The sequence below is a fragment of the Comamonas sp. A23 genome (assembly GCF_004522605.1).
Classification (GTDB): domain Bacteria; phylum Pseudomonadota; class Gammaproteobacteria; order Burkholderiales; family Burkholderiaceae_C; genus Comamonas; species Comamonas thiooxydans.
The window spans coordinates 224,956-280,878 of sequence record NZ_RSDT01000006.1 but is presented as its reverse complement, the minus strand read 5'-3'; the positions used below and the strand labels follow the sequence as shown (position 1 = coordinate 280,878).

At 61.2% G+C, this 55,923-nt stretch carries 54 protein-coding genes, 1 tRNA gene and 1 riboswitch (2 of these 56 cut by a window edge); of the genes, 30 read left to right on the top strand and 25 right to left on the bottom strand.

The window, feature by feature from the left end; translation table 11 throughout:
• The 6 genes from EIC84_RS15825 to EIC84_RS15790 form a co-directional block, all read left to right on the top strand.
• On the top strand, positions 1–253 hold the 3' portion of the coding sequence (locus tag EIC84_RS15825) for a sialate O-acetylesterase (RefSeq protein ID WP_003061217.1). The gene continues 2,072 nt to the left of window position 1, outside the view; only the last 253 of its 2,325 coding nucleotides appear in the window; its start codon lies beyond the left edge, outside the window; its stop codon occupies positions 251–253.
• Between the two features lie 45 nt (positions 254–298).
• Positions 299–514, top strand: coding sequence for a hypothetical protein (locus EIC84_RS15820; protein WP_003061220.1), 216 nt, complete (start codon positions 299–301; stop codon positions 512–514).
• Positions 511–1,134, top strand: coding sequence for a glycoside hydrolase family protein (locus EIC84_RS15815; protein WP_003061223.1), 624 nt, complete (start codon positions 511–513; stop codon positions 1,132–1,134). Before EIC84_RS15820 ends, EIC84_RS15815 begins: the two co-directional genes overlap by 4 nt.
• Positions 1,131–1,625, top strand: coding sequence for a hypothetical protein (locus tag EIC84_RS15810; protein ID WP_003061226.1), 495 nt, complete (start codon positions 1,131–1,133; stop codon positions 1,623–1,625). Before EIC84_RS15815 ends, EIC84_RS15810 begins: the two co-directional genes overlap by 4 nt.
• Positions 1,626–1,864: 239 nt before the next feature.
• On the top strand, positions 1,865–2,527 hold the full coding sequence (locus EIC84_RS15805) for a hypothetical protein (RefSeq protein WP_131361289.1): 663 nt from the start codon (positions 1,865–1,867) through the stop codon (positions 2,525–2,527).
• A 650-nt stretch (positions 2,528–3,177) separates the two neighbouring features.
• On the top strand, positions 3,178–3,843 hold the full coding sequence (locus EIC84_RS15790; RefSeq protein WP_003061236.1) for an SOS response-associated peptidase: 666 nt from the start codon (positions 3,178–3,180) through the stop codon (positions 3,841–3,843).
• Between the two features lie 10 nt (positions 3,844–3,853).
• On the opposite strand, the gene EIC84_RS15785 is transcribed toward EIC84_RS15790, so the two are convergent.
• The 8 genes from EIC84_RS15785 to prfB form a co-directional block, all read right to left on the bottom strand.
• A complete protein-coding gene (locus tag EIC84_RS15785) occupies positions 3,854–4,363 on the bottom strand; it encodes an RloB domain-containing protein (protein WP_034361152.1) in 510 nt (169 codons plus the stop codon).
• Positions 4,364–4,372: 9 nt separating this feature from the next.
• The gene (locus EIC84_RS15780; protein WP_003061238.1) at positions 4,373–5,566 is read right to left on the bottom strand and encodes an ATP/GTP-binding protein; all 1,194 of its coding nucleotides are present in this window, start codon (positions 5,564–5,566) and stop codon (positions 4,373–4,375) included.
• Between the two features lie 83 nt (positions 5,567–5,649).
• Positions 5,650–6,138: a thermonuclease family protein gene (locus EIC84_RS15775; RefSeq protein ID WP_003061241.1), complete on the bottom strand. Its 489-nt coding sequence runs from the start codon at positions 6,136–6,138 to the stop codon at positions 5,650–5,652.
• A 106-nt stretch (positions 6,139–6,244) separates the two neighbouring features.
• A tRNA-Thr gene (locus EIC84_RS15770) sits at positions 6,245–6,320 on the bottom strand.
• Positions 6,321–6,333: 13 nt separating this feature from the next.
• Positions 6,334–7,356, bottom strand: a complete 1,023-nt coding sequence (locus EIC84_RS15765; protein WP_003061245.1) for a class 1 fructose-bisphosphatase — start codon at positions 7,354–7,356, stop codon at positions 6,334–6,336.
• Positions 7,357–7,414: 58 nt separating this feature from the next.
• Positions 7,415–8,371 (bottom strand): hypothetical protein, encoded by a 957-nt coding sequence (locus EIC84_RS15760; protein WP_003061248.1) that lies wholly within the window; start codon positions 8,369–8,371, stop codon positions 7,415–7,417.
• Between the two features lie 38 nt (positions 8,372–8,409).
• Positions 8,410–11,112, bottom strand: coding sequence for an aminopeptidase N (gene pepN, locus EIC84_RS15755; RefSeq protein WP_003061249.1), 2,703 nt, complete (start codon positions 11,110–11,112; stop codon positions 8,410–8,412).
• A gap of 18 nt (positions 11,113–11,130) precedes the next feature.
• Positions 11,131–12,235, bottom strand: a protein-coding gene (gene prfB, locus EIC84_RS15750) for a peptide chain release factor 2 (RefSeq protein ID WP_100086375.1) whose coding sequence is annotated in 2 segments (ribosomal slippage) — positions 11,131–12,153 and positions 12,155–12,235 — 1,104 coding nt in all. Because the reading frame shifts where the segments join, the coding sequence is not laid out codon by codon here.
• Between the two features lie 295 nt (positions 12,236–12,530).
• Between prfB and EIC84_RS15745 the strand changes: the two genes are divergently transcribed.
• Positions 12,531–14,288, top strand: a complete 1,758-nt coding sequence (locus tag EIC84_RS15745; protein ID WP_003061251.1) for a methyl-accepting chemotaxis protein — start codon at positions 12,531–12,533, stop codon at positions 14,286–14,288.
• Positions 14,289–14,548: 260 nt separating this feature from the next.
• Here the strand turns inward: EIC84_RS15745 and EIC84_RS15740 are convergent, their stop codons facing one another.
• The 7 genes from EIC84_RS15740 to EIC84_RS15705 all read right to left on the bottom strand — a co-directional run bounded on the left by EIC84_RS15740 (position 14,549) and on the right by EIC84_RS15705 (position 21,596).
• Complete coding sequence (locus tag EIC84_RS15740; RefSeq protein ID WP_003061252.1) at positions 14,549–15,823, bottom strand: acyl-CoA dehydrogenase family protein; 1,275 nt, start codon at positions 15,821–15,823, stop codon at positions 14,549–14,551.
• A 52-nt stretch (positions 15,824–15,875) separates the two neighbouring features.
• Positions 15,876–16,961, bottom strand: a complete 1,086-nt coding sequence (locus EIC84_RS15735; RefSeq protein ID WP_003061253.1) for a phosphotransferase — start codon at positions 16,959–16,961, stop codon at positions 15,876–15,878.
• A 278-nt stretch (positions 16,962–17,239) separates the two neighbouring features.
• Positions 17,240–17,959 (bottom strand): Crp/Fnr family transcriptional regulator, encoded by a 720-nt coding sequence (locus EIC84_RS15725; RefSeq protein ID WP_034349335.1) that lies wholly within the window; start codon positions 17,957–17,959, stop codon positions 17,240–17,242.
• Positions 17,960–18,284: 325 nt separating this feature from the next.
• Complete coding sequence (gene thiE, locus EIC84_RS15720; protein WP_003061256.1) at positions 18,285–19,226, bottom strand: thiamine phosphate synthase; 942 nt, start codon at positions 19,224–19,226, stop codon at positions 18,285–18,287.
• A 10-nt stretch (positions 19,227–19,236) separates the two neighbouring features.
• Positions 19,237–20,040 (bottom strand): thiazole synthase, encoded by an 804-nt coding sequence (locus EIC84_RS15715; RefSeq protein WP_003061258.1) that lies wholly within the window; start codon positions 20,038–20,040, stop codon positions 19,237–19,239.
• 158 nt (positions 20,041–20,198) lie between these two features.
• Positions 20,199–20,396 (bottom strand): sulfur carrier protein ThiS, encoded by a 198-nt coding sequence (gene thiS / locus EIC84_RS15710; RefSeq protein WP_003061260.1) that lies wholly within the window; start codon positions 20,394–20,396, stop codon positions 20,199–20,201.
• Between the two features lie 105 nt (positions 20,397–20,501).
• A complete protein-coding gene (locus tag EIC84_RS15705) occupies positions 20,502–21,596 on the bottom strand; it encodes an FAD-dependent oxidoreductase (protein ID WP_080554069.1) in 1,095 nt (364 codons plus the stop codon).
• A 63-nt stretch (positions 21,597–21,659) separates the two neighbouring features.
• Positions 21,660–21,821, bottom strand: a riboswitch (TPP riboswitch).
• Positions 21,822–21,886: 65 nt separating this feature from the next.
• Between EIC84_RS15705 and thiD the strand changes: the two genes are divergently transcribed.
• On the top strand, positions 21,887–22,759 hold the full coding sequence (gene thiD, locus EIC84_RS15700; protein WP_003061263.1) for a bifunctional hydroxymethylpyrimidine kinase/phosphomethylpyrimidine kinase: 873 nt from the start codon (positions 21,887–21,889) through the stop codon (positions 22,757–22,759).
• 66 nt (positions 22,760–22,825) lie between these two features.
• On the opposite strand, the gene EIC84_RS15695 is transcribed toward thiD, so the two are convergent.
• Positions 22,826–23,299 carry an SH3 domain-containing protein gene (locus tag EIC84_RS15695; protein ID WP_003061264.1) on the bottom strand — a complete coding sequence of 158 codons (474 nt, stop codon included), beginning with the start codon at positions 23,297–23,299 and terminating at the stop codon, positions 22,826–22,828.
• 123 nt (positions 23,300–23,422) lie between these two features.
• On the opposite strand from EIC84_RS15695, the gene EIC84_RS15690 reads away from it, so the two are divergent.
• The gene (locus tag EIC84_RS15690) at positions 23,423–24,190 is read left to right on the top strand and encodes an ankyrin repeat domain-containing protein (RefSeq protein WP_034361163.1); all 768 of its coding nucleotides are present in this window, start codon (positions 23,423–23,425) and stop codon (positions 24,188–24,190) included.
• A 65-nt stretch (positions 24,191–24,255) separates the two neighbouring features.
• On the opposite strand, the gene EIC84_RS15685 is transcribed toward EIC84_RS15690, so the two are convergent.
• Positions 24,256–25,548, bottom strand: coding sequence for a cytosine permease (locus EIC84_RS15685; RefSeq protein ID WP_003061268.1), 1,293 nt, complete (start codon positions 25,546–25,548; stop codon positions 24,256–24,258).
• Between the two features lie 403 nt (positions 25,549–25,951).
• On the opposite strand from EIC84_RS15685, the gene EIC84_RS15680 reads away from it, so the two are divergent.
• The 3 genes from EIC84_RS15680 to EIC84_RS15670 are packed head-to-tail and all read left to right on the top strand — an operon-like array spanning position 25,952 to position 28,335.
• Positions 25,952–26,848, top strand: coding sequence for a hypothetical protein (locus EIC84_RS15680; RefSeq protein ID WP_003061272.1), 897 nt, complete (start codon positions 25,952–25,954; stop codon positions 26,846–26,848).
• A gap of 39 nt (positions 26,849–26,887) precedes the next feature.
• Positions 26,888–27,475 (top strand): sigma-70 family RNA polymerase sigma factor, encoded by a 588-nt coding sequence (locus tag EIC84_RS15675; protein WP_003061273.1) that lies wholly within the window; start codon positions 26,888–26,890, stop codon positions 27,473–27,475.
• The gene (locus EIC84_RS15670; protein ID WP_003061275.1) at positions 27,472–28,335 is read left to right on the top strand and encodes a hypothetical protein; all 864 of its coding nucleotides are present in this window, start codon (positions 27,472–27,474) and stop codon (positions 28,333–28,335) included. The genes EIC84_RS15675 and EIC84_RS15670 overlap by 4 nt, the downstream gene beginning before the upstream one ends.
• A 75-nt stretch (positions 28,336–28,410) precedes the next feature.
• Here EIC84_RS15670 and EIC84_RS15665 read toward each other — a convergent pair whose 3' ends face one another.
• From EIC84_RS15665 to EIC84_RS15645, 5 genes are all read right to left on the bottom strand, one after another.
• Positions 28,411–29,196: a peptidylprolyl isomerase gene (locus EIC84_RS15665; RefSeq protein WP_034358635.1), complete on the bottom strand. Its 786-nt coding sequence runs from the start codon at positions 29,194–29,196 to the stop codon at positions 28,411–28,413.
• Positions 29,197–29,289: 93 nt separating this feature from the next.
• Positions 29,290–29,556 carry a BolA family transcriptional regulator gene (locus EIC84_RS15660; protein WP_003061279.1) on the bottom strand — a complete coding sequence of 89 codons (267 nt, stop codon included), beginning with the start codon at positions 29,554–29,556 and terminating at the stop codon, positions 29,290–29,292.
• Positions 29,553–30,122, bottom strand: coding sequence for a septation protein A (locus EIC84_RS15655; RefSeq protein ID WP_003061281.1), 570 nt, complete (start codon positions 30,120–30,122; stop codon positions 29,553–29,555). The genes EIC84_RS15660 and EIC84_RS15655 overlap by 4 nt, the downstream gene beginning before the upstream one ends.
• Before the next feature lie 214 nt (positions 30,123–30,336).
• Complete coding sequence (msrB, locus tag EIC84_RS15650) at positions 30,337–30,753, bottom strand: peptide-methionine (R)-S-oxide reductase MsrB (RefSeq protein WP_003061283.1); 417 nt, start codon at positions 30,751–30,753, stop codon at positions 30,337–30,339.
• A complete protein-coding gene (locus tag EIC84_RS15645; protein ID WP_003061285.1) occupies positions 30,750–32,285 on the bottom strand; it encodes a YdiU family protein in 1,536 nt (511 codons plus the stop codon). Before EIC84_RS15645 ends, msrB begins: the two co-directional genes overlap by 4 nt.
• Before the next feature lie 204 nt (positions 32,286–32,489).
• Here EIC84_RS15645 and EIC84_RS15640 point away from each other — a divergent pair, with 204 nt between their 5' ends.
• The 12 genes from EIC84_RS15640 (at position 32,490) to EIC84_RS15585 (ending at position 47,858) form a co-directional block, all read left to right on the top strand.
• Positions 32,490–34,133, top strand: coding sequence for a 3-(methylthio)propionyl-CoA ligase (locus EIC84_RS15640; RefSeq protein ID WP_012838921.1), 1,644 nt, complete (start codon positions 32,490–32,492; stop codon positions 34,131–34,133).
• Between the two features lie 89 nt (positions 34,134–34,222).
• Complete coding sequence (locus EIC84_RS15635; protein WP_123975007.1) at positions 34,223–34,471, top strand: hypothetical protein; 249 nt, start codon at positions 34,223–34,225, stop codon at positions 34,469–34,471.
• On the top strand, positions 34,468–35,490 hold the full coding sequence (locus tag EIC84_RS15630; RefSeq protein WP_003069500.1) for a DUF4123 domain-containing protein: 1,023 nt from the start codon (positions 34,468–34,470) through the stop codon (positions 35,488–35,490). Before EIC84_RS15635 ends, EIC84_RS15630 begins: the two co-directional genes overlap by 4 nt.
• A gap of 186 nt (positions 35,491–35,676) precedes the next feature.
• Positions 35,677–36,912 (top strand): branched-chain amino acid ABC transporter substrate-binding protein, encoded by a 1,236-nt coding sequence (locus EIC84_RS15625; RefSeq protein ID WP_003053735.1) that lies wholly within the window; start codon positions 35,677–35,679, stop codon positions 36,910–36,912.
• Between the two features lie 230 nt (positions 36,913–37,142).
• Positions 37,143–38,378 (top strand): branched-chain amino acid ABC transporter substrate-binding protein, encoded by a 1,236-nt coding sequence (locus tag EIC84_RS15620; protein WP_034363102.1) that lies wholly within the window; start codon positions 37,143–37,145, stop codon positions 38,376–38,378.
• Positions 38,379–38,481: 103 nt separating this feature from the next.
• Positions 38,482–39,435 (top strand): branched-chain amino acid ABC transporter permease, encoded by a 954-nt coding sequence (locus EIC84_RS15615; RefSeq protein ID WP_003069495.1) that lies wholly within the window; start codon positions 38,482–38,484, stop codon positions 39,433–39,435.
• 3 nt (positions 39,436–39,438) lie between these two features.
• Positions 39,439–40,779 carry a branched-chain amino acid ABC transporter permease gene (locus EIC84_RS15610; RefSeq protein ID WP_034363099.1) on the top strand — a complete coding sequence of 447 codons (1,341 nt, stop codon included), beginning with the start codon at positions 39,439–39,441 and terminating at the stop codon, positions 40,777–40,779.
• Between the two features lie 3 nt (positions 40,780–40,782).
• Positions 40,783–41,601: an ABC transporter ATP-binding protein gene (locus EIC84_RS15605; RefSeq protein WP_003069491.1), complete on the top strand. Its 819-nt coding sequence runs from the start codon at positions 40,783–40,785 to the stop codon at positions 41,599–41,601.
• Position 41,602: 1 nt separating this feature from the next.
• Positions 41,603–42,298: an ABC transporter ATP-binding protein gene (locus EIC84_RS15600; RefSeq protein ID WP_003069489.1), complete on the top strand. Its 696-nt coding sequence runs from the start codon at positions 41,603–41,605 to the stop codon at positions 42,296–42,298.
• A gap of 241 nt (positions 42,299–42,539) precedes the next feature.
• Complete coding sequence (locus EIC84_RS15595; RefSeq protein WP_003069488.1) at positions 42,540–44,639, top strand: 3-hydroxyacyl-CoA dehydrogenase NAD-binding domain-containing protein; 2,100 nt, start codon at positions 42,540–42,542, stop codon at positions 44,637–44,639.
• A gap of 45 nt (positions 44,640–44,684) precedes the next feature.
• A complete protein-coding gene (locus EIC84_RS15590; protein ID WP_003069486.1) occupies positions 44,685–45,860 on the top strand; it encodes an acetyl-CoA C-acyltransferase in 1,176 nt (391 codons plus the stop codon).
• A gap of 138 nt (positions 45,861–45,998) precedes the next feature.
• Positions 45,999–47,858, top strand: coding sequence for an acyl-CoA dehydrogenase (locus tag EIC84_RS15585; RefSeq protein WP_003069484.1), 1,860 nt, complete (start codon positions 45,999–46,001; stop codon positions 47,856–47,858).
• A gap of 60 nt (positions 47,859–47,918) precedes the next feature.
• Here EIC84_RS15585 and EIC84_RS15580 read toward each other — a convergent pair whose 3' ends face one another.
• Entirely contained in the window at positions 47,919–48,950 is a 1,032-nt protein-coding gene (locus tag EIC84_RS15580; RefSeq protein WP_003069483.1) for a patatin-like phospholipase family protein, read from the bottom strand.
• A 275-nt stretch (positions 48,951–49,225) separates the two neighbouring features.
• On the opposite strand from EIC84_RS15580, the gene EIC84_RS15575 reads away from it, so the two are divergent.
• The 5 genes from EIC84_RS15575 (at position 49,226) to EIC84_RS15555 (ending at position 53,746) form a co-directional block, all read left to right on the top strand.
• On the top strand, positions 49,226–50,491 hold the full coding sequence (locus EIC84_RS15575; protein ID WP_003069480.1) for an MFS transporter: 1,266 nt from the start codon (positions 49,226–49,228) through the stop codon (positions 50,489–50,491).
• 176 nt (positions 50,492–50,667) lie between these two features.
• Complete coding sequence (locus EIC84_RS15570; RefSeq protein WP_003069479.1) at positions 50,668–51,177, top strand: BON domain-containing protein; 510 nt, start codon at positions 50,668–50,670, stop codon at positions 51,175–51,177.
• 84 nt (positions 51,178–51,261) lie between these two features.
• A complete protein-coding gene (locus tag EIC84_RS15565) occupies positions 51,262–52,485 on the top strand; it encodes a PLP-dependent transferase (protein WP_003069477.1) in 1,224 nt (407 codons plus the stop codon).
• Positions 52,486–52,708: 223 nt separating this feature from the next.
• Positions 52,709–53,506 carry a DUF2189 domain-containing protein gene (locus EIC84_RS15560; protein ID WP_003069476.1) on the top strand — a complete coding sequence of 266 codons (798 nt, stop codon included), beginning with the start codon at positions 52,709–52,711 and terminating at the stop codon, positions 53,504–53,506.
• A gap of 21 nt (positions 53,507–53,527) precedes the next feature.
• Positions 53,528–53,746: a hypothetical protein gene (locus EIC84_RS15555; RefSeq protein ID WP_034363096.1), complete on the top strand. Its 219-nt coding sequence runs from the start codon at positions 53,528–53,530 to the stop codon at positions 53,744–53,746.
• 17 nt (positions 53,747–53,763) lie between these two features.
• Here EIC84_RS15555 and EIC84_RS15550 read toward each other — a convergent pair whose 3' ends face one another.
• Entirely contained in the window at positions 53,764–54,495 is a 732-nt protein-coding gene (locus EIC84_RS15550) for an arylesterase (protein WP_003069472.1), read from the bottom strand.
• On the opposite strand from EIC84_RS15550, the gene EIC84_RS15545 reads away from it, so the two are divergent.
• A complete protein-coding gene (locus tag EIC84_RS15545; RefSeq protein ID WP_003069470.1) occupies positions 54,494–55,174 on the top strand; it encodes an ABC transporter ATP-binding protein in 681 nt (226 codons plus the stop codon). The two genes, EIC84_RS15550 and EIC84_RS15545, sit on opposite strands and share 2 nt — an antisense overlap.
• Positions 55,175–55,274: 100 nt before the next feature.
• Here the strand turns inward: EIC84_RS15545 and sstT are convergent, their stop codons facing one another.
• A protein-coding gene (gene sstT, locus EIC84_RS15540; protein ID WP_003069469.1) for a serine/threonine transporter SstT crosses the window boundary here: on the bottom strand, positions 55,275–55,923 show its 3' portion. 584 nt of this gene lie beyond the right edge of the window; only the last 649 of its 1,233 coding nucleotides appear in the window; its start codon lies beyond the right edge, outside the window; its stop codon occupies positions 55,275–55,277.

The window sequence follows — 55,923 nt, the reverse complement described above, 5'->3', positions numbered from 1 at the left end:
GCAAACGAACATGGGATTCGCTGTCTCAGGGACAACTGTAAGCAGCGTATCTGTGATCAATGGCCGCCAGGTGCGCTTGCAGTGTGCTGCAGCCCCTGCGGTTGGTGCAATGGTGTCTTACGGTAATGCAGCAGTTGGCAAGGGGCCGTACGTCGGCCGGGCCGGCAACTTGCGTGACAGCCGGGGCGAGACGCTGAAGTTTGATGACTTCCCTCTGCACAACTGGTGCCTGGAGTTCGACTGGACTGTGTAACACCAGCCCGCTCATGGCGGGCCTTTTATCGTGCCTGGGAGGGCTATGAGCAACGAAAGCAAGGTTCAAGCATTGATCGAAACAGCCAAGGCCGCGCCGGCCGTGGCGGGGGCTGCCGCGTCTACCATGACGCTAAATCATTGGGTCGCCATCGCAACTGGCGTCTATATCGTGATCCAGGCGCTCTATCTGCTGCGCAAGTGGTGGCGCGAGGAGCGCGGTAAGGGGGGCTGGCTCAATGAAGAAGGTGAGGCTACATGATGAGCAATAAAACAAGGGTCGCAGCAGCGGCCCTTTCTCTTTCTGCGGCCGCTGGGACAGCATGGATTGCATCTGAGGGGGATGGTCCCAAGAGCATCAGCCAGTCTGGCGAGGTCCTGCTGCACCCTTACGTTCCCACGCAAGGCGATGTGCCCACCATTGGCCACGGCTCCACGCGCTATGAAGATGGCCGGCGCGTCACGCTGGCAGATCCGCCAATCACGCGTCAGCGGGCGGTTGAGCTGGCCCTGGGTCAGCTGGATCGCACCTATGCGCAGTGTGTCCGTGACAGCCTCGGCCAGACGCTGGTGAATCAAACCGAGTTCGACAAGGCGGCGGACTTCGCAGGGCAGTACGGCTGCGGAGCTTGGCGCAGTTCCAGCATGCTGGCCAAGACCAAGGCGGGTGACTACCCGGGTGCCTGCCGCGCCTACCTAGGCTACAAGTTCATGACCAGTGGGCGCCGTGAAGGCCCGGGCTGGGTTGCCTATCAGTGGGATAAGGCAGGTAAGCCAACGCGCTGGCGCTTTGACTGCAGTACGCCAAGCAACAAAGTCTGCGGCGGCGTCTGGACTCGTCAGCTGGCGCGTCACAACGCCTGCATGGAGTCACAGCCATGACCGGGGCGTCTCGCATCTGGCCCTGGTTGGCCCTGGCCCTTGCTCTTCTGCTGGCGGTGCAGACCCAGCGGCTGGCCAAGGTTGAGACTTCGCAGGCTAAACAGGCTGCAGCACAGGCCCAGCAATCGCAAGCAGATACTGAAACTAAAGCGGTTGCCGTGGTGACGCACGGTGCCGCCCAACAGGAAAACACCCATGACTACACGCAAGAAATGGTCCGCCTGGAGGCTAGGCGCACTGCTGATGCTGCCCGTATTGCAGGCCTGCAGCACGACATCCGCGGCGCGGCCACCCTCAATGCCCAGCTTGCCGGTGACGCCGCTGCCTGCCGAGGTATCGCAGATCAACATCAGCGACTCGCAGCCCTTGCTGCAGAGGGCGCAGAAGTGGTTACTGGACTTGCAGGCATGGTCCGTCAGCGGGATGTCGAAGTAAAGTTCTTGCAGTCGCAGGCTCTGATCGATAGGGCTCTGATTGTGAAAATTGAGTAGGGAGTGGTTGACTATATGTGCTGCATTACGCGTTGCGTGCAACGCATGCGTCCGGATAAGAATTTGCGGGTCTCATACCGCAAGAAGGAAAGTAGTTTTAGCAGTAGTTTGGATTTATGATGATTGTTCTCTAAATACTATTGAATCTTGATTATGCTTAAAAAAAGAACGGCCTTTCTTTTATTTTACTGGTAATTGTTATTGTATTTTTGACTGTTTTGCCATTTATAAGTCAATCGGTGAAATCGTGGCTAGAATGCAATAAGGATTTATCGGGATGGTTTCAGGCATTATATTCTGTTGGGGCTATAGCCTTTGCGGTATGTGTTGCATATCTTCCGATTGCTAGAGCCGAAAATGATAAGAAAGAGAGCAAAGTTAGATCATTGGTTGTTTTTCTGGCTAAATACGATAGGCTTATATCGACTGAAAAGGGTAGGGCAAAGGATGCATTGCAGTTTTTCTTGGAAATAAATAATAATATTGGAAGTGATAGCAGTAAAAAGAAGTATTTTGATTTTATAGATCGAATTGTATATATGCAAATTGAGGGCGTTGAGGACGAGGGCGCTGCATTTGATTACAATCAAAAATATTTTAAAAATCTAGTTGAGGCAAAAGCAAACTTAAATGGAATTAGGCGACGAATTGAGGGATCAAATTTTGGTTCTAAACCTCTAATAGATGAATCATACGTACGCGGAGTTAAAGAGAGGTATGATGAACTAATTAAGGAGTGGTTCCATAAGGAAGGCGATTCCATATCACTCAGTCAAGTTGGTCAAAATCTAAAGAAAGAACTCGAGCAGCAATTTTCTTTGTTGAAGGATATAGATTATGCGCATGGCATGAGATATGGCGGGTTGGGCAAATACATCCCAACATCAGTGCATCAAGAATAAAATTTCAAATTAAATTCTGCATCTCGCATCATCGCTGCCATGCGAATGCAGGTCGAATTCAGTCCTGTGCGCAGTTCTCAAAACGGTGCTGTGGAACGCGCAACACTAGCCGGGCCTGGCCCGAAATACACAAGCCCATCCTCAAGGGTGACCACCAGGAACCACCCAGGGTGCACTTCTTCTGTGATGTAGTCGCTGGCGCTGCCAGGCAGGATGCGCTCATTGGGAAAGCCATATCGCCCGGGAGTGCGCAGCAGGGTTGGGTGACTAGGGTTGTGCATCGTGCGCGCGCCCAAGTGCTGGCCCTGGCACGCACCACCAGCTTTGTCTGATGTGTCGATGGTTGACATTCCACTCTTGCCCGCTCAGACGGAAGCCGCCGCCATTGATCAGCATGAGGTGGCAGTGCATAAGCGGCTTGATCAGTTCTTGAATAGTGGGTGCATCCGGCTCGGGTAGCAGATAGGCCTTGCAGAGAGGCATGCCAGTCACTGGCGTCTTTGAGTGCATGTACAGCCAGCCATAGACACCATTGGCTTTTGCGACCTCTGGCGGCAGCCTCACGTCGTCTGAGTACAGTTGATAGATAGTGCACCACATACTGTAAATTTATACAGTAAAAATATTTCCCGACTTGTTAGCATGCACTCATGTGCAATCGCTACAACACCCCCTCAGAGATTGAGATAGAGCGGCATTTCCGAATCGGTCGGGAGTCTCCGGGCTGGTGGAAGGATGAGCGGCTCGACATCTTTCCGCGCGCGTCTGGCCCGTTTCTGCGCCGCGCGGTCGATGACCCGGGTTACAGCATCGAGGGCGTGGCGGGGAAGTGGGGCCTGATCCCCTGGTTTGCGAAAGAGCGAACGCTGAAGTACAGCACCAACAATGCGCGCTCGGAGGAGCTGGCCAGCAAAGCCAGCTACAAGACTCCCTGGGCGCGCGGCCAGCGCTGCATCATTCCCGCCTGGTCCTTTGATGAGCCATGCTGGGAGACTGGAAAAAACGTGTGGTGGAGATTTTGCCGGGCCGATGGCGCGCCGTGGGCGCTGGCCGGGCTGTGGAATCGCTGGAAGGATCCAGCGTCTGGAGAGCTGGTAGAGAGCTACACCATGCTGACCATCAATGCAGACTCACATCCCCTGATGAGTCGCATGCACAAACCAGACCCCAAGCTGCCGGCGGACCGGCAGGACAAGCGCAGCGTGATCCCGATCGAGATGCAGGATGTGGATCAGTGGCTGGCGGGGACAGTCCGGGAGGCGGCGCAACTGCTTAGGTTGGCACCAGTTAGCGTTTTTGGCGCTGCAGGACTCTAGCGTTGTTAGTTCATTCTTTGCTGAGCACTACGATTATTGCGTCCAAAGGTTGAATCCTTCGCCGTGCCTGCTCAAGTATCGCGTGCGGGAAGTGTCTCTGGTAATAGCGGATGTCTGTTTGGTCACCCGGCGCATGTCTTTGCAACTCAGCTTTGCATGTCGCTGTGGCATTTGGCGGATTTCTTCCGAGAATGGCTAGGAGGGTAGCTTCAACGGCGGGTATGGACAGTATTGTCTCGACCTTTCCTTTTCTAAGCCAAGCTTGCTCCTGTGCAGTCAGCGGAATGTCTGCATCCAGCACAGCCACACGATGGTCGTAGTTAGCTGTCAAGGACACAGATTTCAATTTGGAGATAACCCCTTGGGGTCCATGCCCATGAGCATTTTTGATGGCAATGGACAGTCGCATGCCACGGTTGTAGTAGGTATTTTTTATGTGATTGACAAAGGAGTGTTCCGTTTCGCCTTCAACCACAACCAAAACGGTGCGATTAGTTTTACGCAGTGGGCGCTTCGCCATTGGCACCCCTTACAGGATAGGTACGGCGCCATATGCGCCGGCCATGTACTTGGCGTAAAAATTGTCGTCGGCGCGGACTCCTTCCATATCGGAAAGACGCCAAGCCTCGCTCCGGCAGCGTTCGTTTTTTTCGACCAGCATGATCTGGCCCTTCTTGAGCAGGTTCATGATCTCGACGGAATGGCAAGTGAAAATCAGCTGCGCGTTGTGAGGATTGGTTTTCGGACTAATGAACAGGTTCAAGATCGGCTCTAGCATCAAAGGATGTAAATCAGACTCCAACTCGTCAAAAATCACAGTGCCGCCTTCTGCCAAGATAGGCAGAACGTCGGCCAGTAGCACAAACGCTGCCTGAGTGCCGCTGGACTCGGCGAACATTGGCAGCTTGACTTCATTGTCGCCGTCACTGTGAATTCCGAACGGGACTAGCAGGTCTTCTTCTTTGCCCTTTTCCACGGTACGCAGCGTTTCCAACTGCACATCCTTCAGGCCAAAGTCCCAAGCATTGAGCAACTCCACCATCCTGATTCTGTAAGCCTCACTCTCCTTGAAGAATTCGGCTGCGCCAAGTACATCTGGAGTGCCCTGAAAAGCATGCCGGCCGATCGGGCCTACATTGCTGTACCGTCGAGAAAGTACTTTGACAATTGCCTGCGCTGTATCTACTCCATACTGATCAGCCAAGGAGATTAACGAAGTCAGCGGCTTAACTTTCTGTGCTTGCTTTTGCGGGAGTCCAAAGCCTCTCATTACGATTAAATCGGTACCTGTGTCTTCATCCCACTCACGGCTAAACAAGGTGCTGAACGTTCGACTGGTCTTTAGACGTAAAGACTCGAACAGCACGCGCTCCCTGTTGAGGGTTAGGGCATAGCGATACAGCTTGCCAAATGCCTCAAACTCCAGTTCAAAGCTTGTGGCGTCATTTGGCTCAAATGCATGCGGCTTAACTAAAAAGTTACTGCTAGGATCTATAAAGAAAGACCTGGTCACAAACCAGGCCACGAAATCCAGTGCTTTGATGACATTGGTTTTGCCAGCTCCGTTAGCTCCCACCACTGCCAACAGTTTGCTCAAGCGTCGGTCAGTTGCGACAGAAGCAAAGCTACTCTCCGTGTCGCTAGATCGAGCATCAAGAATGAAGGAAACTTCGGTTTCATCCGCGAAGGAGAAGAAGTTTGAGAAGCGAAGAGTATGAAACACTTTGTTTGCTCGCTCGTTTTCTACAAAATTTTGTTCATTATGCGCGAGTATAGAGGTTCTTGTGCGTAACTTCTGCAGGCGGGTTAGTTGTGCTCAATCCTACGCTCGCCATGCCTCCATCCCCACGGTGCTATTGGTTCAGGATCGCGCCATAGGCCAATCCTTCGAGCCTTGGCCTCTTGCTCTGCAAGCTCGTATTGGCCGCGCTCCTGTGGTGATTGTTCGCGAGCATATGCGCGATACCACCAGGCCATGCCTTGCGTGATCATGGCCAAGCCTGCATCGAGTGTGCGCGGGCCGGTAGGCGCTGATGCGGGTGCAACCCAGACAGAGCACACTTGTCGCTTGTACCGATCTGTTTTGGTGCAGCGCAACTCTGCCTCTTTCTGAAATGTCAGCTCGGCCAGTGCTTGCCGGGCGCGTTCCCCGAACGGTTGCTTGCGCTCAGGGGCGTCGATGCCCTGCAGTCTCACCTTGACCTGTTCGTATTGCCCAGGCTCGCCGCATCGGGCGGTCAGGGTGTCGCCGTCTGAGATGCCCACGACAAGGCACAGGAGGGTGGATGCAAGCATCGCTACACTTTAGATGCAGGCAAAAAAAATGGGTAGAAACCGTTTCAGGTTTTCTACCCACTTTCTACCCACTTTACGTGGGGAATGGCTTATTTACTAGCAATTCTGGTGCCGGAGAGATGAATCGAACACCCGACCTTCTCATTACGAATGAGCTGCTCTACCGACTGAGCTACACCGGCGATAAGCTATAGATTATAGCGCTTTTTCATCGGCTTCGAGGTGGTAGCTGGTCACGCGTTCCACTTCGTTCTTGGAGCCGAGGACGACGCTCACTCGCTCGTGCAACTGCGTTGGCTGGATGTCCAAGATGCGCTGGCGGCCGTTGGTGGCCATGCCACCGGCCTGCTCGACAAGCCAGCTCATGGGATTGGCTTCGTACATCAGGCGCAGCTTGCCGGCCTTTTGCGGCTCGCGCTTGTCCCAGGGGTACATGAAGATGCCGCCGCGGCAGAGAATGCGGTGGACGTCGGCCACCATGGCAGCAACCCAGCGCATGTTGAAGTTCTTGCCGCGCGGGCCGTCTGCACCTGCCAGGCATTCGTCCACGTAGCGCTTCACCGGGGCGTCCCAGTGGCGCATATTGGACATGTTGATGGCAAATTCCTTGGTGTCTTCGGGGATCTTGACGTTTTCCTCGATGAGTACGAACGAACCTTGCTCGCGGTCCAGCGTGAACATGGAGACACCGTCGCCCACGGTCAGCACCAGGGTGGTCTGGGGACCGTAGATGCAGTAGCCGGCAGCCACCTGCTGGGTGCCGGGCTGCATGAAGTCGCTGTCGTGCACGCCAGGGTGGCCTTCAGGCTTCTTGAGCACGCTGAAGATGGTGCCGATGGACATGTTGATGTCGATATTGGACGAACCGTCCAGGGGGTCGAACATCAGCAGGTATTCGCCTTGAGGGTAGCGGTTGGGCACCACATAGATGCCTTCCATTTCCTCCGATGCCATCGCGGCCAGGTGGCCGCCCCATTCATTGGCTTCAATCAGGGTCTCGTTGGCGATGATGTCCAGCTTTTTCTGCACTTCGCCCTGCACGTTTTCGCTGCCGGCCGTACCCATGACGTCGCCGAGCTCACCTTTGTTCACGGCAAAGCTGATGCGCTTGCAGGCGCGGGCCACCACTTCCAGCAGCAGGCGCAACTGGCCGGGGATGAGCCCGTCAACACGTTGTTGCTCGACCAGATAGCGGGTCAGGCTGATGTTTTTCTTCATGCTTCAACTCCTTGATATTCGATGCAAATCTGAAATGGACTGAGGGCAGGGGGCCCGATCACTTGCCTGGACGCCCTGCATTGCGCTGCTCCAGTTCCGCCAGCAGCTCCTTGACGCGGGTTTGCTGCTTGCTGTCTTTCTGGTTCAGCGCGTATTGTTCATAGCGGGCCAGCCATTGGCGGGCCTGCGGTTCTTGCTTTTGCTCATGGGCAAGGACCATGAGCTGGAAATAGCTGTCGTAGACGGTGGCATGGTCTTGCGCCGCCTGCGCAATCTGCAGACGCTCCTGAAGATAGATGGCAGCTTGATTCAGATCGCCCAGCTCATAGCAATTTTGCGCAATATTGGTGAGTACACCGCGTATTTGCTGCAGCTTGCCCATGGCTTTGAGTCGTTCACGTGCGACAGGAAGCAGTCGCTCGTTGGCTTGCTTGGCCGCGCGAAACCGCCCCAGTTCATGCAGCAGATATCCTTCGTCCTCATAGACGCCGAGAATCTGCATCTGGCTCGGAAAATCCAGAGCCCGTGCAGGCCTCACGCTCTCGTCCCAGCGCATTTCGGCGGGTAGCACGGCAATCTGCTGCAGCGGGTATTGAGCCTGAAAGGCTTTGACCCACTTGAGCGCCGCTTCATGCTGCCCGTCATCTGCCAGCCAGCGGATGCTTGAGTAGCGCAGGAAAAAATGAGCGTATGACAGCTCAGGGTCCTGAGTGCCGGACAAAGCCGTCAGTGCCGTCTGCGCTGCTTCGGCAGCCTCTTTGGGCATGCCGCGGCGCGCATAGACGCTGGCCTGTGTGTAGTAGAGCCGGAAGATATCGCGTGCAGCGAACCCCGGCTTTTTCAACAGCGGCTCCAGCGCCTGCAGATCGGCACTCATGGCTCGTCCGCTGAAGCTGCCGCCTTCGCTGAAGACAGTGGCATAGAGGGGCGCAAAACGGGCTTCGAATCCCGTATCAGGCTTTGCTGCCTGAGTGCTCAGCGTCATGCTCGCCGCAGCGACGGCAAGGGCCTTCATGCCCCGAGCCGCGTGTCGAGCAAGCATGTTCAGACCCATCAGTCCGCCAGGGCGCGGGTGATGACCTCGCGCACGTCGTTGGACAGATCGGGCTTGGCAGCCACACGGGCGATGGCTTCGCGGGCCGCAGAGCGGTAAGGCTCAGCCAGTTTCTTCCAGCGGTCCATCACCCGGGCCAGGCGGGAGGCCACCTGGGGGTTGATGCCGTCGATCTCGATCACGCGATCGGCCCAGAACACATAGCCCGCCGCATCGGCGCGGTGGAAGGCGCCGGCATTGTTGCAGTAGCTGAAGATCAGGCTGCGTGCGCGGTTGGGGTTCTTGATCTGGAAGTCGGCATGCTTCATCAGCGCCTTGACTGCCGGAAGCACATCACCGCCGCGATCGCTGGCTGCACCTTGCAGCGCAAACCATTTGTCCAGCACCAGTGCGTCCTGCTTGAACAGCGCGTGAAAGCGCTGCAGCGCCTGCTCGGCCAGCGGGCTGGCACTATAGACCAGGGCGGAGAGGGCGGCCATGCGGTCCGTCATATTGCCGGCGTCCTTGCAGCGCTGGTAGGCCTTGCCGGGCCATACTGTGTCGCCAGTCCGGGCTGCCTGCAGGCACAGCATGGACAGGGCACGGCCTGCAAGAGCACGGCGGCCGGCGCTGACATGGTCGGGGCGGTAGGCACCGGTGTCGCGGTTGGCCTCCCAGGCGGTTTCCCACTCGGACTGCAGCGCGGTCGCCAGCTGCAAGATCATGGCTTCGCGCACGGCATGAACGCGCTGCGGATCCACCTCAGCCAGCTGCTCGGCGATATAGCTCTCGGACGGCAGCGTGAGCACCAGGTCCTTGAACGCCGCGTCCAGCTTGTCGTCGCGCAGTACGCGGCGCATGGCTTCGATAAAGGCTTCAGGCAGGATTTCGGTACTGGCGTCGCTGCCGGCCGCGATGGCCTTGAGGGCATAGCGCAGGCCCAGGCGCTGGCTGGCTTCCCATTGATTGAACGGGTCGCTGTCATGGGCCAGCAGGGTCAGCAGATCGGCATCGCTGAATTCATGTTCCAGCACCACAGGGGCGCTGAAGCTGCGCAGCAGCGAGGGCACGGGGGCTTCGCTCACATTGCTGAAGACAAAGCGCTGTTCGGCTTCGGTCAGCACCAGCATGCGGCTGGCGACAGCCTGGGCTGCATCTTCGCCTGGCAATTGCAGGGCGATGGGCTGACCGCTGGCCGTGAGCAGACCCATTTGCACGGGAATGACGAACGGCAGTTTCTCGGCCTGACCCACGGTGGGTGCACAGCTTTGCGACAGCGTCAGCGTATAGGTCCGGGCGTCGGCATCGTACTGGCCCACGGCCTTGAGCACAGGCGTGCCGGCCTGGCTGTACCAGCGGCGGAACTGCTGCAGATGCTGGGCCAAGGGAGAGTCAGGGTTGGCGTCGGCAATGGCTTGCGAGAAGTCGTCGCAGGTCACGGCCTGGCCGTCATGGCGTTCGAAGTACAGTTTCATGCCCCTGGCAAAGCCTTCGCGGCCGACCAGGTTGTGCTGCATGCGCACGACTTCCGCACCTTTTTCGTAGATCGTGACCGTGTAGAAGTTGTTGATCTCGATATAGCTGTCGGGGCGCACGGGGTGGGCCATGGGGCCGGCATCTTCAGGGAACTGCACGGTGCGCAGCACGCGTACATCGTCGATGCGCTTGACGGCGCGGGCCGAGGCCGTGCCCGCCATGTCCATGCTGAACTCCTGATCGCGGAAGACCGTCAGGCCCTCCTTGAGACTCAGCTGGAACCAGTCGCGGCAGGTGACGCGGTCACCCGTCCAGTTATGGAAGTATTCGTGTCCGACGACGGATTCGATATTGGCGTAGTCGGTGTCGGTGGCCGTGGCCTGACTGGCCAGAACATACTTGGTGTTGAAGATGTTCAGGCCCTTGTTCTCCATGGCGCCCATGTTGAAGTCGCTGGTGGCGACGATCATGAAGCGGTCCAGATCCAGGCTCAGGCCGAAGCGCGCCTCGTCCCATGCCACGGAGTGCATGAGGGAGTTCATGGCGTGCTCGGTCTTTTCGAGGTCGCCGGGGCGCACATAGACCTGCAGCAGGTGATCGCGGCCGGCACGGCTCTTGATCTTCTGCTCGCGTGCTACCAGATTGCCGGCCACCAGCGCAAACAGATAGCTGGGCTTTTTATGCGGATCGACCCACTTGGCAAAGTGGCGGCCATCCTCCAGGTCGCCGGACTCCACCAGATTGCCGTTGGACAGCAGCACCGGGTACTGGGCCTTGTTGGCGCGCAGCGTGACGGTGTACATGGCCATCACGTCGGGACGGTCCAGGAAGTAGGTGATGCGGCGGAAGCCTTCTGCCTCGCACTGCGTGAAGAACGTGTCCTCGCTCACATACAAGCCCATGAGCTTGGTGTTCTTGATGGGGGCGCAGGTGGTGAAGATTTCCAGCTCCACGGGCTCGTTGCCCTCGGGCAGGTTCTCCAGCACCAGCTGGTCGCCATCCATCTTGAAGGAGGTACCACCGCCGTTGACCATCACCCGCGCCAGATTCAGCTCGTCGCCGTCCAGGCGCAGCGCCTGTGCCGGCACCTCAGGGTTGCGGCGCACGCGCATCTTGCTGAGCACGCGCGTCTTGGCCGGGTCCAGGTCAAAAGTCAGGTCCACCGTGTCTATCCACCAGGCCGGGGCCTCGTAGTCGGCACGGTAAATCGCGGTGGCCGGGGCTTGCCCGTCACGCAGTTGCAGCATATCGATTCCTTTCTAGGATCAGAGGCCTTGCTTGAGCGAGGCTTCGATAAACACATCCAGGTCGCCGTCCAGCACCTTCTGGGTGGCCGAGACTTCGACGTTGGTGCGCAAGTCCTTGATGCGGCTGTTGTCCAGCACATAGGAGCGGATCTGGTGACCCCAGCCCACATCGGTCTTGGTGTCCTCGAGCTTTTGCTGCTCTTCCATGCGCTTGCGCATCTCGAAGTCGTACAGCCTGGAGCGCAGGCGCTGCCATGCCACGTCACGGTTGCTATGCTGCGAGCGGCCGTCCTGGCACTGCACCACGATGCCCGTGGGAATGTGGGTCAGGCGCACGGCAGAGTCGGTCTTGTTGATGTGCTGACCGCCGGCGCCCGAGGCGCGGTAGGTGTCGGTGCGCACATCCGACGGATTGATGTTGATCTCGATGGAGTCATCGATCTCGGGGTAGACGAACAGCGATGAAAAGCTGGTGTGACGGCCGCCCGAGCTGTCGAAGGGCGACTTGCGCACCAGGCGGTGCACGCCGGTTTCGGTACGCAGCAGGCCGTAGGCATACTCGCCTTCGACCTTGATGGTGGCACTCTTGATGCCGGCTACGTCGCCCGGAGTCTCTTCTTCGACCGTGGCCTTGAAGCCCTTGCGTTCGGCGTACTTCAGGTACTGGCGCAGCAGCATGCTGGCCCAGTCGCAGGCTTCGGTGCCGCCGGCGCCGGCCTGGATGTCGATGAAGCAGTTGAGCGGATCGGCTTCGCCGCCGAACATGCGGCGGAACTCGAGCTCCTCGATCAGCGGCTTGAGCTTGGCGGTTTCGGCTTCGATGGTTTCAAGGCCGGCATCATCGCCTTCTTCCTTGCTCATCTCGAACAGCTCGGAATTGTCGGCCAGTTCGGTGGTGAGCTTCTCCAGGGTCAGCACGACGGAGTCGAGCGACTTCTTTTCCTTGCCCAGCTCCTGTGCCTTCTTGGGGTCGTTCCAGACGGCAGGGTCTTCCAGCGAGGCGTTTACCGTGCGCAGGCGTTCGTACTTGGCATCGTAGTCAAAGATACCTCCGGAGATCTGCCGTGCGCTCGGCCAGATCTTGGAGGGTGTTGCCGATAGAGTTGACGCGTTCTGCTTCCATGGTGAATCCGTTGTTCTTGCTGATAAATAAGGGCTGATTTTCTCATGCCGGACGGCTGTAAGGATGCAATGGCCTTCGACAGGGTTTTTGAGTGCTTCATCGGGGTGTCTTTTTGAACCCAGCTATGCCCCTGATACCACCATCGGTTTTATTCATGAATGCCGTTACTCGAAGTAACAAATTCTGAATAGAATTCGCAGGCGCGCGCAGTGTGTACGCGCTTTCAGGCAGTTTTCCCTATTCCCCATCTCGCAGGTCCCAGACCTTGCAGGTCGCCCAGGCGCCCAATTCCCCCATGAACTTCTTTCGCAACCTCAAGCTGGCCAACAAGCTGCTGGTGTCTTTTGTGCTGATCCTGCTGATCAGTGCGGTATCGGGTCTGTATGGCCTGGTCCAGATGGAGCGTGTCAATGCCACGGCCACCGATCTGGCGCGCCAGTGGCTGCCGGCGGCCCGCAACCTGCAGGACATGCGTTATCAGCTTCAGCGCTATCGCTCGCAGACCATGCAGCATGTGATGGCGCAGTCGTCCGAGGAAATGGCGGTCTATGACAAGAGCATGCCCAAGCTCTGGGACGAGCTGGTCCAGAACCAGCAGTCGTATGCCAAGTACGTGAGAACCGACAAGGAGCGAGCCCTGCTGGCCGAAATCGGCGAGGAGCTCAAGGCTTATGCCGTGCAGACGGCCAAGGTGGTGGATCTGTCGCACCAGCTGCTCAACGATGAGGCCAGCGAAATCTTGCGCGGCGAGTCGCTCAAGATCAGCCGCGGCATCAATACACGTCTGGATGCTCTCAGCGAGATCAACCATCAGGCGACCGAGGAAACCAATCAGGCCGGCGATGACCTGTATGCCGCTGCCCGCTGGTGGGTGATGGCGCTGCTGTTGGGCTCCATCGTCATCGGCGTGGCGCTGGCGGTGCTGATCGCACGCTCCATCTCGCGTCCTTTGCAGTCGGCCGTTCAACTGGCCCAGTCCGTGGCTGCGGGCGATCTGAGCGCCAGCATCACCGTGCAAAGCCAGGATGAGGTGGGCCAGCTGCTGCAGGCGCTCAAGGACATGAACACCAGCCTGCAGCGCATCGTGGGTCAGGTGCGCCAGGGCACGGACTCGATTGCCTCGGCCAGCAGCCAGATTGCCAGTGGCAACCAGGATCTGTCCTCGCGCACCGAAGAGCAGGCCAGCTCGCTGGAGCAGACGGCAGCCTCCATGGAGGAGCTGACCGCCACCGTACAGCAGAACGCCGGCAATGCCCAGCAGGCCAATCAGATGGCGTCTGCAGCGTCCCAGGTGGCCGTACGCGGTGGTGCCACAGTGGCCCAGGTGGTGCAGACCATGTCGGCCATCAACGATTCCTCGCGCAAGATCGTGGACATCATTGGCGTGATCGACTCCATCGCCTTCCAGACCAATATCCTGGCGCTGAACGCGGCGGTGGAAGCGGCCCGTGCTGGGGACCAGGGCCGTGGCTTTGCCGTGGTGGCCTCCGAAGTGCGCACCCTGGCCCAGCGCTCGGCCGAGGCGGCCAAGCAGATCAAGCAGCTGATCGACGACTCCGTGAGCAAGGTGCAGGAAGGCAGCACCCAGGTCGACGAGGCCGGCAGGACCATGGACGAGATCGTGATGAGCGTGCGCCGTGTCACCGACATCATGGGCGAGATCTCGGTGGCCAGCCACCAGCAGACCTCGGGCATCGAGCAGGTCACCCAGGCCGTGACGCAGATGGATCAGATGACCCAGCAGAACGCTGCCCTGGTGGAGGAGGCCGCAGCCGCGACCGACGCGCTGCGTAGCCAGGCCGCCGCGCTGGCCGAGACGGTGAGCTTCTTCAAGCTCGGCGCCCAGTCCGGTCTGCAAGCCACGCCAGCCCTGGCGCCTGCCAGGGCTGCGATCAAGGTTCCGGCCCCGCTCAAGGCCCCGTCGGCTGCGCTCAAGCGCCCGGCGATGTCGGCGGGGAGCAAGCCGCCGGTCCTGAGCCCCGCGAAAAGCGCAGCAGCGCCCCAGCCGCAAAAGGTAGCAACGGCAGACGATGGCGAGTGGGAGAGCTTCTAAGTCCGGTACGGGCGTGCGGTGCCGGGCCTGGTGCCGTTAGCTATGCTGCTATTGATTATGGAGCTTCTGTCGTATGTATTCATTGAATTTCAATATGTTTTGTATCTGAAATCCTTTTATATAAGGCGGTATAAGCTTCTTTGTTGATAGCGAGTAACAAGCCTGCTCCCCGGAAACAAAAACACCCCGCAGCCGTGGCTGACGGGGTGTTTTTGTTTCCGGGGAGCAGGAGCGGCGTGATCCGCTCCTGCCGCCTCGCATCAGCCGCCGCGCGTGATGGGCACTTCGGCGTTCTTGCCGTAGCTGCCGTATTTGCCCAGCTCCCATTTGGCAATCGCGTTGCGGTGCACCTCGTCGGGGCCATCGGCAAAGCGCAGCGTGCGTGCTGCGGCATAGGCATAGGCCAGCGGGAAGTCGTCGCACATGCCACCTCCACCGTGGACCTGCATGGCCCAGTCTATGACCTGGCAGGCCATGCTGGGGGCGACGACCTTGATCATGGCGATCTCGGTCCTGGCCACCTTGTTGCCGGCCACGTCCATCAGCCAGGCGGCCTTGAGCGTGAGCAGGCGCGCCATGTCGATCTTGCAGCGCGCTTCTGCAATGCGCTCCTGCGTCACGGTCTGCTGGGCCACGCTCTTGCCGAAGGCCACGCGGCTGCTGGCGCGCTTGCACATCAGCTCCAGCGCGCGCTCGGCCAGGCCGATCAGTCGCATGCAGTGGTGAATGCGGCCCGGGCCCAGGCGGCCCTGGGCGATCTCGAAGCCGCGCCCTTCGCCCAGCAAAATATTGCCGACGGGAACGCGCACGTTCTCGAAATACATCTCCATATGGCCGTGGGGCGCATCGTCATAGCCCATCACGTTCAGCGGGCGCTCGATGCGGATGCCCCTGGCATCGGCCGGGATGATGATCATGCTCTGCTGCGAATGCTTGGCCGCTTCGGGGTCGGTCTTGCCCATGGTGATGAAGACCTGGCAGCGAGGGTCGCCGGCACCCGAGATCCACCACTTGTGGCCGTTGATCACGTATTCGTCGCCCTGGCGCTCGATGCGCGTGCAGATATTGGTGGCGTCGGAGGAGGCGACTTCGGGCTCGGTCATGGCGAAGGCCGAGCGGATCTTGCCTTCCAGCAAGGGCTTGAGCCAGCGCTCCTTGAGCTCGGCACTGCCGTAGCGGGCAATGGTCTCCATATTGCCGGTGTCCGGCGCGGAGCAGTTGAAGACTTCGGAAGCCCATGGCACGCGGCCCATGATTTCGGCCAGCGGTGCGTATTCCTGGTTGGTCAGGCCCGCGCCGTGGTAGCCCGAGGCTTCGGCGCTGTCCACGGGCAGGAACAGATTCCACAGGCCCGCGGCCTGGGCCTTGGGCTTGAGCTTTTCAATGGTTTGCAGCGGCGTCCAGCGCTTGCCGGCGGCCGTGTTGGCCTGCATCTCCTCGGCATACTCCTTTTCCGCCGGGTAGATGTAGTCGTCCATGAACTTGAGCAGGCGTTGCTGCAAGTCCTTGGTTTTGGGCGAGTAGTCGAAGTCCATGAGTGCTCCTTTTATTGTGGGACGGTCAAGTTGCGTGGTGGTGGATAAAAAGTCAGGCGCGCTGAGCAAAGGACCAGGCCAGCTCCGCCATGGGGCGGGCGGTGTCGCCCGAGGCCTTGGCCTGGGCGCTGGAGGCCGTTCCGGCCTCGACGCGCTTGGCAATGCCTTGCAGGATGGCCGCGATGCGGAACATGTTGTAGGCCAGGTAGAAGTTCCAGTCGCGCTGCAGCGTGGCCACATCGGCAATGCCGGTGCGCTGGCAGTAGCGCTGGATGTAATCGCGCTCGGCAGGGATGCCCAGGCCCGCGATGTCCAGCCCCGCGATGCCGCGGCCCAGCTCGGCCGGTATATGCCAGCTCATGCAGTGGTAGCTGAAGTCGGCCAGCGGATGACCCAGCGTGGACAGTTCCCAGTCCAGCACGGCGATCACGCGCGGCTCGGTGGGGTGGAACATCAGGTTGTCCAGACGGTAGTCGCCATGCACGATGGAGACACGTCCCTCGTCGCGCGCGCTGGCCGGCATATGGGCGGGCAGCCACTCCATCAGCTTGTCCATCTCGGGAATCGGCTGGGTGACGGAGGCCACATACTGCTTGCTCCAGCGACCGATCTGGCGCTCGAAGTAATTGCCGCTCTTGCCGTAGTCGGCCAGGCCGCGCTCGGCAAACTTTACGCTGTGCAGGGCCGCGATCACGCGGTTCATCTCGTCGTAGATCTCGGCGCGTTGCGCAGGCGTCATGCCGGGCAGGGACTGGTCCCAGAGCACGCGGCCTTCCATGAACTCCATGATGTAGAAGGCGCGGCCGATGACGGATTCATCCTCGCACAGCGCATACATATGCGGCACGGGCACATCTGTGCCGGCCAGGCCCTTCATCACGCGGTATTCGCGCTCGATCGCATGGGCCGAAGGCAGCAGCTTGGCCACGGGACCGGGCTTGGCGCGCATCACATAGCTTTTGCCGGGCGTGATCAGCTTGTAGGTGGGGTTGGACTGGCCGCCCTTGAACATTTCCACCTGCAGCGGACCTTCAAAGCCTTGGACATGACGGCTCATCCAGTCGGTCATGGCATTGGTATCAAACGCATGCTGATCGGAAACCGCGCGGGTGCCGACGAAATGCTCATAAGTGCTCATGCTGTCTCAGTCCTTTGTTCGATTTGTGATGGGCAAGGCGCAGCCCGCCACGCCGCACAAAAGTGCAGCGAGCGAATGCGTGAAAGGGGGGAGTTGCCGCAGAACGCGCGGCGAAGATGCAAGAAAGCGTGAACGCTGAGGACGGCCAAAGATAGCTGCCCCGAAAACAGGCGCAGCCCAAGAGTGAGACATCAAGCAAGGGCCGCCCCGCAGCGAAGATGTCGTCCCCCCTTGGGGGGAAGCGGCGGGGCCGCCCCCGGCAAAGCGGCTCAGGGGGGTCAGTGATCCGTGTCTGCAATACGCAGCAGCGTCACCCGGTCGCGCACGATGAGGCCACCCGGTTCGATGCGAATGACTTCCTCGCGCTCCATGGACTTGAGCTCCTGGTTCACGCGCTGGCGCGAGGCGCCCAGCAACTGCGCCAACTCTTCCTGCGCCAGATGCAGGCCGATGCGGATCTCGTTGCTGTCCGACAGGCTCATCACGCCATAGCTGCGCGTCAGGTGCAACAGCTGCTTGGCCAGGCGCGCGCGCAGCGGCAAGGTGTTGAGGTCTTCCACCAGGCCGTAGAGCTGACGCACGCGGCGCGCATTGAGGCGCAGGATCGCTTCGGAAAACTCCACATGCTCTGCCAGAATGCGCTTGAAGTCCGCCTTGGAGACGCACAGCAACGTGGTCTCGCCATGTGCATAGGCGTCGTGCGTGCGCTTGTCGCCATCCAGAATCGCCACATCCCCGAACCAGATGCCCGGCTCCACATAGGTCAGCGTGATCTGCTTGCCCGTGATGGAGGTGGAGCTGACCCGCACCGCTCCACGTGCACAGGCAATCCACTCCTCGGGCGGTTCGCCGCGAGCGCAGATGAGCATGCCATCTTTGTATCGTTTGACGTAAGCGCATCGAAGAATGTCGTGCCGCAAAGAGGGCGAAAGGGATGAAAACCAGCGACCAGAGTTGATCGCCTCACGTTCTTCCATACTAAGAATTGGCTCGTCCATGTTCTGTCTTATGCGTGACTGGTAACCGCCCCATTGTCGCGTGTGGGACCGGCTGTGCCGCAACTGCGGGACTCAGGGTTGTCACCTGTGCGTCCGCTTTTACCGCGAACAGGGCTTGCGCCGATCAAGAAAACCCAGCAGATATGCGGTCTGCGGCGCGACGGAAAACAAAAATGCCCGCGGGCTGCGGGCATTCAGTCTTGTCATCTGCGGTATTTCATGCGCCGAGTTTTTCAGGCGCGATGGATCTGTGGCTTCAAGTGAAAATAGCTGGTAGCTCTTATCTTTAAAGCATTCCAAGCTATTGAATTAGTAGTGCGTGGATTCACGCAGCAGCTTGCATGCGCGCCAGCAGATGCTTGGCCGCAGCTTCCGGATCGGGGGCGTTGACCAGGGCGCGCACCACGGCTACCGAGCCCACGCCCGTGGCACGCACGGCGGGGAACAGGTCCTCGGAAATGCCGCCAATCGCCACCAGCGGGTATTGCTGCATCAGTCGCACATAGGCCGCCAGACGCGCCAGACCTTGCGGGGCAGTCGCCATCTTCTTGAGCGTGGTTGGGAATACGGCGCCCAGGGCGATATAGCTGGGCTGGACCGCATGGGCGCGCACCATCTCGGCGTAGCCATGGGTGGAGACGCCCAAGCGTGTGCCCGAGCTGCAGATGGTTTCCAGATCGCGCTGGCCGATCACGTCCAGATCTTCCTGACCCACATGGATGCCGTAGGCGCCTGCGTCCAGCGCAGCCTGCCAGTGGTCGTTGATGAACAGGCGTGCCTGCGTGCCCTTGACGGCTTCGACAGCAGCCTTGACTTCACGGGCCACGGCGGCCTGGTCGCCGGATTTGAAGCGCAGCTGCACCGTGGGCACGCCCGCGCGGGCCATGCGGCCCACCCATTCGGCCGTGGGCAGCACGCCATACAGGCCCAGCTCGCGCGGGCAATGGGCAAAAGCCAGTGCCGGGTCGGCCTTGCCGAGACCGAAGTCGCGTGGGTCGTCGGGCCAGTGGGTGACATCGAAATGATTGTTGCGTTCGCTCTGGCACTGCCAGGCCTGGGCCAGTGTTTGTGCATCCACGGCGATAAAGCCCAGCTCGCTGCAGGCTTCCAGCGCAGCCAGATAGGCGGGCTCCTGGCGCAGCGCGGGCGGCACGGGCTGGGGCGTCAGCTCGACCGAGTTGGCATCGTGGTGCAACTGGGCGCCAAAATGGGCACAGTGCTGGTGGACGATGGCTTGCGCCAGGGCCTTGATTTCTGCGGAGTCCATGGGCCGGCCTTTATTCCTGATGCCAGAAAGGGGTGCCCAGCACGGGCGTGCTGGGCTGGGCGGCGTTCTGTTCGGCCATGGCGCCAGCGCGCCAGGCGGCGTGACCGGCATTGACGGCATCGGAGAATGCGCCGGCCATGGCTACGGGGTCTTCGGACAGGGCCACGGCGGTGTTCAGCAGCACGGCGTCATAACCCCATTCCATCACGGTGCAGGCATGGGAGGGACGGCCCAGGCCGGCATCGACGATCAGCGGCACCTTCAGGCGCTCGCGCAGCATCTGCATGGCATAGGGGTTGATGGGGCCGCGGCCGGTGCCTATGGGCGCAGCCCAGGGCATGACGGCCTGGCAACCCACGTCGACCAGTTTTTGGCACAGCACCAGGTCGTAGGTGGTGTAGGGCAGGACCTGGAAACCGTCCTTGATGAGGATGGAGGCAGCCTCCACCAAGTTGAGCGTGTCGGGCTGCAGCGTGTAGTCGTCGCCGATCAGCTCCAGCTTGATCCAGGGTGTGTCGAAAACTTCACGCGCCATCTGGGCCGTGGTCACGGCTTCCTGGATGGTCATGCAGCCTGCCGTGTTGGGCAGCACGGGCACGTTGAGCTTGCGCAGCAGTTCCCAGAAGCTGGCGCCGGTCTCGGCCGCATTGCTGCCCTGGCGGCGCAACGAGGCCGTGACCATGGCGGGCCTGGAACGCTCCACAGCCGCTTCGAGAATGGCGGGCGAGGGATAGCGCGAGGTGCCCAGCAGCAAGCGGCTTTCAAAACGTTGGCCGTAGAGAACCAGGGTGTCGTCGGTGGTTTTTGTATTCATGATTTATCTATATCTCTTGTCTTTGTACCGCAATGCGTGTGAAGCCCAGTGAGCCTCAAACAGACATGTGCCCAGTCAGTGACACCGAGCAAGAGCCGCCTCGCCGCGAGGGTGTCGCCCCCAGGGGGAAGGCGCGAAGCGACTCAGGAAGGTCATTCCTAGCCGCCTGTCACTGGAGAGATGACTTCCATCCTGTCGCCCTCGTTGAGCGCATGGTCGGCGTACTGCGTCTTGGGCACAAACACCGTGTTGACCGCCACGGCAAACGGGGGCTTGGCCTGCATCTGCGCCAGCGCATCGGCCACGGTGGCATGGGCTTGCAGCTCGGTGGCTTGCTGGTTGAGGGTGATCTTCATGGCATGAAACAGAAAATAAAGCGGGTGCTAAGTTAAACCTCTGCACGGCGGCGCTTGCGTGCGCAGGAGGTGCAAGTGCTGTGCGCCAAAGTTCGGGCTCGCGGCTCAGCCGCGATGCACGGCGACATCGAACTCGCGCGCCAGCGGCGAGTCGTTGCGGTCCACCAGCTCCAGCACCACGTCGAGCATGGCGGGCGAGATCATGAAGCCGTGGCGGTAGAGGCCGTTGACTTCCATGACGCGCGGCGTCAGCAGGCGCACGGCGGGCAGATTATCGGGCAGGGTGGGGCGGCACTGGGTGGCGATCTCCACAATCCGGCCTTCGGCAAAGCCCGAGTGCACGGTATAGGCCGCGCTCAGCAGCTCCAGCGTGGAGCGCACGCTGGCCGGCGACATATCGTCGGATTCGATCTCGGTCGCGCCAATCACGAACAGATGGTCTTCCTTGGGCGCGATATAGATGGGGTAGCGTGGATGGATCAGGCGTGTGGGGCGCTGCAGCGTGACTTCGGGCGCATGGATGCGCACCACCTCGCCGCGAATGCCGCGCAGCTGCTTCCATTGGCTGCGGGCACCCAGGCCCCGGCAGTCGAACACGAAGTCGGGCTGGCCGGCCTCGCCGGGACGGAAGTCGCCGACCTCGCGCGGGCTGTCCCAGTGCAGCTGCACGCCCAGGGCGCTGAGCTTGTCGACCAGCGCTGTCAGCAGCTGACGGTTGTCGAGCTGGCCTTCGCCGGGCAGATAGACGGCCTGGTTGAAGCGTCCCTGCAGCGCGGGCTCGCAGTCCTGCAGCGCCGCGCCGGTCTTCTCCTGCATGGCCGGCAGGCTGGGGTTGATGCGCCGGTTTTTCTCCAGCAGACCGAAAAAGCGCGCCGCATCGCCCTGATCCTGGCGGTGCCAGAGAATCAGCGTGCCGTTTTGCTGCAGAAACACATGCTGCTCGAGCTGAGCTATGAGCTCGGGCCAGCGCTTGAGCCCATGCTGGCCCATGCGCACCACGCCGGGCTCGGTAATGGCCGACTCGGCCAGCGGCGCCAGCATGGCAGCCGCCACGCGCGCCGCAGCACCATCGCCTTGCGGGCCATGGGTGTCATAGAGGTCGATGGCGTGACCGCGCTGGGCCAGGGCCAGAGCCAGCAGACGGCCCATGAGGCCGCCGCCGAGAATTGCGATCTTTGAAGAAGCTTGTAGCAATGACATGTGCAAATCGTTTTCCATCCGGACACAGGAACAGGGCCATGTGCAGGACAAAACGCGGCATGCCTTGCGGCTTGTGAAACTCCCCACGCCAGCATGACCTGGATCGGGTGCAGGGGGCACAGGGCACGGATGGTGCTCTGGTGCGCAGCCCGTGGCTGGCGCAGCCCCAGGGTGTTTCTCAGTCCGCACAGGCTGCTTGCCTGCGGGACACCCCTGTTTCGTCCGTTGGACATTACAGCACAACCGCAAACAGCACGCATTGACCATGCGCATGGGCGATAATTTTTGCCATGACAGTGATTGCTTCTTCCTCCATTTCCGGCGCCGCAAAAAAGCGCTACGCACGCGTGCTCTCCATTGCCGGCTCGGACAGCGGCGGTGGTGCCGGCATCCAGGCCGACCTCAAGACCTGTGCGGCACTGGGTTGCTACGGCATGACGGCGATCACGGCCATCACCGTGCAGAACACGCTGGGCGTGACGGGTATTCACGGCATTCCGCTCGATACCGTGCGCGGCCAGATCGATGCCGTTGTGCAGGACATAGGCGTCGATGCCGTCAAGATCGGCATGCTGGCAACCCCCGATGTGGTGAGCGTGGTGGCGGATGCGATCCGTCGCCACGGGATCAGGAACGTGGTGCTGGACCCCGTGATGGTGGCCACCAGCGGCGATCGCCTGATAGTTCCCGAGACAGCACAGGCGCTGGTCCAGGAGCTGTTCCCGCTGGCGACGGTGATTACACCCAATCTGGATGAAGCAGCTTTGCTGCTGGGTCGCAACATCGACGGCATTGCAGCGCTGGATGCGGCCGTGGCCGATCTGCTGGCCATGGGCGCGCCTGCAGTGCTGCTCAAGGGCGGGCATCTGAGCGGCGACTTGGTCATGGATGTGCTGGGCCGGCAAGGCCGGCAGGCCGGCGACTATCTGCGTCTGCAATCGCAGCGCATCGTCACCCATAACGGCCATGGCACGGGCTGCACGCTGTCGTCGGCGATTGCCTCCTTCCTGGCCCAGGGGCTGGCGCTGGAGGCCGCGGTGACCGAGGCGCGCAGCTATATTCTGGGCGCCATCGAGGCGGGCGCCGAGGTCTATACCGGCCAGGGTCACGGCCCCCTCAATCACGGCTATGCGCCGCGCGCGCAGCTGATCGTCGAAGGCTGATTGCCGGCACCCGCAAAAAAGGCCTGCTGCTGCAGGCCTTTGCTTTGGGTGTTCGTGTTGCAGGGCTTACCAGCCCCAGACCAGATTCTTGGCCACCCAGCCGCTCTGGCCGTTGCTGCGCTGGACCTGGGCCCAGCTGCCTTGCTTTTTCAGAGTCTGCAGCACCTCATGCTGCTCCAGCTTGCCCACGCGCTTGTGCTTCTGGCCGGGGCCGGAGCGCAGATTGGCCGTGCGCGCCGTCACCACCATATGCGGGCTCTTGCTGGTCAGCGGGGCGTGGACCCAGCCCAGCGTGGACTCATGGTCCTTGACGCGCAGCCACTGCCCCTTGCGCTGGGTGACTTGCAGCGGATAGCCCTTGCTCAGTTCCCAGAGGGTTGCGGAGCGGGTGTTGGGCTGCTCGCGCACATTCACGGTCGTGCCCTTGATGCTGACAAATTCCTGGGCTTGTGCGAGGGCCGGCAGCAGGCCGGCGGTGAGCGCACCCAGCGCGATCAGGCTTGAAGTGGCGGCGGTGCGGATCCAGCGGTTGCAAGGCACGGGGCAGATTCTCCTTCGAACGATTAAAAACAGGCTGTAACCCTCATCGGACTTGCGTGGCTAGCTATAGTTCCTGTAGAAAGCTGACAGGGGCTGAACACCCGACAGTCATAAAGGAATGCCATGAACCAGCCAGTTCGCGCCCCTGGGAGCGCCTCGTTGACCACCCGATTGACGCTTGCGATGACGGCTCTGGCCGCCGCGACCCTGCTCACGGCCTGCCAGAGTAGGGCGTCGGCGAATGCTCCGGCTGTAACACCTGCCGCCGCTGCGGCGCCAAAAGCCGGGGACCCGCAGATGCCGGGCCAGCAATTGCTGGCCGCTGCCGCGCAGGGCGATGTCGTGGCGGTGCGCAATCTGCTGGCCGGCAACGCGCCTGTCGACGTGCAGGACGCCCGGGGCAATACCCCGTTGCTGCTGGCCACGGCGGCCAACCATATCGAGGTGGCGCGATCGCTGCTGATGCACGGTGCCAGCCCCAATATCCAGAACCAGATGCAGGATAGCGCCTATCTACTGGCCGGCGCGCAGGGCCGGCTGGAGATTGTGCGCATGACGATTTCCTATGGCGCCGATCTCAAGAGCACCAACCGCTATGGCGGCACGGCCCTGATTCCGGCCTGCGAGCGCGGCCATCTGGAAACAGCCCAGGCGTTGATCACGGCTGGCGTGGATGCGAACCATGTCAACCGGCTGGGCTGGACCTGCCTGATGGAAGCCGTGGTGCTCAGCGACGGCGGGCCGCGCCATCAGGCCATCATCCAGGCCCTGATCGATGCCAAGGCCGATCTGAACCTGCCCGACAAGGATGGGGTGACGGCCCTGGCCCATGCACGCCAGCGCGGGCAGAAGGCCGTGGTTCATATGCTGCAGGCGGCGGGCGCCAAGTAAGAACAGAGGAGATGGCTGCAGAGCCTTTCTACCGCGCGTGTGATGCTATTGCTTTTGAGTTTCAGTCAGGCAGCAACGGAGCGAGGCTGCAGCTGGCGTGTGGCGACTGCCACCACAAAGGTCAGCGCCAGCGTGGGCAGGGCCGAGCCCAGGGCCGTGCTGACATAGGGCAGCAGGTGATAGAAGGCAATCCCCAGCACCCAGATGGTCACGGCATCCCAGCGCACGGCGGGCGCTTTTTGCATCAGTTGTACGGCATCGGTGCCAAAGGCCAGGCGACCCAGCATCACGCCGAACAGCGGCACAAAGCAGGAGCTGAGCAACAGCAAAAACGGTTCCAGACTGTGCATGGGCAGTACCATGGCCAGCGCCGTGCACAGGGCCGCGATCAGCAGGCCCCAACGGCGAATGCTCCAGCGCGGTTGCAGGCTGTGGGCCGACATGGCGCCCGAGTAGGCATCGCCATAGGCGTTGTCCACCTCGTCGATCAGAATCAGCGACAGCGCAATCAGCCCGCCCTGGGCCAGCAGCAGGGCCGTGACCAGGTCTTCGCTGGGCAGGGTCAGGGCCACCAGCACGCCCAGGGAGTAGCACCAGATATTGGCCAGGGCAAAGCCGGTCCAGGCGCCCGTCAGCGCGGACTTTCCGCTTTTGCCGTGGCGCGCATAGTCGGCCACCAGCGGCAACCAACTGATGGGCATGGCGATCACCAGATCGACGGCGCCGAGCATGCTCATGCCGCCTGCACCTTCGCGGGCCATCAAGTTGCCCAGGCCGGTGGCGCCGGCCATTTTGAGGAATTGCCAGCTCAGCCACAGCAGCGAGGCAATCACCAGCGGCAAGGCCACGCGCGAAATGATGCGGCGCACCAGGGTGGTCATGGAGCCGCTCATCAGCAGCAGGATCACGCCACCCCAGAGCAGCGTGGCCAGCCAGGGCCAATAGGCAGCGCCCATGATGCCGCTTTGTTTGCCCAGCGCCACGGTCGCGTCACGCATCACCACCAGCTCGAAACTGCCCCAGCCCAGCAGCTGGATGATGTTGAGCACGATAGGCAGTCGTGCGAAGCGGCGGCCGTAGACACTGTGCATCAGCCCGGCGCTGGACAGGCCGCTGTCGCAGCCCAGCTTGCCCACCCAGCCCAGCAGGCCGGCGCCGATCAGGGAGCCGATGGCTATTGCAATCAGCGCATGCAGCGGGCTGAGCGCAGGCAGCAGATAGGCGCCCATCTGCATGACCAGCAGGCCAACGCCCAGACTGAACCACAGCGAGGCATGGTCGCGCCAGGCAAAGACGCGCTCCTTAGCCGTCACCGGGGCCAGGGCCCGATTGGCCGATGTGGAAGAAGATGAATTCATGAATGCTCCGCCAGAAAAACGAAGCAGGGGCCGCATGGTTTGCGCGGCGAGCCAGCAAAGACATGGCCAGTCGCGGTCTGACACCTTGGACAGCTTCCCTGCGCGAGGATGATCTCGGACAAGCGGTGGTCAAGACACCGCTTGCGCAATCAGGTTCAAAGGGACTCTCTCAGCCCTGACCGGTCATGGTCAGGACACCCCCAGCATTGCTGCCTGCCTTGGGCTGCAGCGAGCGCGATTGTGCCAGACATGCTGCGGCGGGGCAGAACTGCAGCGCAAAGCTGTGTTGCAAATGCTTGCAAATCAAAGTGCCTGTCTTGACCCCGTTGCGTCTGCTGCTGCGTTTCAGCCTCCGACAAGTTTGTTTCAGCCGCTGTGGCTGTATCTTGAGGAGGCCTTGTCCATGTTGTCTGTCCCTATCGAACCCCCGGTTCCTGGTTTCTTGCTGTCGCGCGGCCGTTTGCTGCGCGCTTCGCTGCTCTGCGCTGCCGCGATGGTGGCCGCCACGCCGGCTTCGGCCTGGATGCGCGGCAACCCAAAGCTGGCCCAGATCAGCATCGTCGAACGCGCCACGGGCCGGGTACTGCCCCAGTACAGCCACGAGGGCGAGCTGTGGGTGGTGGGCCGCCCCGGTGCCAATTACGCGGTGCGCATCCGCAACCTCGAGAGCCGCCGCATCATGGGCGTCATCAGCGTCGACGGGGTCAATGCCATCAACGGCCGCACGGCGAGCTCCCGCGCCGAAGGCGGCTATGTGCTGGATGCGGGCGACAGCTACGACGTGCGGGGCTGGCGCAAGAGCAATGACAACGTGGCTGCGTTCTATTTCTCCGAAAGCGATATGTCCTATGCCGCCAGAACAGGCCGGTCGCAGGATGTGGGCGTGATCGGAGTTGCGCTGTACCGCGAAAAGCTGCCCGAGCCTGCTGCCTACCAGGGGCCGCTCCATGAGCCGCAAGCGCAGGCCAGTGCCTCGGCGGCTGAATCTGCAGCGGCGGATGTCGCCGTGCCTCAGGCCGCCAGCAAGAGCCGCAGCGCCGAGCGCCGTGCGCCACAGGCCTCGCCGACCCCCTCGCTAGGCACGGGCCATGGCGCGGTGGAGCGCTCGCAAGTCACCCAGGTGGACTTCGAGGCCGATACAGACCAGCCCCGGCAGATGGTGCGCATCCGCTACGACAGCTATGCCAACCTGGTCGCCAGAGGCGTGATTCGCGAGCCCCGTCCACGGCCGTCCCAGCCGCGCGCGCCCAATCCTTTTCCCGGGGACAACGGCTTTGTGCCGGATCCACCCCGCAACTGAGTTGATTGCGCTGTCGTCGGAGTTTGCATAATCGCGGGCATGCTTGCACCGCCGCTTGCCCAAGCCCAACTCGCCGATGAAGCCCTGATGCGCAGCTATGCCGCAGGGCAGGCCACGGCGTTCGAGACGCTTTATGCCCGGCACAGCCTGCGCATATGGCGCTATTTCTATCGCAACACGGGCGATGCGGCGCTGGCCGACGATCTGGCGCAAGACCTCTGGCTTACCGTCGTGGACTGCGCCTGCCGCTATGAGGTGCGCAGCAGGTTCACGACCTGGCTGTTCACCATGGCGCACAACCGCCTGGTCGATCACTGGCGCAGGCAGCGGCCGGGCATCAGCCTGTCGGCAGACACGCAAGAGTCCATGCGGCTGGCCGAAAGCCTGTTTGCTGCCTCGGGCTTCGAGCCCGAGCAGCATCTCGATCGTCAACTCATGGCCCAGGCCATCCTGGCAGCGCTGGCCCGGCTCCCGGCCGAGCAGCGCGAGTGTTTTCTGCTGCAGGTCGAGGCTGATCTGACGCTGGCCGAAATTGCCCAGGCCACCGGCGTTGCCGAGGAAACGGCCAAAAGCCGCTTGCGCTATGCGCGTGCCAAACTACGCGCCGCGCTGGAGGAACTGGCATGAATATGCACCCCGAAAACCCGTCTGGCGACGACAAGCCCGATGCGCTGCGCGAGCTCTACCACGAGGCCGTGGCAGAGGATCGTGGCCCCAGTGCGCAAAGCAGCGCAGCCATCCTCAAGCGCGCACGCCAGCGCGCGGCAGCTGTGGGGCAGGAGCCCACGGAGCCTATGGACAAGCCTGCCGCCAATGACCGCTTCTGGCTGCGTCATGCGCTGGGCGGACTGGCGGCCGTCGGACTGGTGGGCTGGCTGATGCTGCAGCACGCCGCCTGGTGGAGTGGGCCGGACAAGGAGGGCGAGCGAGATTCCAGGGCCGAAGCAGTGGCCCAGCCAGCTGAATCGCAGCCGGCTCCGGCAGTTGAGGGTGCGGATCGCGCCGCCCTGGTGGAATCGGCTCCGGGCGCGGCGGCGCTGGCGCAGAAATCCACGGAAAAAAAGACTCGAATCCAGGCAGGGAAAACACCAGAAGCTATGGATATGGAAGCATCTATAGCTGCATCAGCCCCTGTGCTGCGGCCAGAGGTTGCTCCGGCCCCGGGTGCGGCAGCCTCTGCCAGCCTGGCGCGCTCCGCAAAGCCGGCTGCCAAAGCGCCATCCCGCAGCGATGAGACCACAGAACCTGCTGCCACGGCGGAGGCCATGGCGCCGCAGATCTCCAGGTCAAGCGCGCAATTGCCGCTATGCCCCTTGACGGCCGAGGTGCATGGCAACACGCAAGCTGCAAAAGAGGGGGCGGACAAAGCCTCAGGCATCGCAGGCAAGCCGCTGGATTGCCGCCCGCGAAAGCATGGGGAAACGCAGCCGGATGATGCCAAGTCTGGGTGGGATGCTTCTAAATATATAGCATATCCGCCACAGTGAGACAAAAAAAGCCCGCTTGACGCGGGCTTGGGTGATGGTCTGGCCAGTACTTTTGGGTACTGACGTTAGATCATGTTACTGGATTTTTGCGCTTTTGCGCAGCTGATCTTGGAACTGCTGCTCTTTTTGCTGCTGCAGCTGTTGCGTGATCTGGGGTTTGACATCTTCAAACTTGGGCATTTCGGCCTGGCGCTCGTCATCCATGCGGATGATGTGCCAGCCGAACTGGCTCTTGACGGGCGCGTCGGTCATCTCGCCCTTCTTGAGCTTGATCAGGGCTTCGGTGAACTCGGGTACGTAATTGTTGGGGTTGGCCCAGTCCAGATCACCGCCACGGGCACCCGATCCGGGATCCTTGGATTCCTTCTTGGCGATGTCTTCAAACTTCTTGCCGGCCTTCACCTCGGCAATGATGGCCTTGGCGCGGTCTTCGGACTCCACCAGGATGTGGCTGGCCTTGTATTCCTTGCCGCCATTGGCAGCGACGAATTTGTCGTACTCGGCCTTGGCTTCGGCATCGGTCACGGGGTTTTTCTTGCGGAAGTCGTCAAACAGCGCGCGGATCAGCACGGTCTGGCGTGCCATTTCCATCTGCTGCTTGTAGGCTTCGGAGCCGGCCAGACCGCGGCGGTTGGCTTCCTGCATGAAGATTTCACGGGCGATGACTTCATCCTTGATCATCTTTTCCATCTCGGGCACAACGGGCTGGCCGCTGGCTTCGATCTGGGTCTTCAAGGCATTGACGCGGGCCATGGGAACGGCCTTGCCATTGACGATGGCCACATTCTGGGCCGAGGCGGACAGGGCGGCTGCGCCCAGAACAGCGGCGGCCACGATGCGGGCCAGTTGCTTTTGTTTCATGCTCATTCGAGTTGTGATTGAGAAAAGTGAGTGAAGTTCAGTCCATACGCAACAGGCTCCCGTCAAGGAGCCTGTGGTCAGAACAGTGCGTTCTCAAAGTACTTCAATGGCGATGGCATGAACACCCTGGTCAATGAAGTCTTGCAGTGCATCATACACAAGGCGGTGGCGTGCCACGCGGGTTTTTCCATCAAAGGCAGGGCCGGCGATGCGCACGCGAAAATGCGTGCCCACACCGCTGTCGTTGGCGCCGGCATGACCGGCATGCTGATAGCTCTCGTCGATGACTTCGAGTCGGGTCGGGGCCAGACGCTGGCGCAGGGCGGCGTCCATGGCCTGGGCACTGATGGTCACGCTCATGGCTGCTTGTCCTTGGCTTCGGCTGCGTTGGGCACGCCGTCCTGGGGCAGGTAGCGGCTCATGTAGATGGCTTGTGCAATCACAAACACCACCATCAGTCCCATGCCGCCAAACAGCTTGAAGTTGACCCAGGTATCGGTGTCGAAGTTATAGGCTACCCAGATGTTGAGTCCGCCCATGGCGGCGAAGAAAGCAGTCCAGGCCCAGTTGAGTTTGAGCCAGATGGCGTCGGGCAGTTGCAGCTGCGCGCCCATGACGGAGCGCAGCAGGTTCTTTTTGAACACCAGCTGACCGATCAGCAGCGCGCCGCCCATGAGCCAGTAAAGCACCGTGGGCTTCCATTTGATGAAGTTGTCGTCATGGGCCAGCAAAGTGGCGCCGCCAAACAGCACGATGACGCCGAGGCTCATCCATTGCATGGGTTCGATCTTGCCGGTCTTGAAGCGCAGATAGGCGATCTGCGCCACGGTGGCGGCAATGGCCACGGCCGTGGCGGTGTAGATGCCCCAGACCTTGAAGGCCACGAAAAACAGGATGATGGGGAAGAAATCAATCAGCAGCTTCATGCGCGAAATGGTAGTCGTTCTGAAATTCAGACTGTGCAGTACCGACAAGGTTCCCGGTGCTGCGAGCAAAGTCGCATCATGCACCAAAGCGCGGGTCTTACCGTGGGCAAAGCCTTGTACGCCGGACGGATTCAGCTATCAAAGCTGATGTGCAAGGCCGGCGCAGAAAGCCTGATTGGAAGCGTAGCCCTTGCTGCTCAAGCCTTGCCAGCTCTTATTTTGGGGGCTCGTCCTGGAAATCCAGCGAGGCCGAGTTCATGCAGTAGCGCAGGCCGGTGTCGGTGGGGCCGTCGGGAAAGACATGGCCCAGATGGGCTCCGCAGTTGCTGCACACAGTCTCGGTGCGCACCATGCCGTGGCTGCGGTCCACGATATTGGTGATGGCGCCGGGCAGGGCCTGGTCAAAGCTGGGCCAGCCGCAGCCGGCGTCAAACTTGGTATGGGAGTCGAACAGCTTGTTGCCGCAGCAGATGCAGTGGTAGCTGCCATCGGCCCAGAACTGCTCGTATTTGCCGGTGAAAGGTCGCTCGGTGGCTGCGTGGCGTGTGACCTGGAAGGCCGCAGCTTCGGCGCCCTTGTCCTGCAACAGGGCTTGCCATTCTTGGTCGGATTTCTGGACAGGAAAGCTCATGATGAACAGCTGATTTCAATCGAGGAAGCCCAGTCGGGCGGGAAGCCGGCCCAGTCGGCGTGGTCCGGGTGCGAGTCATAAGGCGTCTGCAACACGGCCAGCATCTGCTGCACCGGGGCGAAGTCACCAGCCTGGGCGGCGCGAATCACGGTTTCGCCCAGATGGTTGCGCAGCACAAAGCGCGGATTGGATTTTTGCATTAAATCGACGGTCTGTGCTTTGTCCACTTGCGCCAGCTGCTCTGAATAAGTGAGTGACCAGGCATCAAAGCTGGCCCGGTCAAGAATGATGTCACGCAGTGGCTCAAAGTCGATTTTCGTTTCCTGCCTTTGTGCAACAGCATCGGTCAGGCGGCTGAAAAAGATGGTGTAGTCCACCTTGCTGTCGGCCAGGATCTGCAGCAGCGGGTTGACCAGCTGCGCAAAGCGGCCTTCGGTGGCAGGCGTGCCGGCCTCGTTTTCGGGCAGGCCCAGCTTGGCCAGCATCTGGCGCGCATAGGCGGCGGGGAAGACGGTCTTGTAGGACTCCAGCGCAGCAATCGTCAGCTCTTCGTCGCCGATCAGCGGCAGCAAGGCCTGGCCCAGGCAGTAGAGATTCCAGTAGGCCACCTGGGGCTGGCGGTTAAAGGCATAGCGGCCCTGGCTGTCGCTGTGGTTGCAGATATGGCCGGGGTCGAAGGCATCGAGAAACTGGAAGGGGCCGTAGTCGATGGTCAGGCCCAGAATGCTCATATTGTCGGTATTCATCACACCATGGCAAAAGCCCACGCCTTGCCACTGGGCCATCAGTCGGGCAGTGCGCTCGCTCACGGCCTGCAGAAAATTGGCATAGGGATTGCCTTTCAGTGCAACGGCCGTGCGGCATTCCGGGTAATGCTGGTCTATGACCAGATCGGCCAGGGTTTTAAGTTCGGTCTGCATGTCGCGCGCGGCGAAATGCTCGAAATGGCCGAAGCGGATGAAGCTTTCGGCCACACGGGTCACGACGGCGGCAGTTTCCATGGTCTCGCGCGCCACGGGCAGGGGCGAGCCCGTCAGCGCCAGCGCTCGCGTGGTGGGAATGCCCAGGGCTGCCATGGCTTCGCTGCAGAGAAATTCGCGAATCGACGAGCGCAGAACGGCCCGGCCGTCGCCCATGCGTGAATAGGGGGTGCGGCCAGCGCCCTTGAGCTGGACTTCAAAGCCCTGCTCAGTCTCGCCCAACAGGATGGCACGGCCATCGCCAAGCTGGCCGGCCCAGACGCCGAACTGGTGACCGCTATAGACAGTGGCCAGCGGCTTGCTGCCGCCTTTGCCATGGCCGGAGACGGCATTGCCGCTGAGGATTTGCAGCGCTTCGGCGCTGTGCAGCCACTCGGTGTTCAGACCCATCCAGCGGGCCGTGCTGACGCTGGCGGCAATCCAGTGCGGCTCTGGCACGGGCGTGGGTTGGAGATAGGTGAAAAAAGCCGGGCCCAGAGCTTCGAAGCGGCCGGGCTTGCGCCATTGCGGGGCAGGGGATTCGCTCATGCAATCATTGTGCTTGAGCAGCATCAAGGACAGGGTTTGCAGGGTTGTTGAGCCGGTTTCCGTTGGGGAGCAGCCTAGGTTTTTCCCTGAGTGCGCGCACATCGTTCAGAGGGAGGATGCAGACAAAGGTCGCCAAGGTTACGCATTGGTGACAGTCCTCAGATGACGGCCTGGAAGCCCGCGCTAGGATGCTTCCCGATCATCACAACGATATCCAGGAGACTGCCAATGTTGGGTCTGATGCAAAGCCAGCCGCTGTTGATTTCTTCCCTGATCGAGTTTGCCGCGCGCAACCATGCCGATGGAGAGATAGTCTCCCGCCGTGTGGAAGGCGATATCCACCGCTACACCTACAAGGATCTGGCGGCGCGCTCGCGTCAGCTTGCCAACAAGCTCGATGCCATGGGCCTGGTGCCGGGCGAGCGCGTGGCCAGCCTGGCCTGGAATGGCTATCGCCACATGGAGATGTATTTTGGCGTCAGCGGCTCGGGCCGGGTGTTGCACACCATCAACCCGCGCCTGCATCCCGAGCAGGTCGCATGGATCGTCAATCACGCCGAAGACAAGGTGCTGTGCTTTGACCTGACCTTTTTGCCCATCATCCAGGCCGTGCATGCCAAATGCCCGCAGGTGCAGCAATGGGTGGTGCTCTGCGATACAGACCGGCTGCCGGCAGACAGCGGCATTCCAGGCCTCGTCAGCTACGAGAGCTGGATTGCGGGCCAGTCCGATCAATACCGCTGGCCGCAGTTCGACGAGAACACCGCATCCAGCATGTGCTACACCAGCGGTACGACGGGCAACCCCAAGGCCGTGCTCTACAGCCACCGCTCCAGCACGCTGCACGCCTATGCCGCAGCACTGCCCGATGTGATGTGCCTGTCGGCCCGTGATTCGGTGCTGCCCGTGGTCCCCATGTTCCACGTCAATGCCTGGGGCTTGCCATATTCGGCGGCGCTCACGGGCTGCAAGATGGTCTTTCCGGGCCCGGCGCTCGATGGGAAGTCGGTCTACGAGCTGATCGAGTCGGAAGGCGTGACCTTTGCTGCTGGCGTGCCCACCGTCTGGCAGATGCTGCTCGGCTATATGAAGCCGGGCGGCCTGCGTTTTTCCAAGCTCAATCGCACGGTGATCGGCGGCTCCGCCTGCCCGCCCGCCATGATCACCGCTTTCCAGGACGACTACGGCGTGGAGGTGCTGCATGCATGGGGCATGACGGAGATGAGCCCGCTGGGCACGCTGTGCACGCTCAAGAACAAGCATCTGGAACTGCCCAAGGAAGAGCAGATGAAGATCCGGCAGAAGCAGGGGCGCGCGATCTATGGTGTGGAGATGAAGATCGTCAACGACGCCGGTGACGAACAGCCCTGGGATGGCAAGAGCTATGGCGACCTGCTGGTGCGCGGCCCCTGGATCATCGACAGCTATTACAAAGGCAGCGGCAACCCCCTGGTGCGCGGGGCTGACGGCCACGGTTGGTTCCCGACGGGGGATGTGGCGACGATAGACCCCGATGGCTATATGCAGATCACCGACCGCAGCAAGGATGTGATCAAGTCCGGCGGCGAATGGATCAGCTCCATCGATATTGAAAACATCGCCATGGCCAACCCGGCCGTGGCCATGGCGGCCTGCATAGGCATGCCGCATCCCAAGTGGGACGAGCGCCCCATCGTGGCCGTGGTCAAGAAGCCCGGCGCGGAAATCACGCGCGAGGAGTTGCTGAAGTTCTATGAGGGCAAGACAGCCAAGTGGCAGATTCCCGATGATGTGGTGTTTGTGGACGCTATTCCAATCGGTGCCACAGGCAAGATGCTCAAGACCCGTCTGCGCGAGGAACTCAAGGACTACCAGCTGCCCACGGCGGTCTGAACGTTCCCCGGCCTGGCCGGAGCAAAGCCATCATCGTGAGATGATGGCTTTTTTGCCTGTGCCTTTTCTGGCGCCATTGGTTGACATCCATGCCTTCAGCTCCCGGTTTTTGCGACTGCTCGCCACCCTTGATATCGGATGGTGGTCGTGCCCACGATTTGCCGCGACGCCAGCTTCTCGGAGCCGCCTTGCTGGGCGGGCTGGGTGCATGGAGTCTGCCTGCAGCAGCCTGCGGGCCAGAGACTGTCGCCCCGGCTGCGCCGCGCAATGTGTGTCTGGAATGTCTGGCACGCCGGGCACAGCAGCGCTCGGCCTTTGTGAACAAGGAGTTGCCATGAGCGCCGGGCCGCTGTGGCCGCAAACAAGGCCTGCACGCAAGAGCTGGCCTCTGCGCTGGTCGCAGCTCAATTCGACCGGCAAGCCAACAGGCAAGCCCTTGCAGCTGTATCTGTTGCTGGATGCGGCGCAGAACCAGGACTTGTTGGCACAGGTGCCGGAAAGCGGTGCCGAGGCCTTGTTTGCTTTCACGCGCGCGAGCAAGGAGGGCAAGCTCAGTCCCTGGTTGGTACACCTTGGCAGCACTGCTCAGGCCTTGAAAACGCCACAGCAGAATTTTCTCGATGCCGTGCTCGATGTGGTGCAGGCCAGCCCTTGTGCCAGCTTGCTGGCAAGCGAGTGCGAGATGCCGGTGCTGCTGGCCCATCTGCGCCTGGCCATGGATCCAAGATTGCCTGGCGGCGACGGCAGCTATCTTGCCTTCTGGGACCCTGCCGTGCTGGCGGCCTTGCTTGGGCAAAGCGATCCGGACACGCAAACCGGCATCGAACCCGTGCTGCGCCCCGCACAGTGCCTGGCCTTGCTGGGTCCGGTTGCACGCTGGTGGTGCTGGAGCCGATCGGGCCGGTTGCATGAATATGCGGTGGCTGATTTTGTCGGGCCTGCGGCGCCCCTGCCGCTTCAGCTCGGCACCGCTCAGGTCGATGCGTTGGTAAAGGGCAATGTGCCCGATCTGCTGATCTATTACCTGAATCTGAACCAGGTCCATCTGCGCGACAGATTGCCGCCGCTGGCAATGCATTGGTTTGCGCGTCAGCAACTGGAGTTTGCGCGCCGCCATGGGCTTGCTGGTACGCGCGACCTGCTCAACTATCTGTGTCTGGCGCTGATTGCAGGAGCACGCTTTGATCAATTGCCCGGAGTGGTCGAACTGCTGGCCAAGGTCAAGGCCGGCAGGCTGAGTTTCGACGAGTTGATGCGCGATATAGGTCCGCATCTGGAGGACAGGGAACTGCCGGAGCCGCAGGTGCTGACCAGCTCCAGCGGCCTGCCGCTGACGGAAAGCCAGTTGCCGCTCTAGGTCGCTGAATCAGATAAGTCTCTGCACTTTTATAGGCGGGCGCCAGCAGCTATTGTTTTGGGAGCTTCGGCCTGAGGTAAACCCTGCAGTCGCCAAAGTGATATGCGCTAGGGCAACCCCCAGGCCGCAGGCGCTGGCTTGCCCTTTAGTCTGGGCGTCGCTCATAAACACCAACGGAGACGCTCTATGAAGTTTGCAATCAAGGCTTTGACAGCATCGGTGATCCTGGCGTGCGCGGGGAGTGCGATGGCCCAGAAGGGAGAGACCGTCAAGGTCGCCTGGATTGACCCGCTCTCGGGCCTGATGGCAGCGCTGGGTTCCAACCAGCTCAAAAGCCTGCAGTACGTGGCAGAGGAACTCAACAAGGGCAATGCTTCGGGGGTGAAGTTCGAGATCATCGGCATCGACAACAAGCTCAGCCCGCAGGAGACCACGGCCGCGCTGCGTTCGGCCATGGACCAGGGCGTGCGCTATGTGTTCCAGGGCAACGGCTCGGGACCGGCGCTGGCCATCATGGATGCGCTGGAAAAGCACAATGCGCGCAACAAGGGCAAGGAGGTCGTGTTCCTCAACTATGCGGCCGTGGACCCCGATCTGACCAACAGCAAGTGCAGCTACTGGCATTTCCGTCTCGATGCCGATACTTCCATGAAGATGGAGGCCTTGACCACGTATATGAAGGACGTGCCAGAGATCAAGAAGGTCTATCTGATCAACCAGAACTACTCGCATGGCCAGCAGGTGTCCAAGTACGCCAAGGAGATGCTCAAGCGCAAGCGCCCCGATGTGGAAGTCGTGGGTGACGACTTCTCGCCGCTGGCCCAGGTGCGCGACTTCGCGCCCTATGTGGCTAAGATCAAGCAGTCGGGCGCAGACACGGTGATCACGGGCAACTGGGGCTCGGACCTGGCACTGCTCATCAAGGCTGCCAACGATGCGGGCCTGAACAACGTCAAGTTCTACACCTATTACGCCATTGCCACGGGAGCTCCCACGGCCATGGGTGCCGCAGCGGCCGGCAAGGTCTATATGGTGGGCTACGGCCACTTGAACATGCCCGGCGCCATGGACAAGATCGTCAAGGGCTTCAAGGCCAAGGTCAACGAGGATATGTACACCGGCACCGTGTACACGGGGCTGAACATGCTCGATCAGGCTTTTGCCAAGGCCAAGACCACCGATCCCGTAAAGGTCGCGGCGACCATGGAGGGCATGAAGTTCCAGAACTACAACGGCGAAGTCGAGATGCGCAAGAGCGACCACCAGCTGCAGCAGGGTCTGTACATCGCGCGCTGGGAAAAGGCCGGCGGCAAATACCCCATGGACTCCGAGAACACGGGCTATACCTTTGCACCCGTGAAGTACTTCGAACCCTATGTGGCCAGCACTCCCACCAGCTGCCAGATGAAGCGTCCCTCCTGAGGCGATGCGAGAGAAGCGGATTTCGGGGCGCCCAGGTGGCGCCCTTTTTTGATCGCGGGTTTCATTCGTCTGCAAGTGCGATCAGCTGTCGCGCAAGTGTCGCCAACTGCCGCGAATCGGCCCGGCAAGTCGCATGCGTGATAGTTCCTAAGGCTTTCCCCAGCGGGAAAAAGTCTACCGGCCGGTAGATTGGCGTCAGTCGCTAGCAAAAATGGTGAAAGGAGACAAGTATGAAATGGGTTATGCGAGCAGTGGCCGTCTCGGCCATGGCAGTGAGTGCAGGTGGAGCCTGGGCTCAGAAGGGCGAAACCGTCAAGGTCGCCTGGATTGATCCCTTGTCGGGTCTGATGGCTGCCGTGGGAACGAATCAGCTCAAGACCTTTCAGTTGCTGGCGGAGGAGTTCAACAAGAAAAATGCCTCGGGCGTGAAGTTCGAGATCGTGGCGCTGGACAACAAGCTCAGCCCGCAGGAGACCACGGCCGCGCTGCGCTCGGCCATGGATCAGGGCGTGCGCTATGTGACGCAGGGCAATGGCTCGGGCCCGGCGCTGGCGATCATGGATGCGCTGGAAAAGCACAATGCGCGCAACAAGGGCAAGGAGCTGCTCTATCTCAACTACGCGGCCGTGGATCCCGACCTGACCAACAGCAAGTGCAGCTACTGGCATTTCCGACTCGATGCCGATACCTCCATGAAGATGGAGGCGCTGACCACCTTCATGAAGGACGATGCCGAGGTCAAGAAGGTCTATCTGATCAACCAGAACTACGGGCATGGTCAGCAGGTGTCCAAGTTCGCCAAGGACCTGCTCAAGAGAAAGCGTCCCGATGTGCAGATCGTGGGCGATGACTTTTCTCCGCTGGCCCAGGTACGCGACTTCGCGCCCTATGTGGCCAAGATCAAGCAGTCGGGAGCCGATACGGTAATCACCGGCAACTGGGGCGCGGATCTGTCGCTGCTGCTCAAGGCTGCCAACGACGCGGGCCTGAACAACGTCAAGTTCTATACCTATTACGCGTTTGGCGCCGGCGCTCCCACAGCCATGGGCGCGGCCTCCGACGGCAAGGTCTATACCGTGACCTACGGGCACTACAACATGGGCGCGCCGATTCAGGCCAGCATGGAAAGCTTTAAGAAGAAGTTCAACGATGACCTGACGCAAAGCTCCATCTACCATGTGTTCGCCTTGCTGGATGCGGCCTTTGTCAAGACGGGATCCACTGACCCGGTCAAGGTTGCGGCGGCACTCGAGGGCATGAAGCTCAAAAGCTTCAACGGCGATGTCGAGATGCGCAAGAGCGACCACCAGTTGCAGCAAGGCCTGTATATCTCCAAGTGGCAGAAGGCTGGCGGCAAGTTCCCTTATGACGCGGAAAACACAGGCTACACCTTCGCTCCCGTGAAGTACTACGAGCCCTATGTGGCCAGCACGCCCACCAGTTGCCAGATGAAGCGTCCGTCCTGAGTCAGGCTCACTCTCCCTCGTGCTGCAGCATCCGTACCCACAAGAACGCATAACAGGTGCAGTGCTGCAGCAGTCTTTTTGCTCATGAGAACAAGGCAAGTCGATGACGCCTGAATTTTTCACCATATCGATGCTCAACGGTGTGAGCTACGGGCTGCTGCTCTTCATGCTCAGCTCAGGCCTGACGCTGATCTTCAGCATGATGGGCGTGCTTAATTTCGCTCACACCAGTTTCTACATGCTGGGGGCGTACTTCGCATACACGCTCAGCGGCATCATCGGGTTCTGGCCCGCGCTCTTTTTCAGCCCGGTGCTGGTGGGCGTGCTGGGGGCGCTGTTCGAGCGCTACAGCCTGCGCCGCGTGCACAAATATGGCCATGTGCCCGAGTTGCTGGTGACTTTTGGTCTGTCCTATCTGATTCTCGAGGTGGTGCAGCTGGTATGGGGGCGGGGCACCGTGCCTTATGCGCTGCCATCGGCGCTGCAGGGGCCGCTGTTTACCCTGTATGGCACACAGTTCCCCAAGTCGCGCTCCTTTGTGATGCTGGTGGCGCTGCTGATGCTGGTGGCCGTCTGGCTGCTGCTGACGCGTACGCGCATCGGCCTGGTGATTCAGGCCGCGCTCAAGAACCCGGAAATGGTGGAGGCGCTGGGCCACAACGTGCCGCGTGTGTTCATGCTGGTGTTTGGCGGCGGCTGCGCGCTGGCCGGTCTGGCCGGCGTGATCGGCGGCAACACCTATGTGACCGAGCCCGCCATGGCGGCCTCCGTGGGCTCCATCATTTTCGTGGTGGTGGTGGTGGGCGGCATGGGCTCGCTGGCGGGGGCTTTCGTGGCTTCGCTGCTGATCGGCGTGGTGCAGACCTTTGCCGTGGCGCTGGACTGGTCGCTGGCCGGCCTGTTCGCCTCCATGGGGCATCAGGTCAATGAATCCACCTTCGGCTGGCCCGTGCTGCGGCTGACGCTGTCGCAGGTTGCGCCCATCCTGCCTTACCTGTTCCTGGTGCTGATTCTGATCTTCCGCCCCAAGGGCTTGCTGGGTACCAGAGGGGATTGAGCCATGTCTTCGATTGCAAAAACATCCATGAATTCTTCTGCTGCCGACAAAGCTCGGGCTCAGGCGCATTACCGCTTCAAGCCCTTGAACATAGGGCGAATTCTGATCTGGGGCCTGTTTGCGCTGGCGCTGATCGTGGCACCGCTGATCTTCACCAGCTCGCTGGCGCTGACCATGCTCAGCCAGATCGGCTATCTGATCATCATCTGTCTGTCCTACAACATCCTGCTGGGGCAGGGCGGCATGCTGAGCTTCGGGCATGCGGTCTATACTGGCCTGGGCTCGTTTCTGGCCATTCATGCCATGAACAAGGCTGCTGCAGGCGAGATGGCAATTCCGCTGGTGCTGATTCCCGTGGTGGGTGGCCTGGCGGGCATGTTCTTCGCTGCGCTCTTCGGCTATGTGACGACCAAGAAATCGGGCACCACCTTTGCCATGATCACCATGGGTCTAGGAGAGCTGGTGGCCTCCATGGCGCTGATGTTTCCCGAGTTCTTCGGCGGCGAGGGCGGTATCACCACGGACCGGGTCTACAGCAAGTTTTTCGGGCTGGATTTCGGCTCCGGCCTGCAGGTTTACTACCTGATTGCCGTGTATTGCTTTGTCTGCACTGCTGCCATGTTTGCCTTCACCGGCACGCCGCTGGGGCGCATGCTGAATGCCGTGCGCGACAACCCGGAGCGTGTGGAATTTGTGGGCTACAACACCCAGCGCGTGCGCTACTTCGCCTTCATCATTGCAGGCTTTTTTGCGGGTATCGGTGGCGGGCTGACGGCCATCAATTTCGAGATCATCACGGCCATGGACAGTGTCAGCGTGGTGCGCTCGGGCGGCTATCTGCTGTTCACCTTCCTGGGCGGCGCCACCTTCTTCTTCGGCCCCATCATCGGTGCGGTGCTGCTGGTGCTGGCTTCGGTGCTGCTGTCCGAGCTGACCAAGGCCTGGCTGCTGTACCTGGGCCTGGTGTTCCTACTCATGGTCATGTACGCGCCCGGCGGTGTGGCCAGCCTGATCATGATGAATCTGCGCGTAGCCAAGTTCGGTCATTTCAAGCGCCTGCTCATGCCCTATCTGGGCATTCTGGCGGCCGGCATCGTGACGGTGGTAGGTGCCGCGTCGCTGATCGAGATGATCTATCACATGCAGCTCAACGCGGCGCTGGGCCCCAAGGTGCCCTTCATGGGCGCCGAGCTGGACACTAGCGCAGCCTCCACCTGGACCGTGGCGATTGTGGTGTTCGTGGTGGGCCTGGGCCTGCTGGAGGGTGTGCGCCGCCTGACGGCCCGTCGCTGGGGTCGCATACAGGAAGCGATTGAAGAAAGCATCAAGAAAGGGGAGGGCTGAACCATGTCCAGCATCGCCATCCATCAACCGGCTGCGCAAGCGGCGCAGCAGTCAGGCCATGCACTGGAGCTGCGCGATCTGCGCAAGAGCTTCGGCAAGACCGAGATCATTCGCGGCGCCAACCTGGCAGTCAATGCCGGCGAGCGTGTCGCCATCATCGGCCCCAACGGTGCTGGCAAGAGCACGTTGTTCAATCTGATCAGCGGCCGTTTCGAGCCCAGCAGCGGCGAGGTGCTGTTGCACGGCCAGCGCATCAACGGCAAAAAGCCGTTCGAGATCAACCGCATGGGGCTGTCGCGCAGCTTTCAGATCACGAACATCTTTCCCAAGCTATCGGTGTTTGAAAACCTGCGCTGCAGCGTGCTCTGGAGTCTGGGCTACCGCTACAGCTTCTGGCGCTTTCTCTCCAATCTGCATGACGCCAACGAACGCGCCAACGAGCTGATGGAGATGATCGGTCTGCACCGCAAGCGCGACACGCTCGCGGTGAACCTGACCTATGCCGAGCAGCGCGCGCTGGAGATCGGCATCACCATCGGTGGCGGTGCCAGCGTCATCTTGCTCGACGAACCCACGGCAGGCATGAGCAATAGCGAAACCGCGCATTTCATACAGCTGATCAAGAAAGTCACCGAAGGCAAGACGCTGCTGACCGTGGAGCACGATATGGGCGTGGTCTTCGGGCTGGCGGACAAGATTGCCGTGGTGGTCTATGGCGAGGTCATCGCCTATGACACGCCCGAAGCCGTGCGTGCCAACGCCAGAGTGCAAGAAGCATATCTGGGGTCTTCCGTCGCAGACCAACAGGCAGGAGCGCATTGAGATGCTGAAGATCAACGATTTGCATGCCTACTACGGCAAAAGCCATGTGCTGCATGGCGTGGACTTCGAGGTCCATGCTGGCGAGATCGTGGCCTTGCTGGGGCGTAACGGCTCGGGCCGCTCCACCACAGCCAAGGCCATCATGGGACTGGTGCACTGGGAGGGGGCACTGGACTGGAAAGGCAAGAACCTGCATGGCAAGAAAGCCTATGAGGTGGCCCATCTGGGTATTGGCTATGTGCCGGAGAGCCGCGATGTGTTCCCCAATCTGACCGTACATCAGAACCTGATGCTGGGGCAGAAAGGCAAGGGCAAAGGCAGTCGCTGGGGTTTTGACGACATGTATGCCATGTTTCCCCGCCTCAAGGAGCGTCAGCACACCGAGGCCGGCGTAATGTCGGGCGGCGAGCAGCAGATGCTCACACTCTGCCGCACGCTGATGGGCGACCCGGATCTCATCATCATCGACGAACCCACGGAAGGGCTGGCACCCAAGATCGTGGAGCTGGTGGGCGAATACCTCAAGAAGATCAAGGATCGCGGCGTATCCGTGCTGCTGATCGAGCAAAAGCTGACCATCGCCATGAATATCTCGGACCGGGCGCTGGTCATGGGCCATGGGCATATTGTTTTTGACGGAACTCCCGAAACTCTCAGAGCGAACGAAAAGGTTCGCAAGGAGTGGCTGGAGGTTTGAGCCGGCGCAGCTCTTGAGCGGCTTTGCCGCTTCCCCCTCTCTCGCTTTGCGAGAGGGGGACGACATCCTGGCTGCGGGGCGGTGGGGCCGCCCAGGCCCTTGCTTGATGTCTCTGATATGAGGTGTGCTCATTGTGTGAGCTGTCTCGCTCAGGACAAGCATCAGTTGCGCAACGCAGCAAAATTCGGAAAATAAAAACGCACGACCGTTCTTTTCTATTTATTGAACAGGGGACAACAGCATGACTGCTGAATACAAAGTGGACGGAGCCATCGCCGTCATTACCTTGAACAACCCGCCGGTCAACGGCCTGGGTCTGGCCACCAGACGAGGTGTGGTTGAGGGTTTGCGCCAGGCTCTGGCGGATGACGCCGTCAAGGCCATCGTCATTACCGGCGCCGGCAAGGCCTTCTCGGGCGGAGCCGATATCACAGAGTTCGGCAAGGAAGATGCCTACCGCGAGCCGCATCTGATTTCGGTCATCCAGCAACTGGACCTGTCGACCAAGCCTGTGATCGCCGCGATTCACAGCGTCTGCATGGGGGGCGGGCTGGAGCTGGCGCTGGGATGCCATTACCGCATTGCCGCCCCCGGCACGGCCGTGGCGCTGCCCGAGGTCAAGCTGGGCCTGCTGCCAGGCGCCGGCGGCACCCAGCGCCTGCCTCGCGTACTGGGTGTGGAAGCCGCACTCAATATGATTGTCAGCGGCGAGACCGTGATGAGCGAAATGCTGGCCATGCTGCCCGGCCAGAAGCTGTTCAACAAGATGTCTGCATCGGCCGAGACGCTGCTGGCCGAGGCCAAGGCCTTGGCGCTGGAGGTCGCCGATGTCCGCCCGCTGCCGCGTGTGCGCGACCTGTCCTGCAAGCATCCCCAGGGCGAGGCCTATTTCGAGTTCGCCGCCACCATGGTGCAGGGCATGTCCAAGAACTTCCCTGCGCCCCTGCGCTGTCTTGAGGCCGTCAAGAACGCCACGACCAAGAAGTTCGACGACGGCATGGTGGCCGAGCGTGAAACCTTCATGCAGCTGATGATGACGCCCGAGTCGCGTTCGCTGCGCCATCTGTTCATGGCCGAGCGTGCCGCCTCCAAGATCCCCGACGTGCCCGGCGATACACCGGTGCGCGAGATCCGCACCGTGGGCGTGATCGGCGCCGGCACCATGGGCGGCGGCATTTCCATGAACTTCCTCAATGCGGGTATTCCCGTCACGATTCTGGAGACCAAGCAGGAAGCCCTGGATCGCGGCGTTGCGACCATCCGCAAGAACTACGAAGCCCAGGTCAAGAAGGGCAAGCTCTCCGAGCAGAAGTACGAGCAGCGCATGAGCCTGCTGTCCACGACGCTTAACTATGGCGATCTGAAGAATGCCGACCTCATCATCGAGGCCGTGTTCGAGGAGCTGGGCGTGAAGGAGCAGGTCTTCAAGCAGCTCGATGAAGTGGCCAAGCCCGGCGCGATTCTGGCATCCAACACTTCGACCCTGGATGTGGACAAGATCGCCGCCTTCACCAAGCGTCCACAAGACGTGGTGGGCATGCATTTCTTCAGTCCCGCCAATGTGATGAAGCTGCTGGAAGTGGTGCGCGGCAAGGCCACAGCCAAGGATGTGCTGGCCACGGTGATGAAGGTGGGCAAGAAGATCAAGAAGACGGCCGTGGTCTCCGGCGTCTGCGACGGCTTCATCGGCAATCGCATGATCGAGCAGTACTCGCGCCAGGCCGGCTTCCTGCTGGACGAAGGTGCATCGCCACAGCAGGTGGACAAGGCCATCGAGAAGTTCGGCTTTGCCATGGGCCCGTTCCGCATGGGCGATCTGGCGGGCAACGACATCGGTTGGGCGATTCGCAAGCGCCGTTATGTCGAAAAACCCGATATGAAGTACAGCGCCAGTGCGGACCGTCTGTGCGAGCTGGGCCGCTTTGGCCAGAAGACCGGTGCGGGCTGGTATGACTATGTGCCTGGCAAGCGCGATGCCATCCCTTCGGAGGTGGTGGCCAAGATGATCGACGAGCACCGCAAGAGCCTGGGTATCACGCCGCGCAAGATCTCCGACGAGGAAATCGTGCAGCGCCTGGTCTATGCGCTGGCCAACGAAGGCGCGCACATTCTGGAGGACGGCATTGCCAGCAAGTCCGGCGACATCGACATGGTGTATCTGACCGGCTACGGCTTTCCGCTGTGGCGCGGCGGCCCCATGCACTATGCGGGCGAGGTCGGCCTGTTCAACGTGGTTCAGGCGATGGGTCGCTTTGCCAAGAACCCCAACGACGATGCCAAGTTCTGGCAGCCCGCACCGCTGCTGGCCAAGCTGGCCGCCGAAGGCAAGCAGTTCAGCTAGGCGCGGACGATTTGCCACGAAACACCCAGAATCAAAGGACAGAACATGACATCCGCAGTGATTGTTTCTACCGCGCGCACTCCGCTGGCCAAGAGCTGGAAGGGCGCTTTCAACATGACTTACGGTCCCACCCTGGGGGCCCACGCCGTCAAGGCCGCAGTGGAGCGCGCCGGCATTGAGGGTGCCGAGGTCGAGGACGTGATCATGGGCATGTCCCTGCCCGAAGGCACGACCGGCGGCAACGTCGCCCGTCTGATTGCCATGCGTGCAGGTCTGCCGGTCACCACATCGGGTCTGACCATCAACCGCTTCTGCTCTTCGGGTCTGCAGGCGATTGCGCTGGCTGCCCAGCGCATCATCGCGGGCGAGAACGATGTGCTGGTGGCGGGCGGTCTGGAGAGCATCTCCTGCGTGCAGCCCCACCTGAATCCGCACATGGCCTTCGATCCCGAGCTGACGGCCATGAAGCCCGAGATCTACTGGAGCATGCTGCAGACTGCCGAACAGGTGGCCAAGCGCTACAACATCAGTCGCGATGCCCAGGATGAGTACGGCGCCTCCAGCCAGCAGAAAGCGGCTGCGGCACAGGCGGCCGGCCTGTTCGAAGCGGAAATTGCTCCCATGAAGACCGTCATGGGCGTGGCCGACAAGGTGCGCGGCCTGATCACCAAGGAGGTGACCGTCAGCAAGGATGAGGGCATTCGCGAGGGCACGACCAAGGAAGGCATCAGCGGTCTGCGCAGCGCGCTGCCCGGCGGGGTGATCACGGCCGGCAATGCGAGCCAGTTCTCCGACGGGGCCGGCGCCTGCGCCGTGGTCAGCGAGGAATATGCCTCGCGCAAGGGCCTCAAGCCCCTGGGCCGTTTCCTGGGCTTTGCCGTGGCCGGCTGCGAGCCCGACGAAATGGGCATCGGCCCCATCTACGCCATTCCCAAGGTGCTCAAGAAGCTGGGTCTGTCGATCAACGATATCGACCTGTGGGAGCTCAACGAAGCCTTTGCCGTGCAGGTCATCTACTGCCGCGACAAGCTGGGCATTCCGGCCGACAGGCTCAACGTCAACGGCGGCGCGATTGCTGTGGGCCACCCCTATGGTGTCTCGGGCCAGCGCCTGACGGGGCATGCACTGATCGAAGGCAAGCGCCGCGGCGCCAAGCGTGTCTGCGTGACCATGTGCATTGGTGGCGGTATGGGCGCAGCGGGCGTGTTTGAAGTGCTGTAAGCAGGGCTTCAGCCAAGCCGCCTTCTGGTCACCTTGGGGTAGGGGCTGGAGGCGGCTTTTTTCTCCTCTGGATATATGAAATTGATAGCTTCAAGCGCTTTATCCATAAGCGATGAAGCCTGCTTTGATAGGTAATCTATGCGCCTGCGTTCCACCATTGACTTTCTGCTCTACGACTGGCTGCAGGCCGAAGGCCTGACCAGCCGCCCCCGCTTTGCCGATCATTCGCGTGATACTTTCGATGCGGTGATGGATACCTGCGAGCGTATCGCGCGCGAGAAATACGCGCCCTTCAATCGCACGGTGGATCTGCAGGAGCCGCAGTTCGATGGCGAAAAAGTCATCCTGCCTCAATGCACCTATGAAGCCCGCGAGGCCTATGCCGAATCGGGCATGCTCAGCGCGGCTCAGGACTACGAGATGGGCGGCATGCAGCTGCCCTACACCGTAGAGGCGGCGGCCAACTGCTTTTTCGCGGCGGCCTCGATCAGCATAGGCTCGAACATGCTGACCTCGGGCAATGCCAATGCCATCATGGCCCATGGCAGCGAGCGGCAGAAAAAAGTCTTTGCCGCCAATGAGTTCAACGGCCGCTGGGCCGGCACCATGGCCTTGTCCGAGCCGCAGGCGGGCTCGTCGCTGTCGGACATCGCCACGCGCGCCGAGCCCGATGGCATCGAGCATGAGAGTGACGCGCTGGGGCCGCGCTATCGCCTCAAGGGCAACAAGATGTGGATCAGCTCGGGCGACCACGAAATGACCGAGAACATCGTGCATCTGGTGCTGGCCAAGATTCCGGGCGCCGATGGCAAGACCATTGCCGGCGTGAAGGGCATTTCGCTGTTCATCGTGCCCAAGAAGCTGGTCGATGCCGAGGGCCGGCTGACCGGCGAGCGCAACGATGTGGCCCTGGCAGGCCTCAACCACAAGCTGGGCTGGCGCGGAACGACCAATACCTTGCTCAATTTCGGCGAAGGCAAATACCCTGTGCGCGGTCAGCATGGTGGTGGTCTGGACGGCCGCGGCGCGGGTGCGATCGGCTATCTGGTCGGCAAGCCCGGCGAGGGCCTCAAATGCATGTTCCACATGATGAACGAGGCGCGCATTTCCATCGGCATGGCGGCCTCCATGCTGGGCATGGCCGGCTATCACGCCAGTCTCGAATATGCGCAAAGCCGTCCTCAGGGCAGGCCCATAGGCGAGGGTGGCAAGGATGCGAGCCGGCCGCAGTCGCGCATCATCGAACATGCCGACGTCAAGCGCATGCTGCTGGCGCAGAAGGCCTATTGCGAAGGTGCGCTGGCCTTGAACCTGCTGTGCGCCAGATTGGTGGACGAGCAGTACACGGGCGAAGCACAGCAGGCGGCAGAAGCCAGGCTGCTGCTGGAGGTGCTGACGCCGGTGGCCAAGAGCTGGCCCAGCGAGTTCTGCCTGGAGGCCAATTCGCTGGCCATCCAGATCCATGGCGGCTATGGCTATACGCGCGATTTCGCGGTCGAGCAGTACTGGCGCGACAACCGCCTGAACATGATTCACGAGGGCACGCACGGCATACAGGCCATGGATCTGCTGGGCCGCAAGGTCGTCATGGATGGCGGCAAGGGCCTGCAACTGCTGGCTGCACGCATCAATGCCACCATTCAGCGGGCCATGCAGCATGAGAAGCTGGGCAGCTATGCCAATCAACTGGCGCGTGCGCTGGCCGATGTTGGATCAACCACCAAGGCAGCCTGGGCCACGGGCAACCCGCAGGAGGCACTGGCCAATGCCGTGCCCTATATGCAGGCCTTCGGTCACCTGGTGCTGGCCTGGATCTGGCTGGATGTGGCGCTGGCCGTTCTGGCCATGGACAAGGATCTGGCAATTGCAGCTCATCGCGGCAGCATGGCGGCGCAGCGCTACTTCTTCCATTACGAGCTGCCGCGCATCGGCGCCTGGCTACAGGTGGTCAAGGCGCGCGACATGACCTGTGCAGGGATGGAGGAGGAGGCGTTCTGAGCCTCGCAGTGCAATAAAAAGGCCCGCATCAGCGGGCCTTTTTCATGGAGCAGGTTCAGCTCAGGGCTTTTCGCAGTTGCCGCTCATACCCACCATACCGGACAGCTTTTGAAGGCTGGAGCGCTGTTTCAGGCAGTCCTGATAGCTGGCTTCGGCGGCTTTCTGCTGCGCTATTTGAGTGGCTTTGGTGCGTTCGGCGCGCAGCTGGGCGATGCGTTCGCGAATCTGCGGCATCAGTGCAGTGGCGGCCTTCTCGCCTTCCACAATCGCGTGGCTGCGCTGTGCGAAGTCGGCCGGGCCGATGTCCAGCACCTTGGGACGAATGATGATGTCGGCACGCGCCAACTCGGCCTGGCCCAGCTTCTGACCCATGATGGCAATCGACTGATTGAGCGCTCCCAGCATATTGGCGGGGGTCTTGCCGCTGGCCTTGTTGGAGATGTCCACGGCGATCACGATGTCGGCCCCCAGATTGCGCACGGCATCCACCGGCACGGGGCTGACAATGCCGCCGTCCACATAGTGGTGCTTGCCGATGGTGACGGGCTGGAACACGCCCGGCACGCTGCTGGAGGCGCGCACGGCCTGGCCTACATTGCCACGTGCGAACACGGTGCGTTCACCGTCTTCCAGGCGCGTGGAAACCGCAACAAAAGGCTTGGCCATCTGCTCCAGCGGTTTGCGGCGGACTTGTTCATTCACATAGTCCTCAAGCTTCTGGCCCAGCACCAGGCCGCCAGCGGACAGCTGCAGGTCGCGGATCTTGGCTTCGTCCAGCGCCACGGCTTTTTCCTGCAGCTCAAATGCGTTCATGCCGCTTGCATAGAGCGCACCCACCACGCTGCCGGCGCTGGTGCCTGCCACGAACGAGGGCGTGAGGCCATTGGCCTCGAGCATCTTGATGACGCCGATATGGGCAAAGCCCTTGGCCGCACCGCCGCCCAGCGCCAGGCCGATCTTGATCGGAGGGGCTGATGCGGTGGTCGAGGGGGCCTCAGGAGTCGCTGCGGGGCTGGGGGGATTGCTGCCGCAGGCGGCAAGGCCAAGCAGACTCAAACAGACCAAGGGGCGCAAAAAAGCATTCAGGCACATGCCGGGAAATCCTGCTGTCATTAGGGCGCAAAGTATAGCGACGGGTGTTTGATGCGTTGACGTGCTGGTTTTGATCAGCAAAAAGCATAGCTTCCTGTACTTGATAGCAAATAGTTTGGGGCATGTATCCTTTGTTTGGCCTATGCGTGCCGATGCGGCTTTGCAGACAATGTTCTCATCACAAGCAAGTGGCTGGCCCGCTCTGACGGCGCGGCAGGACCAACGACTGTCCGCTCTGTCCCTGTCGCAGGCCCGGCCCGATCAAGAGGCAGCAAATGTCGCAAAGCAATACATGGCAGGCCGGCGCCACAACGGCACAGGCCTCGGTCTGGTGGGTGGGCTTCGGCCTGGTGGTGGGTGTGCTGGGGGCGGCGCTGATCAGTCCCCTGTATGCGCTCTATCAGCAAGCCTGGCAGTTGCGGCCCAGCGATATCTCGCTGATCTATGTGCTCTATATGTGCGGTGGCCTGTGCGCCCTGCTGTTTCTGGGGCGTCTGCCCGACCGCATCGGCTTTCAGCGCGTGATGCTGTGTTTCCTGTGCCTGACGCTGGCAGACACCCTGATCTCCATGCTGGCCTGGAATCTGCCCAGCCTGATCGTCGGGCGCTTTGTGGTGGGGCTGTCCTCAAGCCTCATCACCATCAGCGCCACCACGGGGCTGACGCTGCTGGCTTCCAGCGAAAGCACCGGTCTGCAGCCGCAGCGCGTGGCCATGGTGGCCAGCTTTCTCAATGTGCTGGGCTTTGGTCTGGGGCCCTTGATCGGTGGCGTGGCGGGGCAGTGGCTGCCTCAGCCCTTGACGACGGCCTATCTGGTGCCGCTGGTGCTGGGCTGCATCGGTGTGGCGGGCGTTGTCACGCTCAAGCTGCCGGAGTCGGTGCTGCGGGGTGCGGGCCAACTGGGGCAGGCCCCGGGCCGCCTGCACTGGCGGGACTGTCTGCCGCGGCTGACCTGGCCTGTGCACGAGGATTCCCTGGCCTTTGCACTGACCTGTGGCTACCCGTTCGTGGCGTTCGGCGTATTCGGGCTGTATGCCTCCATGGCGCCGCTGTTTCTACAGCAGATGATTCCCTGGAGCGGCCCGGTGGTCAGCGGTACGGCCATTGCGGTGATTTTGCTTGTCTCTGCAGGCATTCAGCTGGTGGCTGCCAGCCTGCCGCTGCACCGCTGCGGTTTTGCCGGCATGGCGCTGCTGGTGCTGAGCAACGGCATGCTGTTGCTGAATCTGCAGATGCGCTCGATGCTGCTGTTCATCTTGGGCGTGTGTTTGACGGCACTGGGGCATGGCATGTGCATGCTGGCCGGCATGACCATGGTGGGCCGTCTTGCCAGACCCGACAACCGGGCAGGCATGTTGTCTACCTATCAGACCATCGGTTTGCTTGGCTCCATGCTGCCCATGATGGCAGTGGGCTGGATTGCCGACCACTGGAGCATCAAGCTGGCCGTGAGCCTGTTTGCCTGCTTTGTCATGCTGTTGGCTACCCTGCTGGGCTTGGCATTTGCGCGCCATCCGCGCATGCAAGAGGTTGCGGATTAGTGCATGGCTTGCATAGAGTTTCTGTAAATCACAGAAGAAAACACTTATTAATCAAATGTCACAAATTCGGACAAATTTGTCCTACAGGGATGCGGGAAAAGTTCGTATCCGAGCCAAAATGGTGGTTCGTTACAGTTGACCGTCATGTTTTTGCAAGCATTAAGGGAGAAATCGATATGACCACTATGTTCAAGCGTTCCGCTCAAGTTCTGGCCATTACCGCCTTGGCCTTTGGCTTGGCTGCCTGCGGCAAGTCCGACGACAACAAGACCGCTGGCCAGAAGCTCGATTCCGCCATTTCCCAGACCGAGAAGGCTGCGGAAAATGCTGGCAGCAAGATTGAAGAAGGTACGGCCAAGGCCGGCGATGCAGCTGCCGATGCATTGGCCAAGGCTGGTGAAGCTACCGGTGCCGCCATGGAAAAGGCTGGCAACAAGATGGAAGAAGGCGCTGCCAAGGCGGGTGCTGCCCTCGATGACGCCGGCATTACCGCTGCCGTCAAGACCGATTTGATCAAGGCCCCGGAAATCAGCGCTCTGCAGATCAATGTGGACACCAAGGGCGGCGCAGTGACCCTGACTGGCACCGTGCCCAGCGAAGCCGTCAAGACCCAGGCCGGTGAGATCGCCAAGGCTGCCAAGGGCGTGACCTCGGTCAACAACAACCTGACCGTGAAGGCTGGCTGATCCCCCTAGGTCGCCACCTCGCATGAAGCCAGAGCGCGCAAGCCCTCTGGCTTTTTTGTGGCTGCATGGCACTAAGATCAGGGCATGACCCAAGCCGACCACAAGCTATCCACCCATCTGATCCATCATCCCTACAAGCCACCGACGGACTTCGAAGGCCCCCAGCTTGCCGTGCACAAGGCCTCGACTGTGTACTTCGAGAATGTGCAGGCCATGCGCGAGCGCCGCTGGCTTGACAAGAGCAGCTACACCTACGGTCTGCATGGCACGCCCACGACCTATGCCCTGGAAGAACGTCTGGCCTCGCTGGAAGGTGGTCTGCAATGCCTGCTGGTACCCAGCGGCCTGGCCGCGATTGCCACGGTGTCGCTGGCGCTGCTCAGGACGGGCGACGAGGTGCTGGTGCCCGATAACGTATACGGTCCCAACAAGACGCTGACCGAGGGCGAGCTGGCTCATTTTGGCATTCGCCATCAGTACTATGACCCCATGTGCGTCGAAGACCTGGTAGCCAAGATCACGCCGGCCACCAAGCTGGTCTGGCTGGAGGCTCCTGGCTCGGTAACCATGGAGTTCCCCGATCTTGTCGAGCAGGTGCGCCTGTGCCGGGCCAGGGGAGTGACCATGGTGCTGGACAACACCTGGGGCGCGGGTCTGGCTTTCCGTCCCTTCGACCTGCTGGGCGATGGCAGCCTGGGCGTCGATGTCACGGTCCATGCCCTGACCAAATACCCCAGCGGCGGCGGTGATGTGCTGATGGGCAGCATCATCACGCGCAACCAGCCCCTGCATATGCGCATCAAGCTCGCGCACATGCGCCTGGGCCTGGGCGTGAGCGGCAACGACGCCGAAGCCGTGCTGCGCAGCCTGCCCAGCATCGGCCTGCGCTATCACGCGCAGGATCGCTCGGCACGCCAGCTGGCGCAGTGGCTGGCTGCCCAGAGTGCCGTGGCGCAGGTGCTGCACCCCGCCATGCCTGATGCCCCGGGCCATGCTTGCTGGAAGCAGCTGTGCGGACAAGGGCAGGGCCAGGATGGCGTGGCCGCCGGTCTGTTCAGCGTGGTCATCGACGAGCGCTTCGACCAGGCGGCCGTCGATCGCTTCTGCGACAGCCTGCGCCTGTTCAAGCTGGGCTACAGCTGGGGCGGGCCCGTGAGTTTGGTCGTGCCCTATGAGCTGCCCGAGATGCGCAGCCGTGCCACACCCCACATCAAGGCGGGCACTGTGGTGCGCTTTGCCATCGGCCTTGAGGATACTAGCGATCTGCAGGCCGACCTGGCCCAGGCCCTGCTCAGGGCCTTTGGTTGAAGCTATTTAAATAGGAGCTGACAGCGCTTGTCGAGAAGCGATTTCAATGCTTTTATTGACTGAAGTTAATAAAGAATGGGCGCTATAAGCTCTTGTTTTCATAGTGAAAACGCGGAGGCCGGCATGCGGGCTTTCCGCAATGCAGATTCGAGGTTGAGCGGGTAACTTGTTCCTGTCAGCTGCCGCCACCGAGGCGCGGTACGGGCGACAAGGAGGGTCTCGCATGCAAGCTTCCCCTGTTTCCGAGGTCAAGGCCGAGTCCGGCAATCTGCAGATTCTGCAACTGCGCTGGAGCGAGCCCTGGCAATGGCTGCTGCTCGGCCTTAGCGATGTGCGGCGCGCACCAATGATTGCGCTGTTCTATGGCCTGTGTTTCTGGGGCATGGCACGTCTGATGGCCTGGGTGTTTCGCTCCAGCCCTGAATATCTGATGTCCATGGCCAGCGGCTGTCTGCTGGTAGGCCCCTTCCTGGCCATGGGCCTGTACTACGTCAGCAAGCAACTGGAGCAGGGCAAGCCCGTGCTGCTGTCGGAGTCGTTGACCTGCTGGGACAAGCATCTGGCCAGCATGGGCATGCTGGTCATGGTGCTGATGGTGCTGGAGATGCTCTGGGGGCGCGCCGCCATGGTGGTGTTCGCCATTTCGTTCGATACCGGCATGCCCAGTACGGCAACCCTGCTGCAGACCCTGCTGCGGCCCGAGAACTGGGAGTTCCTGCTGGGCTACACCGCGGTTGGCGGGATATTTGCTGCCTTGGTGTTTGCCAGCATGGTGGTTTCACTGCCCGCCATTCTTGATCTGGATACCGATGCCTTGACGGCCTGCATCACCAGCATGCGCGTGGTGGGTGCCAACACGGGTGTGATGCTGCTGTGGGGGCTGATCATCACCGTGTTGATCGCGGTCTCGCTGCTCTTCTACAGTGCAGGTCTGATCGTCATCGGGCCGCTGCTGGGTTGCACCAGCTGGCATGCTTATAAAGCCAGCGTCCGCGCCGAAAGCAAGGAGAACCCTGCTTAAGGTGCAATGAGGGGGGATGTCATGGAGTTCTGGAACTGGTTGAAAAAAATCTTCTCGCCTCAGTCCGGCGTGCCGGGGCGCAGCGCTGATTCGCAGCTGGCCTGGACTTCGGCAAGCAGTCGTGAAGACGGCAGCGACGTCTTCAACGACAGCTATTTTTGTGGCTCGGGCAGCGGCGAAGGTGTCTGCAGCTCGGACGGCGGCGACTCCGGCGGTGATGGCGGAGGCAGCGGCGACTGAGGCCGCGCGGCCGTCACTTATTTCAGCAATGGCCTGAGCTTGGGCCAGACATTGGCCAGCATCTGTGGCTGAGCCTGGGCATTGGGGTGAATGCGGTCGCTCTGAAACCATCGCTCGGCGTCCGGAGCATCGCCGATGCCCGACAGCAGAAACGGCACCAGCGGCAGCTTTTGCGCGTCGGCAATGCTCCTGAACATCTCGGCAAATTGCTCGGTATAGGCCGCACCATAGTTGGGCGGTACCTGCATGCCCACCAGCAGCACCTGGGCCCCAGCCTCCCTGGCAGCCTTGATCATGACTTCCAGATTCTGCTGAGTGCTCTGCAGCGCCAGGCCGCGCAATGCGTCGTTGCCGCCCAGCTCCAGAATCAGGATGCCCGGCTCATGCTGCCTGAGCAGCGATGCCAGGCGCGCTCTGCCGCCGGCCGTAGTCTCGCCGCTGATGCTGGCATTGACCACCTTGCGCGGATTCTTTTCGTCATTCATGCGCTGCTGCAGCAACTGCACCCAGCCCTTGCCGCGCGTCAGGCCGTATTCGGCGCTCAGAGAATCGCCAAGTACCAGCACCGGGCCGGGTTTCGCGCCGGGAGCGGCCTTGGCCGGCTCCTTGTTCCTGGCGGGCGATGAGGCCACTGCCGCACCGCAAGCCCCTGAAATGGCGAGCGACAGAGCAACAGCGATACAGTGACGGCGCTGCAGTGCAAAGTGCTGGTTGCGACTCTTGACGTTTTTGCTATCCAATTGATTCATGTCCACAACTCTTGCCATTCCTTTGATTGCCGTTGAGCAACTGTCCAAATCGGTGAGCGATTCCACAGGCGTGCTGGATATTTTGCGGGATATCAATCTGAGTTTCACGGCCGGCGAAACCGTTGCCATTGTGGGTGCCTCCGGCTCGGGTAAAAGCACTTTGCTGTCGATTCTGGCCGGCCTCGATACCCCCAGTCGCGGCACGGTCCGCTTGCTGGGCCAGGATCTGTTTGCACTCAGCGAGGACGACAGGGCAGCGGTGCGGGCACAGAAGATGGGCTTTGTCTTCCAGAGCTTTCAGTTGCTGGGCAATCTCACGGCGCTGGAAAACGTCATGCTGCCGCTGGAGCTGGCGGGTCAGCGCGATGCGAGAGCACGAGCTTCGCAGATGCTGGAGCGCGTGGGCCTGGGCCAGCGTCTCAATCACTATCCCAGGCTGATGTCGGGCGGCGAGCAGCAGCGCGTGGCCCTGGCGCGTGCTTTTGTGGTGGAGCCGGCCGTGCTGCTGGCCGACGAGCCCACCGGCAGTCTGGACTTCGCCACGGGCCAGACCATCATGGAGCTGATGTTTGCGCTCAACCGCGAGCGCGGCACGACTCTGATTCTGGTGACGCATGACCGCGAGATTGCGGCGCAATGTGATCGAAGCATCACCATAGAAGCCGGGCGCTCTGTCTGAAAAACCAAAAGGCCTGTGTGATCACAGGCCTTTTTGGGGATCTGGCGCTTATCAAATAAGCGCTTGCAGCTATCAAATCAGTAGATTCTGAGTTCAAGCCTCAGATGCGCGCAACTTCCAGCCCGGCCCTGCGCTCTGCGGCGCGGCAGGCGGCCGCGGTAAACAGCACGTCGGTCGAGGAATTGAGGGCTGTCTCGGTCGAATCCTGAATCACGCCGATCACATAGCCGACACCGACCACCTGCATGGCCACATCGTTGGGAATGTTGAACAGGCTGCAGGCCAGCGGAATCAGCAGCAGCGAGCCACCGGGTACGCCCGAGGCACCGCAGGCACAGACCGCAGAGACCACGCACAGCAGTATGGCCGTGGGAATGTCCACCGAGATATTGAGCGTATGGGCAGCGGCCAGTGTCAGCACGCTGATGGTGACGGCAGCGCCGGCCATATTGATGGTGGCGCCCAGCGGGATGGAGATGCTGTAGGTGTTCTCGTCGAGCCTGAGCTTCTGGGCCAAGGCCAGATTGACGGGAATGTTGGCTCCCGAGCTGCGCGTGAAGAAGGCGGTCACTGCGCTTTCGCGCAGGCAGGTCAGCACCAGCGGGTAGGGGTTGCGGCGAGTCTGTGTCCAGACAATGACTGGGTTGATCACCAATGCCACAAACACCATGCAGCCGACCAGCACGGCCAGCAGATGGGCGTAGTCCTTGAGTGCTTCCAGCCCGCCGGAGGAGAAGGTGGCGACCACC

What these genes read in the sequence shown, in the direction of transcription:
- EIC84_RS15675 (WP_003061273.1), top strand. Translation starts at nt 26,888, where the DNA reads ATGCTTGCACCGCCGCTTGCCCAAGCCCAACTCGCCGATGAAGCCCTG.
- EIC84_RS15630 (WP_003069500.1), top strand. Translation starts at nt 34,468, where the DNA reads ATGAGCGCCGGGCCGCTGTGGCCGCAAACAAGGCCTGCACGCAAGAGC.
- EIC84_RS15605 (WP_003069491.1), top strand. Translation starts at nt 40,783, where the DNA reads ATGTCCAGCATCGCCATCCATCAACCGGCTGCGCAAGCGGCGCAGCAG.
- EIC84_RS15685 (WP_003061268.1), bottom strand. Translation starts at nt 25,548, where the DNA reads ATGAATTCATCTTCTTCCACATCGGCCAATCGGGCCCTGGCCCCGGTG.
- EIC84_RS15660 (WP_003061279.1), bottom strand. Translation starts at nt 29,556, where the DNA reads ATGAGCGTGACCATCAGTGCCCAGGCCATGGACGCCGCCCTGCGCCAG.
- EIC84_RS15570 (WP_003069479.1), top strand. Translation starts at nt 50,668, where the DNA reads ATGACCACTATGTTCAAGCGTTCCGCTCAAGTTCTGGCCATTACCGCC.
- EIC84_RS15580 (WP_003069483.1), bottom strand. Translation starts at nt 48,950, where the DNA reads ATGTGCCTGAATGCTTTTTTGCGCCCCTTGGTCTGTTTGAGTCTGCTT.
- EIC84_RS15815 (WP_003061223.1), top strand. Translation starts at nt 511, where the DNA reads ATGATGAGCAATAAAACAAGGGTCGCAGCAGCGGCCCTTTCTCTTTCT.
- thiS (WP_003061260.1), bottom strand. Translation starts at nt 20,396, where the DNA reads ATGAAGATCACCCTCAACCAGCAAGCCACCGAGCTGCAAGCCCATGCC.
- EIC84_RS15655 (WP_003061281.1), bottom strand. Translation starts at nt 30,122, where the DNA reads ATGAAGCTGCTGATTGATTTCTTCCCCATCATCCTGTTTTTCGTGGCC.
- EIC84_RS15565 (WP_003069477.1), top strand. Translation starts at nt 51,262, where the DNA reads ATGACCCAAGCCGACCACAAGCTATCCACCCATCTGATCCATCATCCC.
- EIC84_RS15790 (WP_003061236.1), top strand. Translation starts at nt 3,178, where the DNA reads ATGTGCAATCGCTACAACACCCCCTCAGAGATTGAGATAGAGCGGCAT.
- EIC84_RS15640 (WP_012838921.1), top strand. Translation starts at nt 32,490, where the DNA reads ATGTTGGGTCTGATGCAAAGCCAGCCGCTGTTGATTTCTTCCCTGATC.
- thiD (WP_003061263.1), top strand. Translation starts at nt 21,887, where the DNA reads ATGACAGTGATTGCTTCTTCCTCCATTTCCGGCGCCGCAAAAAAGCGC.
- EIC84_RS15820 (WP_003061220.1), top strand. Translation starts at nt 299, where the DNA reads ATGAGCAACGAAAGCAAGGTTCAAGCATTGATCGAAACAGCCAAGGCC.
- EIC84_RS15765 (WP_003061245.1), bottom strand. Translation starts at nt 7,356, where the DNA reads ATGAAGAAAAACATCAGCCTGACCCGCTATCTGGTCGAGCAACAACGT.
- msrB (WP_003061283.1), bottom strand. Translation starts at nt 30,753, where the DNA reads ATGAGCTTTCCTGTCCAGAAATCCGACCAAGAATGGCAAGCCCTGTTG.
- EIC84_RS15690 (WP_034361163.1), top strand. Translation starts at nt 23,423, where the DNA reads ATGAACCAGCCAGTTCGCGCCCCTGGGAGCGCCTCGTTGACCACCCGA.
- EIC84_RS15615 (WP_003069495.1), top strand. Translation starts at nt 38,482, where the DNA reads ATGACGCCTGAATTTTTCACCATATCGATGCTCAACGGTGTGAGCTAC.
- EIC84_RS15740 (WP_003061252.1), bottom strand. Translation starts at nt 15,823, where the DNA reads ATGGACTTCGACTACTCGCCCAAAACCAAGGACTTGCAGCAACGCCTG.
- EIC84_RS15600 (WP_003069489.1), top strand. Translation starts at nt 41,603, where the DNA reads ATGCTGAAGATCAACGATTTGCATGCCTACTACGGCAAAAGCCATGTG.
- EIC84_RS15670 (WP_003061275.1), top strand. Translation starts at nt 27,472, where the DNA reads ATGAATATGCACCCCGAAAACCCGTCTGGCGACGACAAGCCCGATGCG.
- EIC84_RS15665 (WP_034358635.1), bottom strand. Translation starts at nt 29,196, where the DNA reads ATGAAACAAAAGCAACTGGCCCGCATCGTGGCCGCCGCTGTTCTGGGC.
- pepN (WP_003061249.1), bottom strand. Translation starts at nt 11,112, where the DNA reads ATGCTGCAACTGCGTGACGGGCAAGCCCCGGCCACCGCGATTTACCGT.
- EIC84_RS15715 (WP_003061258.1), bottom strand. Translation starts at nt 20,040, where the DNA reads ATGAATACAAAAACCACCGACGACACCCTGGTTCTCTACGGCCAACGT.
- EIC84_RS15635 (WP_123975007.1), top strand. Translation starts at nt 34,223, where the DNA reads ATGCCTTCAGCTCCCGGTTTTTGCGACTGCTCGCCACCCTTGATATCG.
- EIC84_RS15810 (WP_003061226.1), top strand. Translation starts at nt 1,131, where the DNA reads ATGACCGGGGCGTCTCGCATCTGGCCCTGGTTGGCCCTGGCCCTTGCT.
- EIC84_RS15785 (WP_034361152.1), bottom strand. Translation starts at nt 4,363, where the DNA reads ATGGCGAAGCGCCCACTGCGTAAAACTAATCGCACCGTTTTGGTTGTG.
- EIC84_RS15760 (WP_003061248.1), bottom strand. Translation starts at nt 8,371, where the DNA reads ATGAAGGCCCTTGCCGTCGCTGCGGCGAGCATGACGCTGAGCACTCAG.
- EIC84_RS15555 (WP_034363096.1), top strand. Translation starts at nt 53,528, where the DNA reads ATGGAGTTCTGGAACTGGTTGAAAAAAATCTTCTCGCCTCAGTCCGGC.
- EIC84_RS15735 (WP_003061253.1), bottom strand. Translation starts at nt 16,961, where the DNA reads ATGAGCACTTATGAGCATTTCGTCGGCACCCGCGCGGTTTCCGATCAG.
- EIC84_RS15705 (WP_080554069.1), bottom strand. Translation starts at nt 21,596, where the DNA reads ATGTCATTGCTACAAGCTTCTTCAAAGATCGCAATTCTCGGCGGCGGC.
- EIC84_RS15775 (WP_003061241.1), bottom strand. Translation starts at nt 6,138, where the DNA reads ATGCTTGCATCCACCCTCCTGTGCCTTGTCGTGGGCATCTCAGACGGC.
- EIC84_RS15575 (WP_003069480.1), top strand. Translation starts at nt 49,226, where the DNA reads ATGTCGCAAAGCAATACATGGCAGGCCGGCGCCACAACGGCACAGGCC.
- EIC84_RS15595 (WP_003069488.1), top strand. Translation starts at nt 42,540, where the DNA reads ATGACTGCTGAATACAAAGTGGACGGAGCCATCGCCGTCATTACCTTG.
- EIC84_RS15550 (WP_003069472.1), bottom strand. Translation starts at nt 54,495, where the DNA reads ATGAATCAATTGGATAGCAAAAACGTCAAGAGTCGCAACCAGCACTTT.
- EIC84_RS15680 (WP_003061272.1), top strand. Translation starts at nt 25,952, where the DNA reads ATGTTGTCTGTCCCTATCGAACCCCCGGTTCCTGGTTTCTTGCTGTCG.
- EIC84_RS15560 (WP_003069476.1), top strand. Translation starts at nt 52,709, where the DNA reads ATGCAAGCTTCCCCTGTTTCCGAGGTCAAGGCCGAGTCCGGCAATCTG.
- EIC84_RS15745 (WP_003061251.1), top strand. Translation starts at nt 12,531, where the DNA reads ATGAACTTCTTTCGCAACCTCAAGCTGGCCAACAAGCTGCTGGTGTCT.
- EIC84_RS15625 (WP_003053735.1), top strand. Translation starts at nt 35,677, where the DNA reads ATGAAGTTTGCAATCAAGGCTTTGACAGCATCGGTGATCCTGGCGTGC.
- EIC84_RS15645 (WP_003061285.1), bottom strand. Translation starts at nt 32,285, where the DNA reads ATGCTGCTCAAGCACAATGATTGCATGAGCGAATCCCCTGCCCCGCAA.
- thiE (WP_003061256.1), bottom strand. Translation starts at nt 19,226, where the DNA reads ATGGACTCCGCAGAAATCAAGGCCCTGGCGCAAGCCATCGTCCACCAG.
- EIC84_RS15620 (WP_034363102.1), top strand. Translation starts at nt 37,143, where the DNA reads ATGAAATGGGTTATGCGAGCAGTGGCCGTCTCGGCCATGGCAGTGAGT.
- EIC84_RS15590 (WP_003069486.1), top strand. Translation starts at nt 44,685, where the DNA reads ATGACATCCGCAGTGATTGTTTCTACCGCGCGCACTCCGCTGGCCAAG.
- EIC84_RS15610 (WP_034363099.1), top strand. Translation starts at nt 39,439, where the DNA reads ATGTCTTCGATTGCAAAAACATCCATGAATTCTTCTGCTGCCGACAAA.
- EIC84_RS15725 (WP_034349335.1), bottom strand. Translation starts at nt 17,959, where the DNA reads ATGGACGAGCCAATTCTTAGTATGGAAGAACGTGAGGCGATCAACTCT.
- EIC84_RS15585 (WP_003069484.1), top strand. Translation starts at nt 45,999, where the DNA reads ATGCGCCTGCGTTCCACCATTGACTTTCTGCTCTACGACTGGCTGCAG.
- EIC84_RS15545 (WP_003069470.1), top strand. Translation starts at nt 54,494, where the DNA reads ATGTCCACAACTCTTGCCATTCCTTTGATTGCCGTTGAGCAACTGTCC.